Below are 57,671 nucleotides of genomic sequence, written 5' to 3'. Positions count from 1 at the left end.
CTAATGGCGTCGTCGATGCCTTTATTCATGTCTGCGAGCAGTACCTAACTTTTCCCGTTAACGCGGCGGTACAGGACCGTTTTGCCGAAAGCCTGCTGATCACGCTCAAAGACACGGGCCCACAAGCGTTGGCGAATCCGCACGACTATGACATACGCGCCAATCTGATGCTGGCAACCACCCTGTGCCATAACGGTTTGATCTGCTCCGGTGTGCCCCAAGATTGGGCGACTCATAAGATTGGCCATGAGTTAACGGCGATTTTTGGCCTCGACCATGCGGTCACTCTGGCAATTGTGTTGCCAACTTTGCTGCAGATGTTTCGCGATGCCAAACGCGACAAGCTGCTGCAATACGCCGAACGTGTGTGGCAACTGTGCGATGGTAACGATGATGACAAGATTGCGGCAGCTATCAGTAAAACCCGGGAATTTTTTGAACAGATGGGCCTGCGCACTTGGCTACGTGATTACGACATTAATGCCAATGATCTGCAGCCGGTACTCGATAACCTAGCACGTAGCGGCATGACCCAACTAGGTGAGCATAAAAACATCACCCTAGAGATGAGCCAAACCATTCTCGAGCATAGTATCGCACCGAGCTGATACTCTTAGCGCAAAAAATACGCTATATTGAGAGGACTAGGCATAATGGAATAATGACCATGCGTAACGTGTTGATAGTATTAGCTCTATTTTCGATTGCAGCGCAAGCAGCTATCTACAAATGGGTCGATAAAGATGGCAAAGTGCATTTCACCGACCAACCACATCCAAATGCTGAAGTGGTGGAGCTAAATCAGAATACACAAAATAGCGTGGCGATCCCTGTGCCTAAGCCGCTCAATATTGGTGAGCCCACCGCCAAGACTGAGCAACCTGCCATCCAGTACCAACTACAAATCACGTCACCTGAACACGATGCCACTATTCGCAGCAACCCCGGCGAATTAGTTGTGAGTGTCGAAGTGTCTCCTAACCTTGCCAGCGGTCACTATCTGCAACTCTACATCGATGGTGTTGCCACCACCGAAGCGCAAGCGGCACCTGTATTCCAGTTGCATGGTATTGAACGAGGTCAGCACCAGATTGTTGCTAAGGTAATTCAGCAAAACGGCAAAGTCCTTGCATCTAGCTCTGCTATCACTATTTATATGCACCAAGCTGGACTGATAAAACCGGCAATTGCGGCACCTAGTATCAGAAAATAGAAATCTAAGTTTATAAAAATCAACAATATATAACGATTTCGACTAAAGTATAAGCCCTAGCACGCCGCTTGCGGGTTGCACCAGAATAGTGCACCATTATGGTGCAACTGATTCAGGAATGACAGATGGACACTAATACCCTGCTTAATCATCTGGTCACGGCGGTGTTGGTTATCGACGCCGATTTGCAAGCGAGCTATGCCAATGCGGCCGCTGAGCAGCTGTTAGGCGTATCAAGCCACAAGCTGATAGAGCAACCGCTGACTGACCTTATACAAACCTTGGCGATCGATCCCAAGGTATTGCGCAGTGCTGTGCAAGAACACCAAGGGTTAACAGTTAATACCACACAACTGCTGACGCTCGACGGCCAGCATCACACTGTCGATCTCACCTTGGTACCACTTGAAGTCACGACTGAAAAGGCACTGAGTATTATTGAATTACGTCAGGTTGATCAACAACGTCGGATTCATCAGCAGCTGACGCTCGATGCACAGCAACAAGCAGCGCAATTTTTAGTACGTAATCTTGCACACGAGATTAAGAACCCTTTGGGTGGTTTGCGTGGTGCAGCGCAGTTGCTATCGCGTGAACTTTCAGATGAGCATTTAAAAGAGTTCACCACACTGATCATTGAACAGGCAGACCGTCTGCGAAGCTTAGTTGACCGCTTGTTAGGGCCGCAAAAGCCTTCGCAGCACAAGGTGATCAATATTCATATGGTGATCCAGAAAGTGATCAACCTGCTCAATCTGACCCTGCCGCGGCATATTCAGTTGCGGCAGGACTATGATCCATCGATTCCCGATCTGCCTATCGATGAAGATCAGATGCAACAGGCTATTTTGAACATTGTGCAGAACGCCGTGCAGGCGCTGGAGCAACGTCGTTCTGGCGATATTTTGATCCGCACTCGCACCGCACATCAGGTCACCATCGGCGCCGTGCGCCATAAGTTGGCACTCGTACTGTCAATTATCGATGATGGCCCAGGTATCGCCCCAGAATTGGTCGATACTCTGTTTTATCCGATGGTAACAGGCAGAAAAGATGGTAATGGTTTGGGCTTGTCGATTGCGCATAACATCGCGCGTTTGCACGGTGGCCGTATCGACTGTAATTCCGCCCCAGGTCATACCGAATTTACTTTAACCCTGCCAATTAATCGTGAGCAGGAAGCATCACAGGGCTAACAGAGAGGAAGCAAAATGAGTGAACAAGTGTGGATTCTCGACGATGACAGCTCTATACGTTGGGTATTAGAGCGTGCTTTGCGAGGAGCCAAAATCAGCTGTGCGACCTTTGCCGCGGCTGAATCACTTTGGGATGCATTGCAAATATCGCAGCCAAGAGTGATCGTGTCTGATATCCGTATGCCTGGTACTGACGGGCTAACCTTGCTGGAACGCATCAATACCCACTTCCCGCACATTCCGGTCATTATCATGACGGCACACTCAGATCTGGACAGTGCCGTGAGCGCTTATCAGGCCGGAGCCTTTGAGTACCTACCAAAGCCGTTTGATATCGACGAAGCAATTGCGCTAGTTGATCGGGCCTTAACTCATGCGACTGAGCATTCACCACCACCGGACGAATCACAACTAAAAGCCCCGGAAATCATTGGTGAAGCTCCCGCAATGCAGGAGGTGTTTCGCGCCATTGGCCGTTTATCACGCTCCTCTATCAGCGTATTGATTAACGGCCAGTCTGGTACCGGTAAGGAACTGGTCGCAGGCGCGCTGCATAAGCATAGTCCGCGCAGTGAACAGCCATTTATTGCATTGAACATGGCCGCCATTCCGAAAGACCTGATTGAGTCTGAACTGTTCGGCCACGAAAAAGGCGCCTTTACTGGTGCTGCCAATGTGCGTCAGGGCCGTTTTGAACAGGCCAATGGTGGCACCCTGTTTTTGGACGAAATTGGCGATATGCCACTGGACGTACAAACCCGACTGTTACGTGTATTAGCAGACGGGCAGTTTTATCGCGTGGGCGGCCACCTGCCAGTGCGGGTTGATGTGCGGATTATTGCGGCGACCCACCAAGATTTAGAGTCGTTAGTACAGAAAGGGCAATTTCGTGAAGACTTGTTCCATCGCCTGAACGTTATTCGCATTCATCTGCCACCGCTGTCGCAGCGACGCGAAGATATTCCGCAGCTGGCGCGTCACTTCCTGACCGCTGCCGCTAAAGAGATAGGTGTCGAAGCGAAAGTTCTCACCAAGGAAACCGCCACTAAACTGCAACAACTGCCTTGGGCAGGTAACGTGCGTCAGTTGGAAAACACCTGTCGCTGGTTGACCGTGATGGCATCAGGACAAGAGATTCTGCCGCAGGATCTGCCACCCGAGCTGTTTAAAGAACCGAGTACACCTGCGGTGGCTGGCAATAACAGTTTAGATTGGCAAAGTGCGCTGCGTTTGTGGCTGGATCAACGCCTGTCACAAGGGGAAAGCAACCTGCTAACCGAAATCCAACCGGCGTTTGAACGTATTTTGCTGGAAACTGCGCTAGAACATACACAAGGCCATAAGCAAGAAGCGGCCAAACGTTTGGGCTGGGGGCGTAATACGCTGACCCGTAAGCTGAAAGAGCTAGCGATGGACTAGGTGTTGCCAGTCCCACTAATAAAAAAGGATGCCATTGTCATCCTTTTTTATTGCTATTTCAATGCATTACGAACCTTGAGGTAACTCTTCACGCAACACGGTATCAGGCACTTCGTCTTCTGGGTCTTGGTGAATAATCACCTCAGCGTGTGGAAATGCCGCCGCGATACGGTCTTCGGCATCCACCGCAATCCGATGCGCTTCTCGCAAAGGCAGATCACCATTCAACTCTAAATGCAGCTGGATAAACAAGGTTTGCCCCGATTGGCGGGTCCGCAGATCATGCACACCGTACACCTGCTCACATTCAGTGGCAATCAGCACAATCTGTTGACGCGTTTCATCATCCAATTCGCGGTCCAGCAGTGCTTGAATTGAGCGATAGCCCAGCTCTGCCGCTTGATAACCAATGTAGAGCGCAATCAAAACGGCAAACAGGCCATCGGCCCACCACAAACCATACTCGGCAAGTACCAAAGCCAGTAACACCGCAGAGTTTAAGAAGAGATCTGACCGATAATGCAGTGCATCCGCTTCCACCACAGTGCTTGCGGTCGCGGCCAGCGCTTTTTTCTGCACCATGACCAAGGCGAGTGTTAGCACTATCGCGATGATCGAGACAATCACCCCGGCAGTGGCATGATGCACAGGCTCAGGCGCAATTAAACGATCACCGCCATGCAAAAACAAGAAAAAGGCACTGCCCAGAATAAAGGCCGCCTGCGCTAACGACGCAAGATGCTCAGCCTTACCATGGCCATAACGATGGTCATCGTCGGCGGGAACTAAGGCATAGCGAATGGCGAAAAAGTTCACCAATGATGCCATCACATCAGCCACCGAATCGGTCACCGATGCCAACATACTGGCGGAACCAGACCAGAGCCACGCCGCCAACTTAATCACAATCAGCGTTGTTGCTGTTGCGACCGCAGCGCGGCTAGCGAGCTTTACCCAAAAAGCGTAATCCCGTTGTTGCATTCCTTTCGCTCATTCTCAACTTTAATGAGCGTTATGGTATCAAAAATTACTCAGGCTGGGGTGCGTCTGGCGCATCCATGTAATCAAAATGTTTCTCAAATCGCGCTTTTAACTTGGCTTTTTGCTCATCAGTCAGCAAATTGTAGATTTGCTGCTGCATTTTCAAGCGTGCTAGCTGGTGTTGTTCACGTTGCTGCTGCTTTTGCGCCAATAGCTGTTTTGCTTTGGCTTCATCAAATGTTTTGGCGGTGAGCAACGCCTGCATTGCGTCCATATGCGCTTTGCGTTGTGCTTGCATTGATTCATGTTGCGCCTTGAGCAGCTTATGCACGTCCGCGCGCTGCGCATCGGTCAAGTCCAAACCATGCATCATCATTGGCATCATGCCACCGCGGTTACCCATTATGCCGTGCTTCATCATGGGCCCCATTTTGCCGCCACACATTGGGCCATGATGCCCCATGCCCATGCCATCTCGCATCGCTGGCATATGTGGGCAATCTTGCGCTGCAGGCGCCGGAGGTGCAGGGGGGACCATATCCTTCTCAGGTTCGGCGATAACCGCAGTAGCCAAGAGGCTGCTCCCAGCGATAAGCGCTAGCAACCCGGTTTTCATTAGTTGTGCCATTTTACTTTCCTCATCAGGGGCAATTGATACATTTTTCAGTCTAATCCGTAATTCGTAAGTATGCAGCCAACGTCGGTAAAACACTGTAAATCACAGCAAGTTAATCATAAAAATGTGATTCTTTACTTAGACTTACACTGCTTCACTGCAATTGACTGATAACAAGGTATACTCACTAATGTCATATTGCGCGCAATTTATAGAGATACATGTTTTATGAGTCGCATTTTATTAGTCGATGATGATCTAGGCCTTGCCGAACTGCTGGCACAACTGCTTGAACTGGAAGGGTTTGAGCTAAAATTAGCCCATGATGGACAAACTGGGCTAAGTCTGGCGTTGGCAGAAGAGTTTGACATCATTCTGCTCGACGTAATGCTGCCGAAACTCAGTGGTTTTGCGGTGCTCAAAGAGCTACGTACTAAAAAGCAAACACCGGTATTAATGCTGACCGCGCGCGGCGATGAAATCGATCGCGTGGTGGGGTTAGAGATTGGCGCCGACGATTACCTGCCAAAACCATTTAATGATCGTGAGTTGCTGGCACGCATTCGCGCCATTATTCGTCGTGCGAATATCGCACCACAAGAAGCGCAGCAAACATCATCACTGGAATTTGGCGATCTCAAACTCGACCCTGCGCGCCAAGAGGCATTTTGCAGCGACCAACTGTTAATGTTAACTGGCACCGAATTTGGCCTGCTGTTCGCCTTGGCGCAACAAGCGGGTGAGCTGGTCTCCAAGGATGAGCTCAGCGAAACCGTGCTGGGTAAAAAGCTGATGCCATTTGACCGTAGTCTCGACATGCACTTATCCAACTTGCGCAAAAAACTGCCTGAGCGTAGCGATGGCCGCCCACGAGTCAAAACCATTCGTGGTAAAGGCTATATCTGGATCCCTTAATGTCGGCCTTTTTCCTTCCAAACCGTTTATTTATCAAACTGCTACTCGGCTTCTGGCTGTGTAGCAGTTTGATTATTGCCTGCGTCGGTGTACTGCCGTTATTACAACAACTTCACCAAAACTTTGATGTGCCAGACCCGATAAAATATGAAGTTTACAGCTACGCCGAGCAGCTAAAAGATCACCCTGAACGGCTTACCCAGCGCTTCGACCCTTATCCGATCAACGACAAATTTCGGCGTAAGTTTCGCCAAGAATTAGATGGCATCATGCCCGCAGAAGCACCGCGCGATGACGGCCTGACGCCACCGCCCGATGATCACGAGAAATTTAAACCTATTCCCTTCTATATTTTTGTCCTCGACAGCAATGCGCAAGTGCTCAACGCACCAGAAGCATCACAAGGGTTGCAACACATTTTGCGCGATGCCAAAAAGCTGGATCAGCCACAGAGTTTTCGCCATAAGAGTGAAGTGTTTTTTGGGCCAGTGAAGGTCTCGTTAGCCAGTGGCGACTACTCGCTTTACGGCGCCCTGCATCTACCACGGCATATTCCATGGTTCTTCTTTTTTATCGAACATAAACTGCTCACCTTAGCGCTGGCCATTATCACATCCGGGATTTTATGTGCGGTATTGGCGTGGCATTTAGGTAAGCCACTGCATTCGCTGCAGCAAGGGGCGAACGCACTGGCAAGAGGCGATCTCAATAGCCGGGTGTCCGATGCCACGGCAAATCGCCACGATGAACTGGGCGATCTCGCCAAAGCCTTTAATCTCATGGCTGATGCAGTGGAGCAGATGGTCAAAAGCCAGCAACGCCTGATTGGCGATATCTCCCATGAGTTACGCACCCCGCTGACACGGCTGCAGTTAGCGCTGGCGTTAGCACGCAAGAAAGGCAGTGCCATCGAAGAAACAGAACGCATCGCGTACGAAGCAGACCAACTGGAACAGATGATTGCAGAGCTCCTAGAGTTATCGCGGGTAAAACTCAAACATCAGGACAGTAAAATCAACCTGCCGCTGGAGGAACTCCTCAGCCAGGTACTGGATGACGGTGAGTTTGAGGCGTCACAGCAAGGCAAACAGCTGTGCATCGATATTCCGGAAGAGCTGGAGTGTGCGGTCTACCCTAAGCCGTTATCGCGGGCCATTGAAAACCTGCTGCGCAATGCCATTCGCTATAGCCACAACACCATTAATATTCGCGCACGCTTGCAGCAGCAAGAGGTGAATATTGTGATTGATGACGATGGCAATGGTATCGAAGAACAGGAACTGGAAGCGATTTTTAAACCTTTCTATCGCCCTGAATCGGCGCGCGATCGCGAAAGTGGCGGCTGGGGCTTAGGCTTAGCCATCACCGAAGCCGCCATTACAGCGCATCGCGGCCGCATCATTGCCCGTAACAAGCCCGAAGGCGGACTGGAAGTGTCGCTGTGGTTGCCCATCAGTTGATCTTAACCTGACAGCAAGGCCGCTTTGGTTTTATAATCGGCGGCCTGCATGTCAACGGCCTTAATCCATGTTTCATATCGCGCTTTACGAACCCGAAATCGCGCCGAATACCGGCAATATCATTCGACTCTGTGCCAATAACGGTAGCCAACTGCACCTCATCGAACCGTTAGGGTTTGACTTAGAAGAGAAAAAACTGCGCCGTGCAGGCTTGGATTATCGCGATCTCACCTCGGTTAAACGCTATCCGAACTTCGACGCCTTTAAAGACGCCATGGCCGGCAAACGTATTTTTGCCTGCACCACCAAAGGCAGCCGTCCGCACACCGAAGCCGTGTATCAACCGGATGATGTATTGCTATTTGGCCCTGAAACCCGTGGTTTGCCAATGGAGATCATTAACGCTACACCTGCTGAGCAGCGGATCCGCATTCCAATGGTAGAAACCAGCCGCAGTCTTAACCTGTCCAACTCGGTCGCCATTATCAGCTATGAAGCGTGGCGGCAGCATGGTTTTGGTGGCGCGCGTTAACCTCATCCCAAGGCCGAGTTAAATTACCGCTCGGCCTTGCCAATCACCGGCTTACATTAACGGCCGCAATAACATACCCAGCTTAGGGTGGACGATGCGGCGCTCAGCCGTCACTGCGTAGAAGTTCTCGTAGACATTGGGCAGCAACATATAGCTTTTCAGCTCGCCGTGGTCCAATTCGTCTTTTACTACCACCTCAGGCATCACTGCTAACGCCCCAGTATCACGAGTCAGCAGACGTAACATCGCCATATCGTCCGATTCGGCCACCACCTCTGGCCGCAACTGATATTGGGCAGCAAAAGCATCAAATGCCGAGCGCAACGGGTTTTCGCCGTAAGGCAATACCCAGCGCTGCTGACGATAGCGCTGGTCAAACTTATCGCTCAAATCCAGTGTCGGCGGCCCGATAATCGCCACCGGCTGCCGCGCTAACACGCGGCTCTGCCAGTTATGCAGATGCGAACCACGTACCGGAATATTGGTCAGCGCCATATCCAGCTGCAATTCGGCCATGGCATTGAGCAAACCGGTCTGACTCATGGATTGCAGCGAAAAGCGGCAATCATTTTGATTAATCAGAGGCTGAATAAACTGTTCGATAAAGTTACGCGACAGCGTTGACAGCATGCCAATGCGAATCGGCGCACTTGGCAAGGTCGTTCCGCTGGTGAGTAGTTGTTCCAGTTCTTCACCATTTTTGAAGATCTCATCGGCATAGTTGAGTGCATGATAGCCACTCTCGGTCAGTAACAACTTACGACCTTCGCGGGTAAACAGTTGCACATTTAACGCTTGCTCTAACTGTTTGATTTGCGAGGACAGCGCCGACTGCGAGATATGCAACTTCTGCGCGGTTTGGGTCAGATTCCCCTGGCGTGCCACCTGCCAGAAATAATAGAGATGGTGGTAATTTAGTCGGCTCATTGGATTAGGCTCTAGACGACAATCTCATCATTATAGTTCACTTAAAACGAACGTTTTCTAATTTATTATATATTTTACTTAATTTAAACATGCACTCAAAATGGCATCACGTTTAAATGTATGAGACTCGTCATGTTTTCTTTGTTTTTGGTGACACCGCTCAAACTGATGTTACTTGGTCTGATCGCCATTCTGGGCGTCACCATTGTGCGATACAGCTGGGTGGCATTCAGCGGCGAAGCTGAACGTGGCCGTTTTCTGCGCGCTCTGCTGCTGACAATTTCTGCCGTGGTTCTGGTGATTATCAGTAACCACCTGGTACTGTTTTGGATCGCTTGGGTGAGTGTGAGTCTCTGTCTACATCGACTAATTCTGTTCTATCCAGAACGTCCGCGTGCACAACTGGCCGCCCACAAAAAATTCTTGCTGGCACGTTTTAGCGAGTTGTTGTTGGCGAGTGCCTTTGTGGCACTTTATAGCGAATTTCATACCGCTAACATCGACCGTCTAATGCAACAAGTTGCGCTGAGCAGTGGCAGCCTGCAGCTCAATCTCGCCGCAGTACTACTGGCATTGGTTGCGCTGATTAAGTGTGCTCAGTTGCCTATGCATGGCTGGCTGATTCAAGTGGTTGAAGCACCGACGCCCGTGTCCGCGTTGTTACACGCGGGAATCGTCAACCTAGGTGGTATTCTGTTACTGTTCTTTGCGCCAGTATTAGCGCTGAGCCCGCTTGCCTGCTGGTTGCTGGTACTGTTGGCGGGTATAAGTACCATCATTGCTGGCTTAGTCAGCACCACCCGCATCAGCGTCAAGGTAAAACTGGCATGGTCCACTAGCTCGCAAATGGGCTTAATGTTGGTCGAAATCGCGTTAGGCCTGTACGAGATGGCGTTGCTGCACCTATTCGCACACTCCTTTTACAAGTCGTTCTCGTTCCTCAACAGCGGCAATACGGTTAACCATTATCTGGCCGCAAAACTGGCCGGTGAAGTTAAACCTAAGGTGCGTCACTGGACGCTGGCGTTAACTATCTCACTGCTAATGATCGCGATTGCCCAATGGCAGTTTGCGGTAATGACCAGTCTTGCCGCGACGGTATTGGTGTGGTTTGCTCTCAGCGCCCTGATTGTCCCGAGTGTGACCCGCTGGGATGCCGCCAGCCTGCCACGCATTGCGATTACCTTGCTGTTCGCCAGTGGTTTACTCACGCTATATACCTTTGCGAAACATCATCTAGCGCTGCTGATGGGGCTCGACACGCCACTTAATTTTTATGCCGACAGCTTTGTAGCACTGCTATTTTTTAGTTTGTTCGCGCTATCACTGGCGCTGCAATACTGGCCACACGTCCGCTGGGTTAAAAGCCTGTTTATCTGGCTCAATGCGGGTGCGTATGTCGACGAATGGGCGACACGCCTAACGTTGAAACTGTGGCCAAGCAGTTCCTTGCAGGCGCTGCAAAGCGCACAAGTCCATGTCAATGCTGAGGCAAAATCATGATGGTTCAACAACTCACTCTGCCCTATTTCGACATCGCTAAGCAGGTTGCCGCATCTATTGCGCCAGCGTTTCCGTTGGATCAATCGGTGGCGGTAAACCCTTGGTGGCCGCAGCGGCACGACAGTATTGAACAAACCTTCGCCGAACAAGCGGTGCTGACTGGCGAAACCGGACTCATGAGCAAAAACTACTTTCGTCAGCAATGGGGACAGCAGATCCAATCGCAGCATTTAGTTCAGGCGATAGCAGAGCTGGGTTCGCCCCTATCTGCGACCCAGCTCGAACAAGATATTCAGCATGGTGACAGTGATGTCACGGTGCGCTGGCAGACACTGGCAATGCTGATGGATGAAGCCATTCCCTCAGAACAGGGGCACAGCTGGGCGCAAGAGATTGTGCAGCAGGTGAGTCAATTCATTGCCTTGTACCATCAGTACCCTGAACGCTTTGATGCTGAAGGCAAAAACGGAGAGCACCTTTATCAAAGCTGGTTAGAAGTGGTGGCCCGCGACAAAGGCATTAAAACCCTGCTGGGCGTCGATTTGCTCGCCTTGTTCCGCGCCCTGCCAAGTGATATTGAAGCTTTGTTTGAGCAAGTGGGCACGCATTGGCAAGCGACTTGGTGCGACCAAGCTGGCGCTTACGCTTTTATGCGCGCGTCCTTACATCAGCTATCAGGCTGGGCGGGCTGGCAGGCATGGCTCGACTGGCAAGCTACCCTCAGCAAACAAACGCTGAAGGTACCGCACAGTTTGGGACTGACGGCAATTCTGCTGGCGTGGGATACCGTATTAATGCAGTGGCTCACGCAGCAACATCCTAAGATTGCCGCGACTATCCAGCAAAACATCGCCCAACAGACAAGCCACGTAGAAGCATATTATCAGCTGGCGAAACAACAGCTGGCGCCCTTGTGGGTGTGGCAACGCGCCCTTGAGTTGAGCGTGCAAAGCGCTTGGATCGACCAAGTGAAAGCGATCACCCCCGCCGCTGAACTCGCTCGTCCCGAGCTGCAGGCAATTTTCTGCATCGACGTACGATCTGAGCCAATGCGCCGTGCGCTGGAAGCGCAGAGTGACAAAATCGAAACCCTTGGCTTTGCTGGCTTTTTCGGCATTCCTATCGCCTATCAAACTCACGATGGCAGTATTTTGCGACCACAGCTGCCGGGCTTATTGGCGCCCGCATTGGTGGCGAAGCAAACCCACAAACGTCCAGAGCGCATTTTGCGACTGACTAAGCTAGGTTGGCAGAATAGCTTAGAAAAGCCCTCTTCTAACCTTGGTATGGTTGAGGCTGGCGGTCTGCTGAAACTGGTCAGTCTGTTCAAACGGGTAGTGTTGCAACAGGGCACCAGCAACCCGGTCAATAAGGACATGAGCAGCAATGCCGAATGGCAACTGACACGCGAACAACAACCGCTGACGATTACCGATAAAGCGGAGCTAGCCGCAGGCATTATCAAAGCGATGGGCATTGCTAAACGCTTGGCCAAAACGGTATTACTCACAGGACACGGCAGTCAAACCTGTAATAACCACACCGCCTCCGGACTGGACTGTGGAGCTTGCGGCGGCCAAACCGGCGAGGTGAACGTAAAAGTGCTGGCATCGTTGCTAAACGATGATGAGGTCAGAGCTGCCATGCCGCAATTTGGCGTCACAGTACCGGCCGATACCCAGTTTTATGCGGCGATGCACAATACCACCACTGACGCACTCGATGTATTTGATGCCGCGACTGCGCCTTGGCGTGAATGGTTATATGCCGCCAGCCAGCAAGCACGCATGAACCGCAGCACACAATTTGATGCATCGCATATCAGCGCGGTGGATGCACAGCGCTTTTTCAATAAACGCGCTAATAGCTGGGCACAAATGCGTCCCGAATGGGGCCTGTGCAACAACGCTGGCGTCTTTATTGCACCGCGTAGTCTGACCCGTAATCTCGACTTTAATGGTCGCGCCTTCTTACATGAATACCATGTCAGTGAAGATCCACTGTTCACTCAGTTGGAAAAGATCATGACCGCGCCACTGTTGGTGATGAACTGGATTAACCTGCAATATTTTGCTTCTGTCACCACCCCGGAAAAATACGGTAGCGGCAATAAGTTACTGCACAATGTGGTGGGCGGTCATATCGGCGTATTTGAAGGCAATGGGGGTGATCTGCGTATCGGTTTATCGACCCAGTCGGTACACGACGGCAAACAATATCGTCATCAACCCGTGCGCTTAAGCGCCTATATTCAAGCGCCAAAAGAAGCGATTGCAACCATCATCAATCGTCACCAGGATGTGGCCTCACTGGTTAATAACGGTTGGCTGTTTATCTATCAACTGGATGAACAGCAACAGGTGTGGCAATACCAACAAGGTGAGTGGCTGGCGCGCTAGTTAGATAGTGACATCAAAAATAAAGAAGGGCTGCCTAGCAGCCCTTCTTTATAGTTAACCTTTGCTAAAAGGTTGAGGAAGCGGAGTAGTCTCATTCGACGGTGGCAGAATGGGCAACACGATCTGCGGCTGCTCACCCGTCAGGGTTTTTAAGAACTCAACCATCTGCGCGGTTTCCTGCTCAGTCAGCTTTTGGCCCATTTGCAGTTCCGACATAGTGTTCACCGCTTCCGCCAGCGACCAAACACTACCATCGTGGAAGTAGGGATAAGTCAGCTCAATATTGCGCAGCGTTGGCACTTTAAACACCATCTTGTCTGACTCTTTACCGGTAACGGCCTTACGCCCTTCCGCTGGGTTATCGGTGTGGAACGGCTTGACTAAGCCCATCTTCATATAGGAGGTGCCACCCACGGCCGGACCATTATGGCAAGCGACACAGCCATGAGATTTAAACAGCTCATAACCAGTTTTAGCATCGGCTGAAATCGCCTGTTCATCACCATTTAAATACTTATCAAACGGGCTGTTTGGTGTGACTAAGGTTTTCTCAAATGCCGCAATCGCATCGGTAATCTTGTCGATATCTACCGCTTCAGACCCGTAGACCTTGGCAAACTTTTGGCGATAAGCTGGCATGGAAGCAACGGTTTTCACCGCGAGCTCGTGAGTAAAGCCCATCTCTTTCGGATTGGCGATTGGCCCGCCCGCTTGTTCCTGTAAGTCCTTGGCACGTCCATCCCAGAACTGCGCCAGCATAAAGTCAGCGTTAAGCACTGTTGGCGCATTAATTGGCCCTTGCTGCCAACGATCCCCAATTGAGGTTGGAATTGCGTCTACCCCACCCATCGATAAGTTATGGCATGAGTTACAGGAGATAAAACCTGATTTCGACAACCGTGGCTCAAAGTAGAGCATTTTGCCCAGCTCAACTTTTTCAGGTTCGGTAATTTTGGCAGGTTGAATAATTTGGATGGGTTCTGCAGCGGCGGAAAATCCTACACTCAGCGCCGAGATTGTGAGCATTAGTATGGACGTTTTCATGGGTCATCTCTCTTTAATAAACTTACATCCTGTAAGGTTATTAAAGATAATACCCGGTTTTTTAGAAAAGGTTTAGCGATAAGAAACGATTGATTCTATCGCTGATTCAGATACAAATTGTGTGATTAGCCAAGCAGACACGCGCACTTGTGTGCGGCAGATTACATAACAATATTGACCAAATCAGCGCAACTTGAGTTTTCATTACAGATACTTAGGAACACAGGCTTTAAAAATCTCAATCAGCTCAGCATCCATAAAATCGTATTTATCAGGAATTCCCAAACAAACGACTTTCTTGTTCTTTACCCAGTTGTTGAATCCCTGCTGCAACTTGCGTTTGTGAGAATTTTCCATAACGAAGATGATATCAGCCCACTCAATATCCTCTGAACTCAGCCTCACTTCTGCGTCCGGCGCCAATCCCGCAGATCTGGCCGCTATCCCTGGCTCACTGGCAAATACGGCTTCTCCGGTAGGAGATCTCAGCTTGTTGCGACTACAGATAAACAGAATATTAGTCATCACTATAAACTAATTCCCTCAATGCACGTTGGGGCGATACCACCATTTGTCCGGGATCGCCTTAAATCCTTCGGTGAGATTGGGCGTATCGATACGAATTTGCACCCGGTGTTCCAGATCGGCACGTTCAAACGCGTCGCGAGACAGTGGATGCGTCTTCAACAATGCCAACAAACTGCCATCATCCAACGCTGCTTCCATACCTTGCTCAAGTGCTTGCTTTAACTGAGTGTCATCACGTCGCACCGAGAAAAAGCGACCGAAGGGATATATCAGCACTAGGTGTTTGTCGACGGTAAGTTGCTGATCATGCTCGCCGAGCCGATCTAAAAAGCGATAAACCGCCGGTGCTTCCAATGGCAATAGGTCAAAGCGTTTCATGCGCGCCATGCGTAATAAGCTCAACACACTGGGGGCGGTACTAACCGTAAAACCTGCATGCCTGAGTATGTCAGCGTCATACCAAGATACGCCCTGCCCCATAGTAAAGGTTCGCAACTCAGCCAAAGTGTTTACTTTCGCCAGTTGGCTTGCCAAGTCTTTATGAATAACCATCAAGCGCCAACCGGTTAGCCCCATATCTAAAGGCAGATAGATAGGTTGAAAGCGTGTCATGGTGCGAATCGAAAAGCCACCATCGACTACGTCAATTTGGCCCTGCTCTAACATCATCAGAATACGTTTAGCGCTGGCATTTCTGCGATCCAGCGCGACGTGGAAATCACCGTCGACTTTAGACAGCGCCAATTTCAGCACTGCGTAGCCGAGCGCCGACTCACCGAGGCTATCGACATTGGGGTAGCGAATTTCACGGGCAAAGACACTACTGCAACAGAGTAATATTGCCAGCGATAAGGTCAAAGACCGAAGCATTTACACTCCTGTCACCACGACATTCATTCAAGTTTAGCGTGAATCATGGCGGCATGTTGGCCGCGCACCTATTGACAGCACAGGCGACAATAGGGGCTTGTATGGTTTACGACAATGACGCTAAATTGGCTTAGTTGCAATAATACTTAAGTTATTATTTTTCAATTAATTAGATAAATCAGTTGTTGGCATTAGCTTTGCTGCTCTGTTCGCTATTGTGGCTTTCAAAAAGATATCGCCGATGCAGATTAACGAACCTCAGCACCCTGACGAGCACGAGCTGGCAACCCTGTTTGATGATTGTCATTGCCGCAAGCTGGCAAACAATGAGCTGCTCAGCTTGCCACAGTCACAACAGAATCAAGTGTTTTACTTACGCAGCGGCCGCTTACGCGTCTATCTCTGTTACGGCGACAAGCTGTTTACCCTGACGATACTGCAACCGGGAGATGTCTACAGCACCCATACCCGTGCCTTTGTTGAAGCGCTGGAACCCAGTCAAGTCAACGTGATGGAGTTACACAGCTTCGCTAAGCGCGCTGCGGCCCATCCGCAACTTACCGGTGCGGTTACTCGGGTACTGTCGCAGACGCTGTCGGGCTGTATCGACACCATTGAAAACTTAGTATTTCGTGACGTGCGAGCACGACTGGCCAGCTATCTGCTCGCACAGGTGGCGCAACCAGCAGAGCAACCTTTGGTCGAGCTTAGGCTGACCACAGAACAAACGGCGCAGTTGATTGGCACCTCGCGACAAACTCTATCGAGTTTGCTGTCTGAGCTACAACGGCAGGGATTGGTACAAAAACTGTCACGTAATCAATGGCGTTTATGCAACTGCCGCCAGCTCAGTCATATCGCCGCCTTGTAAGCGTTTGATAAAAAGCCGCAATTGTCAGCTAGCTGACAGACATGCAGGATAGTGCTGCCTAGACTGTGAGCATGCTGATCACCGGAGATACCTTATGAGCAATACCACTGAACGCTATTATTCTGAAAACGCCGAAGGCGACCGCATGGCCTTAGGTGACGCCATGCTCGATAGGGTGCTGTCCCATATTCAAAACGGTAATCAGGATAACGCGCTGTGGCGCCATTTTGAGAAGAAAGCGCAAGATATGCGCGCCGGGCTCGGCCCAGTGAAAGACCCGCTGTTTTTGCTACACAGTAATGTGTACTACCTGCGTGATCTGCTGGAAGAAGCTGATGACGATGAAGCGATTGAGATGCTGGATGATATGGAGCGTGACTTTTTCTAACGCGGTACTCTGAGTCTGCGGTACAAAAACGCCAGCTCGAAGGCTGGCGTTTTGTGTACAGTTACACGAACCTAGCTACCAAAGCCAACAGCTTTGATATCCACTTGGGTCACATCACCGTATTTCGCCGCAATCGGCGCGATATTGGCCGCATTACCAATCAACACAAACTGCAACTTATCTTTTGGGAAATATTGCGCAATCAACCGCTGTGTATCGGCAACCGTCAGGCTGTCGACGCGCTTTTGAAAGTCGTTGATATAAGACGCATCAAAACCATAGAGATACATGTTGGCCAATAAGCCGGCTAAATCACCGCTGGTCTCGTATTTTGGCGGAAACTGCCCTTTTACATAGGCTTTAGCAGATGCCAACGTGGCAGCATCAATGCCTTTGTCCCACAGACGTTGATAGGTTTTCAGTGCCAAATCTATCGCCTGCTCGGTGGTTGCCGCCTTGGTGAAGGTACTGATTTGGAACAGGCCGGCATTTTTATAGCTGATAAAACCGGAACGCGCGCCATAGGTTAAACCGCTATTCACCCGCAGTTCATCATTCAGCCACGAGGTAAAACGACCACCCAAAATCGTATTCACCACCGAAATGCCGACCATATCCGGGTTATTGCGGGTCACACCTAAACCGCCAATCAAAAAGGTGGTTTCAATGGCATCGGATTTATTTACCAGCAGCACGCGGTTTTTTGCCGGGCCATAGACGGGCTTCATCTGCGCTGCGGTAGCGGCCAGCGAATCGCCTTGCCAATTGCCAAATAGCGCCGTCAGCTTTTGCTTCATTTGTGCTACATCGAAATCACCCACCACGGCGATAGCGGTGTTGCCCGGTTGATAATTCTGGCGATGAAAGCCTTGTACTTGCGCCAGACTGATCTCGGCGACTGAGTTACTGTCGGCCGCATTGCCATACGGGTTATCAGCAAACATCTGCTTAGCAAAATAGCGCCCAATCACTGACTTAGGACTTTGTTTTGCCTGCGACAGTTGCGCGATGGTGCGTTGCTTAAGTTTGTCGTATTCGCTGGCATCGAAGTCTGGTCGCAACATCACATCTGCCAGTAGTCCCAGCATGACATCAGCATCTTTACTCATAAAGTCGGCGCTGAAATAGCTGCCATCTTTATCAGCATCAGCGTTGAGATTTGCCCCGAGAAAGTCAATCTGCTGCTCTAATTGCTGTTTGCTTTTACCGGCCGCCCCTAATAATGACGCTTGCGCAGTTAGCTCCGCAGTCCCGGCAATGCTGTCATCGATAGCGCCAGCTTTCACAACCGCCTGCACATTAATGAGCGGTACCTCTTTTTGCGGCATCAGCATCAAGGTTAAACCGTTCTCCAAAGACACAGTCTCATAAGCTGGCAGCACAAATTTACCGGTATCTTGTGATACCACGACCTTGGCAGAGTGGCTTTCACCCATCAGTTGGCAGCCGGACAGGCCGACAATAGCGGTGACGGTCAGGGCTAAGGCTTTTAAGGAAATAGAGTGACTCATTGATCGGCCTCCTCTTGGGCGGCTAACACGCCAACGGTACGATTAGAACGTTTTAGATAGGTTTCAGCCACGCGCTGAATATCAGCCAGAGTGACTTTGTCATAGGCTTTGGGTGCATCAAACAGTTTTTGATAACTGCCAAAGAACAACTCGTAAGTGCCCACGGTATTGGATTTACCGTCGATAGTTTCCATATTGCGGTAGAAGTTCATCAGCTTGATATTCTTGGCTTTATCCAGCTCTTGCTGCGTCACGCCCTGCTTAGCAATCAAGTCAACTTGTTCGATTAAGGCATTCGTCAGTTGGTCGGCACTAACATCTGGCGCAGCTACGCCCATGACGTAGAGTAAGTTAGGGTCAAACGCCATCGGCATGTAAGTCACAACATCGAGTGCCAACTGTTTATCCACTAGCGCACGAGATAAACGCGAGCTATTACCGTCGCTTAAAATAGAGGTCAGCAGGTCGAGTGCGTAGTAGTCAGCATCTTTAGTGGCGGGCACATGGTAGGCCAGCATCACATTGGGCGTTGCCGCTGATTCTTTCTTAACAAAGATACGGCGTTCACCTTTTTGCTCCGGCTCTACCGTGCGAATGGCCGCTGGCGGTGTTTGCGCAGCAATAGGCGCAAAATACTTATCGGCCAGCGTTTTTACTTGTGCTTCGGTGACATCACCAGAAATCACTACCACCGCATTATTCGGTGCATAGTAAGTTTTGTGATAGTCGACCAAGTCCTGCTGGGTCCACGCCTGAATATCTGACTCGTGCCCAATCACTGGCCAGCTGTAGGGATGCGCGAGGAACGCCACACCTTTAACTTGTTGTTGCAGCGCACTCCAGTTAGAGTTTTCTAAGCCAGTGGTACGTTCAGACGCAACCACGCCACGCTCACTGGCGACCATTTTCGGATCGATATCAAGATTGGCAATGCGGTCCGCTTCAAGATCAAAAATCGTTTCCAGTGCATTGGAAGGAAACCAATCGGTGTATACGGTCACGTTTTCTGTGGTGTAGGCATTGTTGGCGCCACCAGCGGCTTCCATGGTGCGGTCAAACATTTTAGGGCCAAAGTGTTTGGAGCCGTTAAACATCATATGTTCAAAGAAGTGGGAAATTCCGGTAATGCCGGGATGCTCATTGCGCGAACCGACTTTCCAAAACAGATACATGTTGGCGTTAGGAATGGAGCTGTCGGGCAACACCATAATCTTCATGCCGTTTTGCAGCGTAAAGCTGTGAATATCACTGGCGTCCGTTGCTTGAGCCAACAGCGGGCTGGATAGCGCGGCAGCAGCCAGTAACGCAATAAGCGTCTTTTTCATCGTGTATTCCTTGAAAATATGACGAAGTCTGCGGCTTATCTTGGTAGCAGATAGCTGATTAGGCAACCGTTTCACCGTTGCTAAAGGTAAGAAATTTGTAACGCAAATTGTTTCTGTAGCGTGATTCAGCAGCTTTTGCTGCTGAAGGGGATAAAAATAACGCTTTCTGGTGGGGACAGAGCCAAACTACTCAGTTTTGCGCTTGATGATTTTCATCTTTGGCTTTTCCATCTTTTGCTCTTTGGCTGCGGCATCTTTGGCTTGCTGCAAATATTTAGCTTCTCGCTGCTTACGTTCATCAAACTGCTGCTGTGCTTTGGCACGTTGCTGCGCTTGCCAAGGACTGGAAGGTTGATTTTGCAAAATCGCTTGCTCACGCGCTTCTGTTTGCTGCGCGGCGGCTTTGGCTTTTAGTAACTGCAAATTCTCAGTTTGTTGCACCTGTTTCGCTGCTTTGTCACCAACCTGACGCCCCACCTCGGTCAATTCCGCCGCAAAGAGTGTCGAGCTCAGCAGAAAACTGAATAACACCAAACAGATTCGAATCATTTACCCTTCCCTCACCCAATGACAGCAACATATTCAATCATAGTCACACATTTTGTTCAGCAGTTAGTCGATAATCGCGTTTTTCTACATAAAATCAATTTTTTGATTGAGATAGCGCGTAAATCTGTATATTTTTTGCTACTCAGATTTTGACCATTTTACTCAGACAGAGCTCCATTGACTCGGGGGCTTAGCGGAGACCCCGAATGATCCACTGGACCCAAGTACTTCAGCGACTAGAAATAGACAGCGCCATGCAGTCGCAGCTGGACTTGTGGCGTGCTCAGCCTAACGATACCGCACTGGCGTTAATCGACGACTTGGTATTTGTGGCGGCCAACTCAGCGGCATTGGCCTATTTTGCCTGTCTGCGTAACGAAATCATTGGCGCCGCACTGTACGACTTCTCGCCGCGGCTGCAACTCAATGGTCAAAGCAGCATAGAACAAGCACGTAAGCTGCTGGATGATGCTGAACTACAATCGCACACTCAACAATGGCTGCACCTGAATCGCGACGGTAAAGAGCTGCCAACACGTTTGTCTCTGTATCCGGTGATGTACGACGGTAAGTCGATGATTCTGGCTCGCTTTGAAGCGCTTAATCGCCGCGCTCAACCGCGCCAAGAACAAGAGAAAAACCGCGAGTTTGATGCCATTCCCCGCGCGGTATTGGCCAATATTCTCGAAGAAAGCGCCGAAGCGGTGGCCATTACTGACGAGCAACACACCATTATCGCGGTTAACAAGGCGCTGTGTCGTCTTACCGGTTACAGCCCGGTGCAGTTGATGGGCGAATCGCTGACGCTGCTCGATGTTGCAGGCGATATTCATCTCAAAGAGTGCCAACTGGCACTCAGCGAGCGTGATTTCTGGCAGGGTGAAGTATTACGCCAACGCGCCGACGGTAAACAGTTTCCGGCTTGGCAAAACAGCCGCCGCTTTAATGATGAACTCGGCGGCAGCTATCTCGTTACCATCTTTAGCGATATCAGCGGGCGCAAACAGTTGGAGGCACGACTAACCACGCAAGCCATGTATGACTCGCTGACCGGCCTGCCAAATCGCCGCCATCTGAAAAAGCTGCTTAAAGCGGCGTTAGAAGAACACCATCAGCGTACCGATGCGATGCTGGGCGCACTGATGTTTATGGATCTTAACGGCTTTAAGCATGTAAATGACTGCTTTGGTCACTCCACCGGCGATATGATTTTGCAAATGGTGGCGGCACGACTGGAAGCTGGCTGCATCGAGAAAGCCGATATCGCCCGTATGGGCGGTGATGAATTTACCCTGATCATCACCGACTGCCACGATGAACAAGAAGTGCTGCAATTTGCACAGCAGATCATGACCCTATTCGACACACCTTTTGAATTGCAGGGACAGAAGTTTTATCTCGGCACCAGTATCGGCATCAGCCTCTTTGGCAGCGAGCGGATCAGCGCCTCGCTCCTGTTGAGTCAGGCCGATACCGCCATGTACAGCGCCAAGCAAAGCGCTGATCATATTATGTTTTACGATAGCAGCATGAGTGAAGAAGCCGAGCATCGTCTGAAGCTGCTCGGCGATCTGCGTCACGCACTGAGTCTGGGGCAATTTAGCCTTTATTATCAGCCGATTGTGAATCTTTCGGATGGCTCATTGCTGGGGGCCGAAGCGCTGCTACGTTGGCAAAAAACACCGAGCGAGTTGATTGAAGCGGTAGATTTTGTGCCCTTGCTGGAAGAAACCGGGCTGATTGTCTCGGTGGGCAATTGGGTGTTGGAGCAGGCCTGTATTCAGGCGGCGCGCTGGCGTGAACAGCAGTCTCCCGAGTTTGTTATTTCAGTGAACGTATCGCCACTGCAACTTGAGCATCTCGATTTTATCGGTCAGGTCGAACAAGTGCTACGTAACACTAAATTACCGCCAAGCGCGCTGATGTTGGAAATCACCGAGTCGGTGTTGCTGCACCACCCGCAGCAGGCACGCGCTACGCTGGCCAAAATTCGGAAAATGGGGATTAAGGTCGCCATTGATGACTTTGGTACAGGCTTCTCATCACTGAGTCGTCTGGGCAATATGCCGATTGACAGTCTCAAGATTGACGGCGAATTTGCCCGCGAGTTGTACCACCGCCGCGGCCAGCAGCTGTGTCAGGCGATTGTGCAACTGAGCCAAGCGCTCGAATTGCACTTTGTCGCCGAAGGTATTGAAACCAATAAACAAAAAGAGATGTTATTGGCCATGGGCGAAGGCTCGGCACAAGGCTTTTTGTTTGGTTATCCGCTGCATCCACAAGAATTTGCCATGGCGCACTTTCACCACACCACCAACGCCCAACTCAGCAATAAACACTAATAGCGTTTACGCACGTCGGCTGGCATGCGCGCCAGCCGCTGCGCCACCAGTTCATCTAACAAGTTCAACGTAGGCGTAATATCCAACTGCGGTTGCAATTGCTTTAAGGCAAACACCGCTGCCTCCAGCGTCGATAAGCTGTCGCTGCGTTTCGCCTTACGAATGCGGTACTGACTCCCATGCTGGATATCAAGACTCAGCCGCGGCAACTGCAATAACCAAGGATTTAAACACAGCATGCGATGCACTTTACGCCAGGTGCCATCAAGCAGCACTAAGGTTTTGATAGGCGAATCTGCTGCAATCTTAGCTAAGGGAGCCGCCGCGTCTTGATCCGCTGGATAAACCAGGGCACAAGCAGTCTGCTGCAATTGCTGCCGCAATGCGGCAAAGTCCGTGGCACTCTCGCCCACCACAACCTGTGTTTGCGGGATTGCCAGACGCAACAAACGCACACTATTTTTGGTATGGCTGACTTCAGAGGGATGCTGCAACACCAGCAGCTGTTGTGGCACCGCCATCGGTTGAATGGCGGCACAAACACAGGCTGATTGCGGATATTGGCAACGAACACAGTAGGTTCGTTTAGCGGGTTCTGCGGTTTTAGATAGCATTTTTGTGACGAATAAGACGATTAGCAGTCGCTCAAATAGCGTAGTTTAATAAAACTTTAAGCTTAAGTGTCCATATTCGGTATTACCAATGGCAGTTAACCAGCGAGATTATTATGCAACGCTATTCTCTTCGGCATAGTCAGTCGTCTCTGTGGACGTTTGCACTCGGCATGCTATTCAGTCTGCTGTTTCTCGGTTTACTGGTATTAGCACTACCTGTGCTGTTTGTTCTGAGCTTGGTACTGCTAACGATATCTTTATTCGTCGGTCGCCAGCGGGTCAGCAGTTTTGCGCTACAGATATGGCAGAGTTACCGCCCACGCAATAGTCGCTATCGTGACATCTACCGCCGCACCCCTCACGTTGAACGAGACAGCCGTTGGCCAAACAAAGGCCGTGTGTTTGAGCATCAGGACTGACGCTCAAACACGACAACCGCTTTAATCAAACGAACCACAACGCTGCGGCGTGCTTCTTTGCGGCAGCTTAATCCGTGGCAGCAGTAATCCCATCACCACTACCAGAATGCCAAGCAACTGCAGTTGCGTGACCGCCTGTCCCATCACAAACGCCGTTAATACCGCAAAAATGGGCACGAGGTTGAAGTAAAGTGAGGCGGTGGCCGAGCCTAAACGTTGTACACCATTGAGCCACAACAGATAACCCGCCACTGTACCAAACAAGCCGACATACACAACTTCGGTCAATCCCAATGCTGAGCTATGCCATAGTTCCGTCAGTGGTTGCACCTCTGGTGATGCCAGACACATGATACCAATCACCACGGCTGCACTGACCATGCCCACCAAAGTGTAGGGAATCACCGCCATCCAACGACTGATGCCCTGACTGAAATAGGTATAGAAACTCCAGGCTAACATGCCGCAAAATATCAGCTTATCACCATGATTAATCTGTAAATCCAACAAGCTGGCGAGATGACCATTGGTGATCACCAATAGCACCCCAGTCAGGCTCACCAGCAGACTAATCCCCTGAATGAGGCTGGGCAAACGTCGCTGAGCAACACTGCTAAGCAAGGATGTTGTGAGTGGACTGAGCGCCATAATCAGCGCGCCGTTAGTGGCACTGGTGTAGCTTAGACCAGTAAATAGCCCCAAATTTAGTCCGCCGACACCAATCGCACTGACCGCAATAACCCAAGCCCATTGCCAAAAACTGAGCTGCACTTTGGCACTGCGGGTAAAGCGCAGATATACGGCTAAACATAGCGCAGCGATCACGAAGCGCCACAACACCAAAGTCAGTGCGTGAACTTCATTCAGAGCATGCTTACCAATGGGAAAACAACTGCCCCAAAAAAAGGTACAGAGGCTCAGCAGCAACACCGCCTTTAAAATTGAGTCTGACTTCATCGTCACTCCGAATACTTGTCAAAACAGTCAGGCTAGTGTATTGATTTCAAAATTCGGATAAACAGGCAAAAATAAGACGATAGATTCCAAAAATGAAATCAAGTTATTCGCTCGATGATCTGCGCTGTTTTTGCGCTGTCGCCCGCTTAGGCAGTTTTAAAGCGGCAGCAGAGTTATTGGCAATGCCGCTGTCGACCTTAAGCCGTCGCATCCGTCAATTGGAGAGTGACCTGCAGCTCAGGTTACTCAACCGCGATGCTCATCGGGTTAGCTTAACCAATACCGGAGAGCAGTATTACCAACGCTGCGCCGCCTTGTTTGAAGAGCTCGACGATATTGATGAAGACCTACATCGCGAGAAACATCGTCCCTGCGGCAAGGTGCGGGTGTCCGCCCCGATTAACTCAGGTTCCTACTTTTTACGGCAGATCTTCTACGATTTTTTACAGCAGTATCCCGATATCCAGCTGGATCTGCATTTCTCTAACTCGTTGATCGATATCGAAGCTGAAGCAATGGATGTGGTGTTCCGCGTCGGCAGCCCAATCGTAGAAAGCTGGATTGCACGGCCGCTAAAAGATATCCATTTTATTCTTTGTGCCCATGCGCAGTATGACGTCAGCGACATCCACACTCCGGCACAACTCTGTGGTCATCCGCTGGTGTTATGTCGACCGATGATCCCTTGGCAACTGCAGCATAAAACCAGCGGCGAAGCCTATGACTACCACCCGCAAAAAGGGGTAAGGTTAGAAGTCGACGAAATTGCCATGCTGACCCATGCAGTCAAGTCAGGGTTGGGGATCGGTTACATTCCAGACTACTTTGCCCTGCCGATGATTGCTGAAGGTGAATTGGTCCATGTATTACCAGCGTGGCGCAGTCAGGTAAGAACCCTGTTTATGTTGTATCGGGATCGCGACCATCTGCCGCTACGGGTAAGAATGTTAGTGGAATATGTGCTGCAACGCTTTGCCAAACTGGACTAGCACTCGCTCAGAAGCTCCAGCGCACGTTGCAGTGATTTGCGCTCATCCGCATTACCGGTCACCTGCAACACGCTTTGCGTTTGTTGCAATAACGAATCAATCAAGGGGGTGATAACCGCCAGTTCATTATCATCCGCACGGCCTTTAGCCATCTTCAACCACGCGGCGGCTTCAACTACATCAATACGGCCAAAACTGCCGTCAGTCAGTGCAATCGCCAGTTCAATCATGGCGGCCACGCGTTGATCATAACGGATGACCTCTCGCAGATATTGCTCTGCTTGAGAAAGATCACTGCCAAATGAATGTTCATCGTTAAGCATATGCTGAGCTCGCGCCAACATGGCGTCCAGCTGGCCTTGTTCAGCCGCTTCAGCCAGCCACTGCTCACTGGCAACACTGTCAGCACTGCAACCTTCGCCGCGGGCTAACATTAACGACAGATGATACTGGGCATGTGGGTAACCACTTCTGGCGGCTTGCGCAATCCAATGAAAAGCTTGTTCGAGTTGCTGTTGCTGATAGAACAACACCCCAAGATTGGCCATCGCTTCTGTCTGATCTTCGGCAGCGGCGGCTTGCAGATAGCTCTGCGCCTTGACTAAATCGACCTCAAAACAGTGGCTGCCAACCATGTAGAAATACCCCAGCAACGCCATTGCATCGGCGATTTCCTGTTCAGCCGCAGCAGCGATCAGCTGCTCGCCCTGTTCGGGTTGCGTGCTACCGCGATAGCCGTGTAACAGCGACACCCCATATTCAAATTTTGCCTGCGCTTCCGTTTCACTCGCCTGTTCAAACCAATAGGCAGCTTTGGCTAACAGACGATCGGCCGCGGCAACATCGCCGTCTTGTTCTGCCTTTTGCATCAAGGCGCGATTTTTAAAGGCGATGCCCAACAGATACTGCGCCTGATGGTCATCCTCCATCACCGCACGATAACTCAGTTCTCGGCTATCAAGCTCACGCTCCTCAGCGATTTGATACTCTGGCGCTTCATGTTGAGTTAGGCGTGGATAAGCCAGAGTGACGACGTTCAGCACTTCGCTGAGCGCCTTGTGTGCCAGCTTGGCGAGCGCATCATTCGACAGGTGATATTTTTCGGGATGGGCACCGCGATTGCCATCCGCGCGCAAACGGTGCAAGGCACGGGTAATGCGCACATCAATCAGACGTTGACGGTTTAGCTGCTCAATGCGGTCATAAAGATTGGGGCTGTCAAATTTCAGCTGATGAGGCGCTGCAAGCAGCGATGTCAGTCGATGCGCAAAACTGCGCACATGTAGCAGCGCCTGCGTTGGCACGTCATGCACGTACCGCTTAGCGCTGCGATATTCTTCGGCAAGCTCTGGCGCAAGGTTCGCTACAAACTGCACATCATCGAGCATCGGCCGTCTCCGTTACGACTGTTGCAACGGGCGATTGACCCGATACAGGCGGAACAGCGCCACATTGACGTACAAGCTAAAAAAGCCAACCAGCGTCTTAATCACCAGATTTACGATAAACGGCGCGTCTGGCACTAGCTTGGCAATCCCAGATTCCACCAGCATAAACGGGAGATACATCAGCAGTACCACGATGGTTTTACCGGTAATCGCTTGGCTGAACACAAAGCTTTCTCGAATCGCTTGCAGCGGCGACAGATGTTCAACCACCAGCATAAAATTCACGTAAGAAAAACGCGCGCCAAGGTAGGCGCTGATCCCCAAACCGATAACCACTGCCGGGCCAAAAGCGCTTAACAGCATGGTCGGCGCGGCAATTGCGAGTCCTGACAACACCCCTGCCAGCAGTAATCCTGGAATAAAGCCAATGCTATGTTTAATTACCGCTTGCGGCGTAGGCTGATGCCCGGCGGTGCGCAGTTCCATAAACAAGGTCAAAGCGGCAATCAGCAGGGTAAACAGCAACAAGATGGTCAAGACCACCGCCACTTGACCACCGCTAAACGACGGAGCTTGTTGATCCATCTGCTCCATGGCTTTACCCAACCATAGTTGCAGGCCGATTTCCAATGCCAGAATCGGCACCGCAAAAGACGCAATCTGTAACAGGTGGTTACGGAAGAAATAATAGGCTTCGGTGAAGATGGAGGAGAGTGGCATTCAGCTTTCCAGAGATGATTATTAGCAAAAAATTGGACGAGCCCAAGAATACCGAAAATCCGCCATTAATGCATCGCGGAAATTGGCTTTAGGCGTGACCTAACAGGAAAATCGTGCATCGGCAACGCAATTATGCCTAGAATGTTAGCCATTCACAGGATAAAGGAGTTTCCCAATGAAAGCCTCTGTTTTACTGTTAGCCGCCCTGTCACTGCCGATGGCTGCTAACGCCGGATTACTGGACAACATCTCATCTAAGCTCAAACAAACCGCAACCGCTCAAACGACTGAGCCGCAGACGCAAACCGAAGCACAATCAAGTGACTTGGTGGGTAGCGTTATGTCACAGCTGAATTTGAATCAGCAACAAGCGGAAGGCGGACTCGGCAGCCTGTTAACCTTGGCGCAATCGAATATGAGCGGCAGCGATTTTGGGCAGATTTCCAGTGCCATTCCGAACGTCGATAGTTTGCTAGCCGCAACACCGAGCACCGACAGCAACTCAGGTATGAGTGGTCTGTTGTCAAAAGCGGGTGGTTTGGGCAGCTCGTTGCAAGGCAGCGCTATGGTGTATGACGCCTTTTCTAAGCTGGGAATTTCCAAAGAGTTAGCCGCACCTATGGTCGACATTCTGAAAAACTACCTGCAGGCACAGGGTGGTGAAGGTACCGCTTCTCTATTAAGCCAAGGGTTAAGCGCATTAATGTAATTTAATGGAACTCAAACGCGGTTTTCCGTTTCTAAACTTCACCTATTCGCTATGGAAGCAGTTGTATGATCGCTCAATTAAAGCAGTTTTTACGCGAGCTACAGGACACTCCAAGCCCTGAGGAACAAGCACACCAACTCAAGTTGGCGGCGGCTTGTATGCTGATGGAGGTGGTGTTTGCTGACGAACAGATGTCGGGAGCAGAAGCCGCGATTTTGCCCGAACTGCTAGAGAAAACCCTGCAAATTGGCAGCGCAGAAGCTGACGCCTTAGTAGCAGAAGCAACCCAACGCGGCCAGAATGCCACCTCGTTGTTTGAGTTTACCTCGATTATTAATGACAACTTCTCGGTCGAGCAGAAACAACAACTGGTATTGGCAATGTGGCAGATTGCCTATGCCGATGGTCAGTTGTGTCGTTATGAAGATCAGATTATTCGCCGTTGTTCAGATCTGCTCTATCTAAAGCATTCTGAGCTGATCCAACTGCGTAATCAGGCAATGCCACACTAGCATTGCCTGATTGTGTAAGCTGACGGAGATATATGCACTAGCCCAACTGCTTGGCCATTTCCACTCCTGAACCTACCAGTGATTCAAGTTTCACGGCTAAACCATCCAACTGCAGTCTTACACCATATTTATCAGCCACTTGCGCCAACCAACTGGTGCGTTCCTCCTGCGGTCCCTGCGGCCAGCCATCGATAATTAATTTAGCCAAGAAGATAATCTGAGCGTATTGCGACCGCTTTTCAGCCAACACCGGATCGTTTTGGTAACGTAAGCCTTCCACTAGCTCATCGGAAAAACGCCACTCAGCCGCCAACGTGGCAGCAACTTCGGCAGGTTCAGTACCAATCAAATGCATACAGAGTTGTTGCAGATCCGCCCCTTTGGCGACCGCTGCTTGCACTTGCTGCCATTTTGCGGGTTCTAACAAGGCTAACAGCAGCTCTCCAACATTATGCAGCAAGCCACAGGTAAAACCAGTATCGCCGCGCAGCTTGGCACGTTTGGCTAATTCCTGACTAAAGAAGGCGACTTCAAAAGCGCGCCCCCAAAACTCCACCGGACTGATGCCGGGTGCCACTTGAATCGCTGAGGTGATCGCCGATGCCGTCACCAGAATCCGCAATGGTTGTTGACCAAGCCGGATCACCGCTTCATCGATCGAGCCAATTTCGCGACTACGGCCAAAGCGCGCCGAGTTGGCCATACGCAAGACTTTGGCGCTGATTAACGCATCATGAGAGACCTTTTCCGCCAGCAGTTCCATCGCCGCATTATCGTCATTCACTGTATCTAACAACTCGCTGATCGCCTTCGGCAATCGCGGCAATTGTTCGACACGACTGATAATTTCCGCATTTCCCATTGCTATTCTCCGATGACAGGTTCGAAGATTAACTATAGGTCAGCTTTTACGGCCTGCGACGAAAATTTATGAGTAACTGGCTTTCGGTGGATGCCGCTGTTTGACCCGCTGTTGCCACCACAGCAACACCAATAAACTCACCAGCAATACCACCGCATAAATCATCGCCGAGCCCAAAGAGTAGCCCAGCACTAAACACACTAGGCTGCTGAACAGGGCTAACGGCCGCGCGCTTTTATCCAGCAATTTGAGCGCCGCCAACATCGACAGCAGATAAATGCCGACAAACACGCCATTCGCCCAAGACAACAGCTGCTCTAGCCTGACGCCAGCAAGGAAGTTCACCAGAATCACCACCGCCATCACTAGCAGTACCAAGGCCAATGCGCGTACTGGCACCTGATGTTGATTACGTTGTTTAAACCAACCCGGTAAAATCCCCTGTTCACTGAAACTGCACAGCAAACGCGCCACACTGGCACTGTACACATTCACTGTTGCCAGCCCGGAAGCAATCCCTAGTCCGCCAATTACCGCAGCGCCATAGCCACCGAGCAAGGTATCAAAAGCCCCCATCATCGCCACTGGCGCGTCGGTATCGATTTGCAGTAACAACCAACTACAGGCGAGGTAGATAGCACCCACTAACACAGTACCTGTCATCATCGCGGGCACTAAGTCTTTAGATGGCTGCCGGAAATCCGCTGACAGATGCGTCATCGCCTCAATACCGAGAAAGCTCCAAAAGGCAATGCCGAGCGCTTTTAACATCGTTGCCGTTTCAACACTGTGGTGCTCTAGCTTGCCGACGACTTCTGGATGCAGCAGCCCTGAGGCGCACATCGCTACCACCACCGCGACCATAGCTAATGTCAGCAGCAGTTGTGCCTTGGCAGACACCTGAATACCGCGCAAATTGACCACCAGCAGCAACACTAATACCGCAAGTTCGCAGCCCACTTCCACCCAACCGGAGATCGGCACCAATGCATTAAAAAACTGCATCGTCATAAGAATGGCAGCAGGCGCGCCAATCGGCACAATCAACAAAAAACACAAACCAACGGCGCGACCAAGCAAGCTGCCAAAGGCTTGTTCGACAAAATAGGCAGGGCCTGCCGCATGGGCATATTTACTGCCTAATCGCGCGAATACCAGCGCAATAGGAATAATCGCAAGCGTCAGTAATCCCCATGCGAGCAGCGCCCCTGCGCCGGCAATATCGATGGTCATCTGAGGTAAAATAAACACGCCGGTGCCCAGCAGTGTGGTGGCCATCAAGCCAGCGCCCTGCCAGCGACCAATGGTTCCTGTGGTTTGATTCATCTGCTAAATTACTGTGCTCAATTAATAACGGCAGTATAACGGTTTCAAATCGCGCAATCTGTACCATTTGGCCGTGATTATTGTCGAATTGGCCGACGATTCGTCGGCATTAGCGCCTTTCTGTCGAGAGTTATTTATGGATAAATTTGACCAAGCCATCATCGCCGCATTGCGGCAAAACGCGCGCATGAGCGTCTCAACGATTGCCGAGCGCATCAATCTCTCACGCAGCGCAGTCTCAGAGCGTATTAAAAAGCTCGAACAAACGCAGGTGATCCGTGGCTACCAAGTGCTGACAAGCGAAGCAGAAAAAGAGGCGGTCAGCGCCTACTTTGAGGTACAACACCGAGAGAAGAGCTGCGCGCAATTGGTAGATTTTCTGCGGGCGATTCCGGAGATCATCACCTGTCATGGCATCTCCGGCGAAATGGATTTGCTGATCTTCGTCAATGTGCCCACCATGCAACGGCTACACAAGGTGCGCGAAGCGATTGATGCACATCCTGCGATCTGCAAAATCAAAACCCACGTGGTAATGAGTGAGTGGATTGTCTAAGCGGCGTCGCTCTCTTTTAATTTGCGAATGTCGGTCAACGGCGGCGCCCCAAATAAGCGACTGTATTCACGACTAAATTGTGACGGACTTTCATAGCCGACCTGAAAGCTGGTCGACATGGCATCGAGGTTTTCCGTCAGCATCAAGCGCCGCGCTTCGCCTAAACGCAATTTCTTTTGAAACTGCAGCGGTGTCATTGAGGTAATCGCGCGAAAATGGGTATAAAACGCCGACTTACTCATGCCCGCATCTGACGCCAGTTCATCAATCGACAACGATGCAGTGAAGTTACTTTTTAGCCAGCTAATCGCCTTAGAAATCTGATGACTATGGCTTCCTGCCGCCACCAATTGCTGCAAGCGACCGCCCTGCTCAGTGCTCAGCAAGCGATAATAGATTTCACGGGTGATCAGCGGTGCCAACATACGAATGCTTTGCGGCTCATCCTGCAAACTTAACAGGCGCACAATGGCGTCGAGCAATTCTGGCGTCAACACGCCAACGCTGATGGCGGTCTGCGGTTGGCGCACGTTGGCGAGCGGAAACTCACCTTCGATAATCAGCTCCGACAATGCTTTCAGATCCAGCTCCAGTGCTAGGCTCAAATAGGGGCGCTCAACACTGGCTTCGGCAATATTGGCGATAACCGGCAACTCCATCGATGACAGTAAAAACTGACTGGCGTCATACAGATAGTGTTTATCACCGAGCAGGACACCTTTGCGACCTTGGGCGATCAAACACAAGCTGGGCTGATGGGTATAACTTATCGACGGAGTAGTGGCGGTAAAACGCGTCAATTTTAAGCCGGGGATCGCTGTTACAAACTGCGAATCTGCCGCGGTCCACTTGTCAATTAACGCAATTAATCGCGCAGAGGCCGATTGCATTGACTCGCTGCAAAATTGAGATTCATTTTTCATCATAACAACTCACTTCATCGATAAACTTGTCGGCCACAATGCGAACTTAGCTTGAGCATTTTAAGTAATAAGGACGCAGAGTTACAATCACCAAGATGTTAATTGTCTGTGGTGATTTAACCATTAATTAAACAGCCAATTTGAATTCATTCAACAATGCCATCTCAATAATTAAACTAAGTTCATACTCGCCCAAAGCGGCCAGCGGTGCGCTATCATTGAGGCATTACTTTGTAAGATCAGGCAATGATTACAACACGAATAGGCTAGCACCTACTGACAATATGCGCATAGAGTAGGAACAATCAATCCCCTGTAAATAGATGGCAACGGGTACAGTGGTGGTAGCTGTCTGACATCGAATAAAAAGGATATTTTATGAAGATAGCCAAATTGCTCAACAGTTTCGTGTTGCTATTCATCTCAATATTTTGCGTTACGGAGGCACACGCGATGACATCAGAATTTGATACCAAAGAGCAAGCGATTATCCCTATTGCAGCCCACGCTGCTGCTGGCGAAATTGACCAGCTGCAAGCCAGTTTGAATGCGGGTTTAGATGCCGGGCTTACCGTCAACGAAATTAAAGAAGTGCTAGTGCAGCTCTACGCATATACAGGCTTTCCACGCAGCTTAAATGCGCTCGGCACCTTTATGAAAGTATTGGAAGAACGTAAGAGCAAAGGTATTAACGACACCGAAGGTGAAGCCGGAAAACCTATTCCTGCAGGCAAATCCAGCCTAGAAATTGGCGGTGCTAACCAAACTAAATTGGTTGGTCGTGAAGTTAAAGGCGCACTGTTTGACTTTGCTCCTGCAATTGACGAATACCTGAAAGCACACCTGTTTGGCGATATTTTTGAGCGCGGTGTACTGTCATGGAAACAACGTGAAGTTGCCACCATTGCAGCACTGGCCAATATGCAAGGGGTTAACAGCCAGTTAGGCGCCCACTACTTCATCAGCATGAACAATGGCATTACGCCTGAGCAGCTGAAAAGCTTTGTTGGTTTGATGAAAAAAGCCTGTGGTGATGACGTCGCTGCCAATGCTGAGCAAGTGCTTGAGCAGGCATTAGCGGCGGCCAAGAAATAGCAAAACCTATTTGATAGCTATCGGCCCGAGATCTTAACCCGTCAATCGCACACACTATTGTGTACTGTCTTTGACCCATGCGTGGACGATAGCGCATCGATAACAAAAAAGGCTCCTGCAGGAGCCTTTTTTGTTGGTCACGATTCCACCAGCGGTGGCTAACGGCGACTACCGAGAATGCGCAAAATACGCAGGAACAGGTTGATGATGTCCATGTACAGCGCCGCGGCGCTATCAATTGCGTTATCCACGGTTTTGGGGATCATATTAGCGCGTCCCCAGTCGTAGCCGATGTAACCACAGAAGATCACCGCCACGACCCAATCGAGAATGCTGTGGTGCACGTTGAAGATAAACATCTCTACCAACTCGACCACAATCACCACCAACAGTGAGATAAACAGTGCGCGGCCGATTTTAGCGAAAAAGGCAGGAAATAAAGTGCCCAGCACCATCATACCCAGCGTTACCAGCGTAGTAATGCGCATCGCTTCTACCACCAACATGGGGTCATAGCCGCTAACCACGACGTTGATCACTAAGCCAAACGGGATCACCACCAAGTTGTAGCCGATAAAGCTCACCACCGGACTGTCAGATTTGCTGAACATGGCGATGCCGATAAAACAGCAGACGAAGTAACCGCCAAAGAACAGCAGCGGAGGGACGGAGATAATAATACTTGGGTCGATGGTTTGCACCATCAGGTAGTTAATCGCGAAGCCCCACAGTAAGGTCAGGCCGATGATCAGGTTATACAGTTGGCTGCCGATCACCTTGTCGTTGGTGTCGCGGCGGTCAAATACGGTGTTTTCCATGTCGTTAAATTCCTTTTACATGCGAGCGCGCGGATCATCGCGATTTTTAGCACAAATGTCTACGACTGACGGCTGACTTTACCTTGGTAGGTCTCAATAACGTTAACACTGCCACCTGAGCAAATTAGGGCAGTAAAAAAGGTCGCCGATGGCGACCTTTAGTAAGCTGCGGACACGGCTACTTAGTGGCCACATACCGCACAGTTGGGCTGTTTCGGCAGTTTCATCTCGCGAAACTCCATGGTCATGGCATCGACCATCAAAATACGGCCATAGAGCGGTTTGCCCATCCCTGTGATCACTTTAATCGCCTCAGTCGCTTCTAAGCAGCCCATCATGCCGACCACAGGTGCCAAAATGCCGGCCTCAACACAGCTCAATTGCTGCTCGCCAAACAGACTGGAGAAACAGTGATAACAGGGTTGTGCGGCCTGATAGTTAAATACTGTGATCAGCCCTTCCATACGAATAGCTGCGGCAGATACCAAAGGTACCTTATGCTTAAAGCAGGCTCGATTGAGCTGATTGCGTACCATCAGATTGTCAGTGCAATCCACCACTATCGTGTGTTCCGCCACCAAAGCATCAATCTCTGGGTCATCCAGCACTTGATTGATAGTGTCAATGCTAAGGTGTGGATTGTGCTGCAGCAAACTCGCCTTGGCTGAGTCGACTTTGGCTTGGCCAACGTTAGCGTCGGTATGCAGCACTTGTCGCTGCAAGTTGGACACATCCACAGTGTCAAAGTCCACCAACGTTAGATGGCCAATACCGGCCACGGTCAGATACAGCGCGGCGGTACAACCTAAGCCGCCCGCGCCGATCATCAATACCCGTGATTGTTTGAGCAATTCCTGCCCGTCAATGTCCATTCCTTTGAGGGAGATCTGACGGCTATAACGCATCAGTTCACTATCAGACAGGATCTCATCCATTATCGCGACCTTGGGGGTTAGCAAAGCACAGAGTTAAAGGGTTCAACCGTAACGACACTGTCGGCAGCCACACTGCCTTGCATCTGCTCCAACACAATAAAGCAGTTGGCAGAGTGCATCGAGCTCATCTGAGATGAATCCTGCGAGCCAGTGGTGCAGACATGTAAACTACCATCTTCGGCACGACTCAAAATTCCGCGCTGATATTCAACACGGCCCGGCTTTTTGCCAATCGGGCTGGTCAATGTCGCTTGCAGCTGTAACGGCGTCACAGGCTTCATGCCCTGCAATTTATGCAGCAGCGGTAGCACCAGCTTGTAGAACGTCACCATCGTCGATACCGGATTCCCCGGCAAACCGCAGAAGATAGCGCTGCCGATATGTCCCATCGCAAATGGCTTACCCGGCTTCATCGCCAGCTTCCAAAAGGTGATTTTGCCTTCTTCATCGAGCACTTGCTTAGTGAAGTCGGCTTCACCAACAGACACGCCACCGGAGGTCAGCACCATGTCGGCCATTGATGCCGCTTGACGGAAAGCATCGCGGATCGACTCGCGGTCATCTTTGATCACGCCTAAATCAATCCACTCGACGCCCAAACGCTCCAACAAGCCTTTAATGGCATAGCGGTTGGAATCATAAATCTGCCCCGGCTGTAACTCACTGCCCAGTGGGCGCAGCTCATCTCCGGTGCTGAAGAAAGCGACTTTCACACGGCGAAACACCCGCACAGAAGCGAGACCAATGGTGGCAATCACGCCCATCTCCGCGGCACGGATCAGGGTGCCCGCTGTTAGCACTTTCTGACCAATCGCTAACTCACCCGCGCGATGGCGCACGTTTTCACCTTGCTGTTTGCACGGCTCCAGGGTGATGTTATCGCCATCAACCTGAGCGTATTCCTGCATCTGCACAGTATCGTAACCGGCAGGCACTTCTGCCCCAGTCATGATGCGCACGCAGCTGCCGGGTTCAAATTCCCCATCAAACGGATGACCCGCAAAAGAGCGGCCGATCAGCTTTAATGTGCCGGTTTGTGGCAAATCGGCAAAACGGTAGGCGTAACCATCCATGCCGGAATTATCAAACGGCGGCATTTCGATGCTGCTGGCGAGATCTTCCGCCAACACTCGACCTAATGCGTCGGTGAGCGCCACCGCTTCGGTGTCTTCAATAGTCGTGACTTGCTGTAACAGTTTGGGCAGGGCTTCATTCGGATGAAGCAATGTCGGTTGGGCGCAAGGGTCCTGTGGTTTGGACATAGACAACCTCGGAGTTCTTGAATGACGAATTGCGGGCTATTATGCCACGCTGAAACGCAACGCGCATATTTGCCCACAGAATTTGTTAGCCAGCGGCAACAATAAAAACGGCCAATCAACAATCACTGCCGACTGGCCGTACCTTAATTGCTGCGGAGCAAGAGCTTACACTGCCGCCGCCAACAGAGATTGGCGATAAGCGACAATATCTTCAATGCTCAGCACTGGCATGTTGTGCCGTTCACCAAAAGCGATAATGCCGGGCAAGCGCGCCATAGTGCCGTCTTCATTGGTGACTTCACACAGCACACCGGCAGGCTTGAGGCCCGCCAACTTCATCAAATCCACGGTCGCTTCAGTGTGGCCACGGCGAGCAAATACGCCATTTGCCTGAGCACGCAGCGGGAACACATGGCCGGGACGAGCTAAGTCTTCCGGCTTGGCATCGGCCGCAATGGCAGTTTTAACTGTGGTCACGCGATCCGCCGCTGAAACTCCGGTGGTCACGCCATGTTTGGCTTCAATACTGACCGTAAACGGCGTACCAAATTGACTTGAGTTATCCTGCACCATAGGTGCAAGGTTTAAGGCGTTCGCTTGTTCGTCGGTTAGACATAAACAGACAATGCCACTGCCTTCGCGAATAAGCAGCGCCATTTGTTGGCTGGTTAAGGTTTCAGCGGCAAAGATCATATCGCCTTCGTTTTCACGGTCTTCATCATCGACCACTAATACCCCATTGCCGTCACGTAATGCGGCAAGCGCAGTTTCAACGCGTTCAATAGGAGTACCAAAAGGCGTAAGCAGAGACTGATTCATGGTAAAAGTCCTTTAAAAACATGGTTTTTTACAGAATCAGGGCAAAAAAGAGATGGCACTGCGCATCGGCATGCACCGATGGCTATCTACTTCGACTAGACGAAGTTATGTCATATTCTCTCCCATCCGGACTGAACCAATCTGCAATTGGCAACACCGTCGGCTCTGGAATAATCAACTGCGGTTGATGGCACCAGATCTGCTGTCCTCGGCAACGCCGAGCGCTCGCGGGCTTTCGCAAGTCATATGACTGACGATTTACCGCCGGTGGGGAATCACACCCCGCCCTGAGAATAGTGGCTGATTGCTCAGCTCGGTTAAGATCATGCGCCTCAACCGAAGAAATAACAACACCTTGAATCACATTTATCATGCAACACTTGCGGTACAGGCCCGCTTATTGTCACTATAGTTGTTAATGGCCTGTTGTCTGTGTTCAGTGGCCGATTAGTGAGCTGTCAATCATTGATGATGATGGCACTGATAGCGGAAAAGAACTCATGATCAAACAGTTACGCCCCCTCGGATTGATAACCATCGCCTTATGGCTATGTGGATGCACAAATACCATGACCGCAGATAAACCTGTTGTACCGCCAGTGGCAACGAAAATACCGCATCAAATGACCACCCACGGTGTGACCCGTACCGACAACTATTACTGGTTGCGCGACGATAGCCGCACCAATCCTAAAATGCTGGATTATTTGACCCAGGAAAACGCTTACACCGCTGAAAAGCTCAAGCCGTTTGAGGGGCTGAAAAGCAAACTGTTTACTGAAATGACGGCAAGACTCAACCCAGCAGAGAGCTCGGCGCCATATAAATGGCATGCTCATTGGTATTCACGTCGTTTTGAAGCAGGTAAAGAATATCCCCTGCTGGAGCGGTCAGAGTCACTCAATGGCCGAGCACAGTTACTGCTCGACAGCAATCAACGCGCCGTCGGCCACGATTTTTACTCACTCGGTAGCGTCAGCATCAGTCCGAATGAACAGTTGATGGCATTTGCCGAAGACACGCTCAGCCGCCGCATCTTCAGCGTCTACATCAAGGATCTTAGCGCTGGTCAACTGCTGAATGATGTGCTGCAAAATGTGGATGAAGCGGGTCTGGCATGGAGTAAAGACAACCGCTATCTGTTTTATATTGCCAAAGATCCGCAAACACTGCTTGGCTATCAGGTATTTCGCCACAAATTGGGCACACCACAGGCGCAAGATCAGTTGGTCTATGAAGAGAAAGACGATGCTTACTATATCAGTCTCGGCAGTAGCCTAGATGAAAGCCGCGTGGTGCTGTCTTGTGAAAGCACCACCACAAGCGAAGTATTAGTGTTGGATAGCAGTGCGCCATTAGGGCAGTTTCAGGTGGTCACCCCGCGTGAAGAAGGTGTGGAATATCACATCGTCAAACGTGCCAACGACTTCTTTATTTTGACCAACTGGCAAGCGGAAAACTTCCGCTTAATGAAGGTCAATATGGCCGATGCCGCCGACAAAAATGCCTGGCAGCAGGTGATTGGCCACAATCCCGATGTATTGCTCGAAGAAGTATTGGTATTGGATAACTATCTGGCGTTGCAAACCCGTGAAAATGGTCTGACGCATATCGTAGTGTATCCAGATGCCAACCCGAATCGCGGCTATGAACTGCAATTTGATGATCCCGCATATGTGGTAAGCCTAGGCGTTAATCTCAACCAGCATGCACGTGAACTGCGAGTTCGTTACTCCAGTCCAACCACACCTGACTCCACCTATGTTTACGACTTAGATCAACCGGGTAAACGCACGCTGCTGAAGCAACGTCAGGTTGTAGGGGGCTTTGATAAGCACAATTATCAAAGTGAGCGGCTGCGCATCACCGCACGCGATGGCGCCTTAGTGCCGGTGACCTTGGTTTATCGTAAAGATAAGTTCCGCCACGATGGCACTAACCCGCTGTATGTCTACGGCTACGGCTCTTACGGCATCGTGATTGACCCTGACTTTGATGACGCAGTGCTGAGTCTGCTCGACCGCGGCGTAGTGTATGCCATTGCCCATGTGCGTGGCAGCGAAACGCTCGGCCGCGCTTGGTACGAAAATGGCAAACTGTTGCACAAGCAAAACAGCTTCAATGATTTTGAAGATGTCACCCGTGGTTTAGTGGCGGAGAAATATGGCGCCGCTGGCAAAGTGGTCGCCGCAGGTGGCAGTGCCGGTGGTCTGCTGATGGGCGCAGTTGCTAACCAAGCACCAGAGCTCTACCTCGCCATGGCTGCCCACGTACCGTTTGTGGATGTAGTGACCACTATGTTGGATGAATCAATCCCGCTCACCACCAACGAATATGATGAGTGGGGCAACCCGAATAAGAAAACCTACTTCGACTATATGTTGAGTTATTCCCCCTACGACAACATTAAGCAACAGGCCTACCCGCACCTGCTGGTCACCAGTGGCTTACATGATTCGCAGGTGCAGTATTTTGAACCAGCTAAATGGGTCGCCAAATTACGTGACTATAAAACTGACGACCATCTGTTGCTGCTCAACATGGATATGGAAGCAGGTCACGGCGGTAAGAGCGGGCGTTATCGTCGCTATGAAGATACGGCGTTAGAGTACGCCTTCTTCCTCAAACTGCTCGGCATTGAGCAGTAAGCTGCTGATGACTGAAACACAGCAATGGCACCTGTATATGATCCGCTGTCACGGCGGCGAGTTGTATACCGGCGTCACTACCGACGTCGAGCGCCGTTTTAAAGAGCATCAGGCAGGCGGCGCTAAAGCAGCAAAATACCTGCGAGGTCGCGGGCCGCTGCAGTTAGCGTATCATGAGTTGATTGGCGATAAACGCGCAGCACATCAACGGGAGTGGCAAGTGAAACAGCTATCGCGGACGCAAAAACTGCAACTGATAGCAAAAAAGGAGCAGGGTTCAAACTGAACCCTGCGGTCGGGAAGCCTTGCGTTGCGGTGAAACAAGCCACCACGCCGCAAGTCGACTAGGAGTAAAGCAGGAAACAGGCCAGAATTTAACAATTTGATTTATATTGCTTTTTGTTTATTTGATAATAACGGTTTAGCGGTTTTCGCTATTTAGTACAGTTTCTTACTATCGTCTGTATGCTTGATTTAGGTCGCCCTCACCATCCTTCACTCGTCACGTCAGCCACTTAGGCCACTGATAAAAAAGGCAGCCTGCAATACAGGCTGCCAAACGGTGTCAACTAATAGAGAACCAAACGAACTAATAGTTATTCAGGGGCTTTACAGCTAAAGCTCGCGGCATCTTCTACGCTACCGCTGCCATTGTAAGTGGCAATTTGAGGGTACGGACACAATGGACGTGTACGTTGTGCTGACCAGTCCGCTGGCAACTCAGCATTGTCGGCACGTACAGAGGCTTCAATCGCTTCTGGCTCAGTGCCATCTTCCACCCAGCTCACCAGCTTATCTAAGGCATCAAACTTGTCAGTCGCAGGACCACGACCACAGTGGTTCATGCCCGGCACCAGATACAGACGTGCAAATTTGTCTGCTTCGTTGGTGTTGGCCGCTTCTAAACCGTTATACCAGTTGATGGTGTCTTGCACAGAGAACACAGGATCTGAGGTACCGTGAATCGCCAGAATCTTTGCGCCACGATCACGCAAGGTGCCCATATCGGTTGGATCCACCGGCGGCATAAAGTCCATACCCGCTTCGGTATAGGTCGCATCAGTGGCATAGATTTTTGGAGCATCGGTATCCATGCTGAAGTTTTTCACGTAGTTATACGCATCCGCTTCAGTGTTCCCCAACAGTGTAGGCGGAGTGCTGAAGATAAAGGCAACAGCACCTGGGTCACGCATCATGGCCATGAAGTATTCCCAGCTGAAGTAATCATCAGTCCCCATGCCTGCATCATATGGGAAGTTGGTGTAGATCGCTTCACCAGCAGTGTTATGTGCACCGCCCATAATGTTGCTCAGCACATCTTTTTGCGCCTGCGTCAGACAGGTTCCATCGCGGTCACCAGCACAGGTTGGCACGTCGCGATTCAGATCAAAGGCGTCCTGACACGCTTCGAGTGCGTTGACCATACCATCGGCTGCACCATCCAACGCATCGCATTGCGCCAATACCGCTTTTGACACCACACCAAACTCTTGTTCAGTGATAGCGCCTTGAATGCTGGCCAGAATATCGTTCGGATCCACGTCCACCAAGCTGGAGTACTGTTGAATACCGTACATTTGATCAACCGCCGCTTTCGGTAGGTTGAAGCCTGGGTTACCGACAAGGAAGCCGTCATACAGATCCGCATAACGGGTTGCTGCCACCATAGTGTGACGACCACCGTTAGAACAGCCACCAAAGTAAGAACGATCTGGCTGCTTACCATAAGCCGTCTCAATCAAGGATTTGGCCATAGGTGTTAACTGCGCCACCGCGTTGTAGCCGTAGTCTTTACGAGCTTGCGGATCTAAACCAAATGTCGGTGTAGGCGATGGGTGCCCGGCGTCAGAGCTGATCACCGCAAACCCTTTGTTCAAGGCACCAGAGTCGGCCCCACCAGAGAATAGGAAGCGACCAACAGCCTTGGCAACTGAGCCATCTAAACCACCGTTGGCTTGATAGTAAAAGCGGCCGTTCCAATCGACCGGCAGACGCATCTCAAAACCGATGCGATAAGTGGTATCACCCGCGATGCCCTTGCCAGTACGTTCATTCATGTAACCGGTGATCACACAGTGAGCTGGTGCATTGTAAGCTTCGCTGTCGTTGTAACTGACCGCGCCTGCGGCAACGGTGTGGGCATCGGTAATCACTGTGCTATCAAAGCTAAATTGGGTCGCAAGATCTTCACAGCTATTCAATGAGCCCGGTGTGGCTTCGCCTAAAATTGGCAGCGTATTGGCAGTGTTTTCGTCGTTGTTATGGCCGTTACCATTACAACCCCACATCGCCAGACACAAAGGTGCAATAGCAAGTGGTAACAGGAAATTCGTTTTTTTCATGTAAAACCTTCCCTTCCAAATGACCTTGGTCATTCAGATATATGATTTTTCATTTTATCGAGGAGAAATGGCCCCGCCCGGGAGCAGTGGGCGGAGCCATAGGGACGCGGAATTAGTGACCGAGTTTGAAGTTGTAGTAGATGAACAGACGCAGATCGTCGATATCTTCGCCGCCATCAACGTCAACCATGGCGTAGCGAACGCGAGTGCTCAGACCTTTCAACACAGGGTCCAGCTTGTAGATAACAGAGAAGTCAGTTTCGGTGAAGTCATTGCCCATGCCTTCTGGCACGTCATAATCACCGTAGAATACGTAAGCGCTCAGGCCATCAACACCTGCTTTGCTGAAGTCATAGTTCAGACGAGCAGCGTATACGTCTTCTTGGCCACGAGTACATTGGTACACTTGTTGGATAACCACTTTCTCATCGCCCCATGGCGCCAATAGGCCTTGATCGCCAGTTTCTGCATAGAACAATGTCAGATCAGCACCTGCGTATTTCACGCCCAGGTGAGTACCCCATTGGTAAGTATCCAATTCGTTAGCAGTTTCGTTACCGATAGAATCTTGCTTCAGGTAAGAAGGCGTCAGATAAAACTCTGCATCACCAACAGGAATAGACAGGTTCAACTTAGCATAAACTTCGTTGAATACGTCTGGCATGCGGTAATCCCATACGTTAGCGGTCAGTTTCAGCGCAGAACCCGTTGGGACATTGTATGTAGCACCCAGCGCATAAACTGGCTTATCAGCCACATTAACCTGGATACCTTGGCGTGCATATTCGCCAGCAACGGCTTGGTTAACAGACACGAACGTAGTGTCAGTCCAGCCCATGCTGTCGGTGATGTACAAACCGGTCAGTTTCAGGTTGTCGATGCTGTTGTTAACCACAGACACGCCGCGGAAAGTACGTGGAATAGCGCGAATGTCGTGTGGGTTCATCATTGGGGTACGCAGTTCTTGAGCGCCCACTTTGATGTCGGTGTTAAACCAGTTACCTTCAACGAAGTATTCCTGCATACGGTTCACGTTAGAGTGTTTACCGTCTTCACGGCCCAGCAGACCGTAGATGCCTTGGTTTTCGTCAACGAACATACGGTTAGCAGACGCAAAGCTTGCACCAAATTTTATGCCGTTTACTTCAGCAGTACGGTACTTAAAGATGCCGCCGAAGGTAGTATCGTGGCGAGTTTGAGTGTCGCCATTAAAGCTACGAGTGAAATCGAACATACGGAACTGACCGGTCAAAGAACCGTTAGTAAACATATCGTCGACAGTGGTTTCCGCCATAGCTGGCACTGCTAGCGCAGCCAACAAGGCAACAGAAAGATATTTTTTGTTCATAGTTGTAACTTCCGGTGAAAAGGCCTCGACCCAGCTCGTGGCCTTAAGGTTGTGTTACTTATTGCTTTTTAAAGCACCTAATCACTCGACCCAGTTCGAGCACTTAGGTTGTCCCTCGAGCATTGTTCCCAGAGCAACTACTCGAAAAGGTGTAACTCTGTACTTGCCGCAGTTAAGAGCCCGACCCAGTTCGGGCTCTTGTCTGCTTAGCTACGCTTATTTTTTCACGTAGTTAGCGACGGCAGTTTCTGCGGCAATCCGGCCGGAGTTCACTGCGAAGCCTAAGGTGCCACCACCCAACATCAGGTCGTAGCTGTCGCCGTACATACCGCCAGCGTCGTTACCGGTCACAAACAGACCATCAATCGGCTCACCAGTGGTTTTGCTGATTGCTTGGGTGTGTTCATTGATCTTCACGCCACCCAGAGTGCCCAGTGCGCGAGGTTGCAGACGAGTTGCGTAGTAAGGTGGTTTTGCCACTGAACGCAGGTAAACGGCTTGTTTGTAGTACTCGGTATCTTCGTGAGCTGCCGCCATCTCGTTGTTTTTATCCACAGAGGCTTGCAGTACTTTTGGATCCATACCCAGCTTTTTCGCCAGTTCTGGAATGGTGTTCGCTTTCACGACGTCGCCTTTTTCAATCGCTTTATCCAACTCGTTTGGCAACTTGGTCAGCTTAGTACCGGCGATAACCCATTCACCCAAAGGCATGTGGATACCTTTGTCAATGAACATGTTTTTGGTGTTTTCGTCGTAGATTGAGAAGGCTTTGCCACCCAGACGTTCCAGTGCGTTACCGGCAAATGGCCACAGCACAACAGAAGATTCGTCGGTGTAACGGATGCCTTTTGGATCAACCCAGAAGTAAGGTTGAACAGCCGCCGCGATCATTTGGTTATTTGGCGCATAACCTGGCAGACCTGGACGGTAAGATTGCATTACGTGAACGCCTTCTTCAGCGGCACCTGCGTTCCACGCCATGTTGATACCGTCGCCGTCTTTACCGATCTGGCCGATAAATACCATGTCTGGATATGGCGAGTATTTTTCCATCATCTCTTTGTTGTTGGCGTAACCGCCGGTAGAGATGATCACGGCTTTAGCGTGTACAATCACGTCTTCGCCGTCTTTGGTTTTACCCTTAACGCCAACCACTTTACCGTTTTCGGTGATCAGCTCATGACCGGCAGTTTTCAGCAGCAGCTTGCCGCCCATCTTGTCGAACTGTTCAGTGAAGGTCTTGATCATCGCTTTAGAGTGACCTTCGATCACGTGCCAAGTCAGTACGCCACCTGGGCCGCCTGGACCGATGTATTCGAACTTAACGCCCATGTCTTTCAACCAGTCGATGGTTGAACCAGACTTGTTCACGAACGCAGAAACCAATGGCGCGTTAGCTTTCCAGTGGCTGTAATCCATGATGGTTTTGAAGGCTTCTTCTTTGGTAACGATGATGCCTTGACGGTGTTGCATGCTACTTTCGCAAGCAAAGATACCTTCGGCGAAATTACCAGTACCGCCGTTTTTAGCTTGTTTTTCTAGGGTGACAACTTTGGCGCCAAGCTGAGCAGCTTGCACACTCGCAGCCATACCTGAAGCACCAGCACCTACAACCACCACATCAGTGTCCATATTGATGGTGGCCCATGCTGGCATACTGAACATCGTTGCAGCCGTCAGCGCTAAGGCGGTTTTGACAAATGTTCTTTTTTTCATTGTGTTTACCTCTTTGAGGGGTTTTTACGGAGTAACAAAATCGAACCCATGGCACTCGTTACAAACGGCCTTGGACGGCTTATGGATGTGGTGACACTCGGTACAATCGAGCTCTCCCATATGCCCATCGATATGTGGGTTTACTTCTAAATCGGTTTTGCCTTCCGTTAATGCACGGACAGCTTCATAACTCTGGTGACAGCTCAAACAGCCTTCCATGGTGCCGGCCTGCTTCATACCCTTGGTATGGCAAGACTTACACGCCACATGGTTGGCTTTATGGCTACCACGCAATTCAATAGCGTTAGCATTTATGGTCAGCAGCATGGCTGACATCGCTAAAGCGGAAATCGATAGGTAACGCAGTAATGTAGACATCGTTTTATTAGCTTTGGTAACTAAACGGCATATATAAAACGTATGACATATGACTTTATCGGTAAATTAATTGATTTTGATTCTGAACAAGCAATCACAAAAAACTTGAATAGTGAAAAATAGATCACTTTTTTTTACGGGATTTTATTAGCAAGTTATTGTTTTTAAAGGGGTGATTTAGCACCTACTAATTGTGAGATGGGTTAAATTAAATAGAGGGTTTGTGACGTGGATTGCTACTGATTAATATTCAAATAGTGGTATAGTGAATGCACTTTTCCGCCCCTAGGATTTGTCTTTGGAAACTTTTAAACCGGTCAAGCAGATAAAAGCGTCTGATGAAGTTGCTCAGCAACTGCGCACGGCTATTTTTGATGGCACTTATCAAGCAGGTCACAAACTTCCTTCAGAGCGAGAACTCATTGAGTCGTTCATGGTGAGTCGTACTGTGGTACGTGAAGCCATTAAAGGACTTGAAGCAAGTGGTTTGGTTGAAATAAAACAAGGTGCTACCGGCGGAGCCTTCGTTAAAGCCATAACCTTTGAGCGCATGAGCTCGGCCTGCAATGACCTGTTTTTTATGGGAAAACTCTCCTTCACCGAATTGTGTGAAGCGCGTTTGCTGATCGAACCGATGATCGCCCGTTTAGCGGCAAAAAACTGCACTAAAGCTGACGCCGAAGAGCTCATGCAAGCGCATCGCAGCGAAAGTGATAATTTAGCCTACCCGCACACTGTGGTACTGCGTCAGAAAGTGCACCATTTGCTGGCAGATATGACCGGCAACCGCTTCTTGGCTGGTATCACCAAATCGTTGCTGCAAGTGCTGGCTAACATTACCAATCAGTTTGAACCAGACACTAACGTTATTCACCCGGCTGGACTGCACTTGGAAGTGATTAACGCAGTAATCGCTAATGATGAAGAAGCCGCTGCCCAAGCGATGTATAACCACCTCAAAGGTTTCCTCGACCGCTTGCAGCACATCGAATCTGACTTCCGCAATACCAAAGAATAATCCCCTGTTCCGGCGCCATGCAGCGCGCCGGCAACGCAATTCTCAGCGGCACTATCGCCCTAGCGTCATCTGACAAACGTCACCACTTTCTCCCGGTAGCCATGCCTGCGCGCTAAGCTGCGCCGATCTCGCGACATTCACGGCATGTTTTGTATCACTTAGCAAATGGTACTTATCAAATGCATAACCTACTGATAACAAAAAGGCGAACCGTCGTTGCCTTTTTCGTACAAATGAATACGACTTCTGTCGCATTATCTGCTGAATAAATCGGCAAAATTGCAGCAAAAAATGCTGTTGGATGCTGAAAAAACATAGATTGCTACTTTATTGAACAAAAAGTAGACGGTATATTTCAAAATTGAAACATTTAAGTTTCATCTGAAAAACGATGCAGTTAAAATGCCGCGCAATCGCAGACCACTTCCGCGTAAGAAGAGAGTGGCTGCATGATTCACAGCAATGCTTTTATACAAACAAGAGACCCTACGATGATGAACAATTTTTCGAAATTATTCCTGAGCGTACAGGCCGCGTTACTCGCGACTGGCTCAATGGCATATGCGGCCGAAGCAACTCAAGACGACCAAAACGACGGTAAACTGGAACGCATTATGGTAACTGCGCAAAAGCGCGTACAAAATGCACAAGAAGTGCCGTTGGCCATCTCTGCGCTGAAAAGCAGTGAATTGGAAAATCTGGGCGCTGCCGGTAACGACCTGCGTTTCATGGCTTCACGTATTCCTAGCCTGAACATCGAATCTTCTTTCGGCCGTACCTTCCCACGTTTCTATATCCGTGGCATGGGTAATACCGATTTCGATTTGAACTCATCACAACCTGTATCTTTGGTCGTCGATGACGTGGTACAAGAAAACGCCATCCTGAAAGGCTACCCAATCTTCGATATGGAACGCGTAGAAGTGCTGCGTGGCCCACAAGGCAGCCTGTTTGGTCGTAACACCACTGCTGGTATCATCAAACTCGATACCAAAAAACCAACACAAGAATTCAGCGCTTACGCGAAAGCATCATACGGTACCTTCAACACTACTAACATTGAAGGCGCAGTAGGTGGCGGCCTGACTGACACAGTTTCAGCACGTTTATCTGTATTAGATCAACAACGTGATGACTGGGTCGATAACAAAGCCCCTGGTTTTGAAAAGAAAGATCAGCTGGAAGGCTACCATGACAAAGCAGCTCGCCTGCAAGTCCTGTGGGAACCAAACAGCGATTTCAGCGCACTGGTTAACCTGCACTACCGTGACCTTGATGGCACCCCACGTGTAAACCATGCTAATGCGATGCAAGTCGGCGGTAATGATCTGGTTGACGGTTTTGACCGTGACACCGTTTATCAAAACGCTGCCAGCCGTGCAGAGCAAACAGTGACCACTAAAGGCGGTAGCGCGAAACTCGAATACAACTTCGGCGACTACACACTGACCTCTATCACCGCTTACGAGAAAGCAGAAGCATACTCTCGTGCAGACGTTGACGGTGGCTACACTTCAGCAACCCCAGGTATCAGCGTTGTTGGTTTCAACTCTGAATCTGCTGACGGCCTGCCGAAGCATCATCAATTGACACAAGAACTGCGCATCGCCACCAACGAGCTAGGTCGTTTGGATTGGCAAGCGGGTGTGTTCTACTTCGATGAAGAGCTGAACATCGACAGCTATGACTTTGATAGCAATGGCGCGCAAGACGGTTTCGCTTATCAGAAGCAAGACACCAAAGCATGGGCGGTATTCGGTTCGTTAGATTTTGATGTGACTGACGAATTCAAAGTGACTGCGGGTATTCGTTACTCACACGATAAGAAAGACTTTGAAGCACAACGTCTAGTATCACCTATCGGTGGCGGCGCAACTGACGTATTGTACGCAAACCCTTCAGACGGCCAAATCAGCTGGGATCTCAGCGGTGTGTACACTCTGACACCTGACGTCAACCTGTATGGTCGCGTAGCACAAGGCTTCCGCGCACCATCAATCCAAGGTCGTTTGCTGTTCGGTGACGAAGTGACAGTGGCAGATTCTGAAACGATGACCAGCGCTGAGTTGGGTATCAAGTCTGACATTCTGGACAACCGTGGTCGCGTTAACTTCGACGTTTACTACTACCAGCTGGATAACCAGCAGCTGACTGCTGTAGGCGGTGGTACTAACTACAACCGTCTGATCAACGCTGATAAATCTGTTGGTTACGGTGCTGAAATGGACTCACAGTTTGCCGTTACTCGTAACTTCATGGTAACTGCTGGCGTGAGCTACAACCACACTGAAATCCAAGACGACCAACTAGCTGTTGGCGTATGTGGTAGCGGCTGTACCGTGACAGATCCAATCGACGCCAATGGCAACGCTATCATCGATGGCAACCCACTGCCACAAGCGCCAAAATGGACAGTTAACATGACCGCGAACTACACCTACCCATTGGCGGACGGTGAACTGTTTGCGAGCACTGACTGGGCTTACCGCTCTTCAGTTAACTTCTTCCTGTACGAATCTAAAGAATTCGAAAGCCGCTACCTGTTAGAAGGTGGTCTACGCGCAGGTTACCGTTGGACTGCGGGTAACACAGATTACGAAGTAGCTGCGTATGGTCGTAACATCACCAACACGACTCGTGTAACAGGTGCTATCGACTTCAACAACTTGACTGGCTTCGTCAACGATCCACGTGTTGTGGGTGTTGAGCTGAAAGCAAGCTTCTTCTAAGCTGGCTTTAGCCGGTAACGAAAAACGCCCTGCACTGCAGGGCGTTTTTTTATGGCCATTCGTGACTTATTGCGACTGTTCAATCGCAAGCGACGCACGCTGCAGAATATCAGCGACGGCGGCAATCCGCGCTTTATTCAGTGGCGTAGAGCTTATAGCTTTATCCAGCGTTTGCTGCAGCTGTGTCATCGCCAGCATTATCACTTCAGTGCTTGGTAGAGCCTCTGGCAAGGTACCTTGCAGCCGTGCCAACACCGCTTGAATATGCGGCGCTTCCACCAGCAAATGTTGTTTGCCAGCCTCGGTTAACTGAAACTGCTGGCTACCGTCAGCGTCCATGCGAACGCCACTCCCACAGATAAACCCCGCTACTTCCAAAGAGGCTAATGCTGGGTAAATTTCTGCTGGGCTAGGTTGATGCTCTTCACCGACTAAGTTGGCGATCCCTTTGATTAACTCGTGGCCGTGAGCCGGGCGCTGTTGCAACAAATACATCACCAAGCTCTTCACCTCGCCACGCTGAAAATAACGCTGTTGAGGCATAATTGTTTGTCCTAAAACTGTATTGGCCAGTTAACACAGCAACAGACCAACTCCCTGAAAAATTGACTCAGGCAACACTGTCACGCCAAGCACGGCTCGATACCTAGACAATTTTGCCAGCCCTAATATCTAGTTAATGTGCCAGACCAACTAAGTCAACCGCGTTAGCCCAGTTATGACACCAAGGTCGATATTTATCACGCACTTAGCCGGGGCTAACACACAAAAACGCCACCCGTAGGTGGCGTTTGCAAATTAACGACTACGATACACAGGATACTTAAGATAGTGGTCATCGTAATAAGGGCTGCGTTCGTAAAACCAGCGCAGACGAGCTTGCGGATCTGCTGCAAATTGCGGATCGGCTAACGCCTTAGCAAACGCTGCTTTAAGTTGCGGATTTTCCGCTAACATACGCTGCGCCATTGGCTCAACCGCGTAGTCTTCCATATATTCTGTGCGGCTAAAGATGGTATTAAAAAAGCCCCACTGCAGCAGCGAGTCGGGAGAATCAGGCTCAAGTAGCAACATCGCCAAATCCCCTAAGGGTTGGTCGGTGGCAATCTCCATGGTGCCCGCTGGCAGCGTCGCGGTGACCTTCACTAACCTAGCTTTCGCTTGCACGCGCTGATGTCCTTCATAGGTAGATGCTGCCAGCTGCGGTTCACTCAACTGATATTGCTGCAGTTTTAAGGTGCGCTCTTTCGCTAACGGCGTCATGCGAATACCCTGAATTTTCAGGCGATTAATCACCGTTTGCCACTGCGGTGGAATGTAATAGCTCGCCGGACGATGGGTTTCGATGCCAACTTTGGTTGGTCCCTGCTGTATCAACTGCGGATACAGGGTTGGTTCGCCATTCCAGCGCACCACTTTGTCACCAGAAATCGCACTCGTCTCGACACTATAACCAATGCCCTTAAAATCACGTGTTTTGGCTTGGCGCTCATTTTCCCAGGTTAGCGGGACCAGCGACGGATAGCGAAAACGATCCATCTCTATCGCCGCCTGCAACTTAGTATGCTGCGCGGCAACCGTTTTCAACGTTTGTTCCAGCAATACATAGGTACCCAGTACCCGGCGTTTAAAAGGCTTCAAGCTATGGTTTTCAATCAAGACGGTTGGCAGATGACGCACATCGCCATAACCGTCTGAAAAACGAGGCCCTGCATGCCAATACTCCAAGCCTTTGCTGAGATCGGTATTGTCCAGCGCAAACACCAAGGCGCCAGGCACATGCCCTGCCTGCTCCAGTGCTTTATCAATCTGTGGCCGATAGAGTTTGCTAAACCATTGATAGATATTGGGGCTAAAACCATGCTCAATGTTATAGCCATAAGTGACGTCGTATTGATAGTCGATGCCATCGGTCACATGCACATCTATGTATAACTGTGGATCCCATTGATTAATGGCCGCCAGCATCGCCTGCATTTCCGGGGTATCGGCCTTGCTGTAATCGCGATTGAGGTTGAGGTTCTGACTATTGGTGCGCCAGCCCATCACCTTAGGCCCGCGCTGATTTACTCGACTGAATTCACTGCTGCGCTCATGGCCATCGACGTTAAAAATAGGCACAAATAGTAAATTCACGCCATCAAGCAACTCTTGCTTATCACCATTAACGATATCGCGTAGCAACATCATGCCAGCGTCTTTACCGTCAATCTCGCCAGCGTGAATTCCCGCTTGCACCAATACCGTCGGTTTATGATTGTGTTGCAGCGCTTTCGCGGTATCCGCCCCTTCACTGCTAACGATATACATCCAGATATCACGTCCTTGCGGGCTTTTGCCCAAACTGACTTTGTGCAACATGGTGCTGCTTTGGGCCAATTGGTCGAGCCATGCAAAGGTAGTGACATAATCAGGACTGCTCATGCCACCACTCTGCTCAAATGGCGTAGCGTCAGCTGCATCAGCACTGTGCATCAGCTGCTCACTGGCGCCGTGCCACACTTGTTGCGGCGGTAAAATCGCATCATTTACGTAGGATTGTTGAGGGATGTTCTCGTCTGCCAACAGTAGCGACGAACTGAACAATGCCGGAAATAGCACCAGCAAAGGCAACAAGCGCATGAAAACTCCAGTTTCGTTATTTTTTAGTTATGTTTCCCCAGTTGTGCTGTGGATTCAAGGATTAACTGGCACTATTTTGCAACGACGTATAACGACGCAAGCTCCGTTTACATTCAACCGCTTAAGGTTATGTGCTGCTCAGGCATAAAAAAAGCAGCCTCAGCGGGTTGCTTTTTAGCGATTAAGCTTAGCTTAGAACGTCAGGTCACCACGAATCACCGCGGCCCAAACATCGGCGTTAGCCGAGGTGCCACCGGGATTGCCGAGGAACTGCAGTTCAGGGTGCAGTTTGAAATATGGCGTCACCTGCATCGTGTAGTAAGTGGTGATGCCCCACTCATCGTTTTGCAGATTCACTAATTGACCATTCTGCAGTTGCAGACGTTCACCATCTGCCAAACGCTGGCTCACATGCAGGTAGTGCGCAGTTAATCCCAGATTGTCATCATCACGGCCATCGAACAGCCCTTTGTAGCTCAAGCCTACAATCAAGGAGCGATCTACGGTCGTCATATCGCGGTCGTTCAACGTCCCCATAGAGAACAGGCTTAGCCCTTGCTCTGAACCGTCTTCGGAAGTGAGTTGCTGATCCACCAAGAAGTAGGCGCCATTACGACTGTTATTGCGTTTAGCATCACCACCATTGAGCGCTAATGCCGCGCCGTTTTGGTTGAAGTACAGATCATCGCCGCCAACGTTATCGTGCCAGAAGCCCAACTTATAAATGCCCGGCAGATTGTTGATTTTCGGTGTCCACCCCAATTCTACTGGCAAGGTTACACCTTCAGTACCAGACGCATTCAAAAAGTTCAGACGTTGACCATGAGTCAACCAGCTTGGGTTCATTTGAATCGCACCCGTACGCAGATACCACTCATCGTTGAACTGGTAGTTCACCACGGCGGCCCAAGGCGCGATTGGGAAGTTGTAAATTGTACTGTTGAAATTACCGGGCTGCGAACTACAGCCACCTAGGTATGCCATTTCACAACGGAATGAAGCGAACTGGCTGCTGAATCCCATACGACCCAATTTGATATTCAGCTTGTCATCAAACAGTTTTTGCTCGTAGTAGAACGCAGAGATACGCGTCGTACGACCACGGCCATAAACTTCCAATGACTGCAACAACTGCCCGGTCTCGGCTTTCGTCGCCAAGTTTTGGCTTTGACCACCACGGTTCACAAACTGAGCGTGGAAGCTCGCACCTTGCCAGTCAAACAGCTTCTGCAGATCGGTATCGACCCCGAAAATTGTCTGATCGGCATAACTATATTCATGCTCCGACTGACCGCCTTTGAGGTTGGTGCCAGTTTCAAAGATATACATCAATTGCAGATCAACACCTTTATCATGCAACTGGCTGCGTACGCCGCCCAAGTCGCCGGTAAGATAGTTATCCGCATTGAATTCTTCGGCGTTAGCCGCAAATAGACTGCTGCCTAGCCAGAGGATTCCAGCTACTGAGAGAGATTTTTTGTAATTCATTATAGTAGTTTTGTGCCGGCAACTATTGGACCCCTCCAACAGCTACTACAACTTCGACACTCATCCTGATTGGTTAGTTTATTTCATGGTCGCAATGTGCGGTTATTTTTTGCAGAGAATTTGCAACAACTTTAGTAACTTTATTAAGTTAACCCTAATGCAAATTCCCGCGTATATGTACCATTATTGAATATATTGCTCAAGGGGAAAATTTAGCGAAAAAATCACCATAAAAATAATAGTTTCCGAGCCAATCCATCTCGAAAAAATAACGCACCAGACAAACCAAAACAAAAACAACCCATTAATCAACTGCAGAAGCCATTAAACAGTAAAAACACGAGAAAACCCTCGGCAGTACTGGGGTTTGTTATATAACTAAAAATTTTTTCTTCGTTGATTATTCATCCAACACGGCAGCAACCGTTAATTATTACTGTAAAATTATGATGACATTTAGCTAATAGAAAAATAACAAATAAAACAAAAAAAATTACGCCAGAGTAATTAACAAAAATCACCCTATTTGTAATATAATAACTAAAATAAACAAGAGTATTTATACTAATTGCCGCCGCATAAAAATTAATTTTTACCCAGCAAATTGACACTGTCAAAACCTAAAGAGAATAAATAAAAAGTCATGCTTACGTATTAAAAATGCGCCAATAAAAACAACATCAGCGCATATTACGACTTGCTTGACGACGATGACGGCGCAACTCCATTAACTGAGCGGCTGATTGGTGCATCAGCGCCGTTTGTTGCCGGGCTAATTCACTCAGTTTGTCAGCGGGAAGCCAAGCAGCCAGTCGGCTGCCCAAACTGATAATCAACTCCTCCCCCTGAGGAAGGGGCTGTTGAATGGCTTTGACAAATAGTAGCTGAAAGGCACAGCAAAACATTGCCACCAGTTGGTTATCATCCCACTCGTCTGCCTTCCATGTTTGCTCGGCAAACGCCAAGGCCGCGACTAAATGACACACAGTTTGTAGCGAGGTTGCGCCAACTAGTAACTGCCGCACCTCGTGTTGCGACTGCAGGCGTAACATGAGCATTTCTGCCATTTCGGCTTTATGCCATTGCTGAGCAACGGCTTGTGTAAAGCTCATAGATTATGCGCCTTCAAGCACACACTCGGTAGTTTCGCCAACGCATAAATGAGTTTGAATCATCGTTACGTAATGCAAAACTAGCTTCGCCAGCTCCCGATACAACACGGTTTGCGCCTGTTTCTCTATCTCAGACAACACCATTGGAATCCAAGGCAAATAGAAACGCGTAATGATCTCTGTACAGAGATCATGTTTGCTCGTGTTCTCATACAACTCAGCCAACACCCACAAGATCAACGCAAAGTGATCCGATGGTTCATTACTAGATTGCGCTATTGCGATACCATGTCGCCGACAGAAATGTTCCCAATGCTGAGTACTTTCCCCAAATAGCAGGGGTTCCTCATCAAGATGTACAGAACTCCAGGGGTACACCAGTTTTTTGCCAGGCCCAATAAACATACGGGTGTAGTCAGCGCATATTTGCTCAAAATCTAGTTCGCTCGCGGCGATAGCTGCAACACAACATTTATCCTTGCTGCGATAGGTCGGCCACTCTTGCCATACAGCTGCACTCATGAGTGAAAGCAACTCTGCTCTTGGATATTGATAGAAGAGCTGTGCGACAGTTTTCAGCGCTAAAGCGAGATCTTGCTGCTCATTCATTTACGATTACCTCAATAAGTGGAGTTAGCAAAGCTAACTCCACTAGCTCTCATTACACTTCTGTCGGATTCGTTATCGCACCATCAATACTTTCTGATGGTCGCGTAACATCACTCGTACCAATGATAATGTTGGGAGAGGTAATATTGCTTGGTGGCAATGGCGCAATGTCTTGCTCAGTACCGTACTTCTGCTTTAAGTCTTCAATTAAGCCAAAGTCCAATGCACGCTGCGTACAGCCTTGAACACAAAGCGGAAGAAGTCCTTCGGCAACGCGCTCGTAACAACCATCGCATTTGACCATAACTTTACGCTCATTATCCAACTGAGGCGCATCGTAAGGACAAGCTCTGGCGCAGCTACCACAGCCAATGCAAAGGCTCTCTTCTACGAGAACAAAACCATCAGAACTGCGTTTATTCATTGCACCAGTAGGACACGCCTTGGTACAAACAGGCTCACTGCAGTGATTACAGCCAACTGACATGTAATAGGTAAAGACATCACAGGTTACAGTGTTGTTTTCACCTTCAGTAAACTTACCTCCGCAATATTCATAAACTCGACGAGGTTTAACATCCAACGCCGCATCAAATTTGTCTTTACAAGCAATGTGGCAAGCTTTGCAGCCATTGCATTTCTTAGTATCAAAGTAAAAACCATATTGTTTATCAGGCATTTTCAGACCCCTTAAGCTTTGTAGATTCGAACGCGATTAGTATGTTGTGGATTGGCTTTTGCGATCGGACTTGGCCGATAAGCCGTTAGCGTGTTAATACATCCACCTTCATCTACATCACCATTAGGGCTAAACCATGCTCCCTGAGGCATCGACGTTACCCCTGGCATAACGCGGTTTGTCACTTTAGCTCGTACTTTGATCTTGCCTCTTAACGATTCCACAATGACCCAATCGCCATCAGCAAACCCGTCAGCATCTTTTGGGTTCACCCATACCGCATCCATCACGGCTTCACGCAGCCATTGCACACTGTGGAACGATGAGTGAGTTCTGCCTTTAGTGTGATGCCCAGCTAACTGCAGTGGGTAGTCTTGAATTTCTGGGGAGCTATCTTCATAGCCTTCCCAAGTGACGATATACGCCGGAATCGGCGGAATATGTAATCCGACAACGTAATCCGGTTTAATCCAGTTTTTATTCATGAAATCGACTTCATGGGAAAATAACTCGATTTTTCCGGAACGGGTATTGAGCTCGCCACCGTTGTTAACATAGCCGTATAAGCCGCAGTGAGATTCACTCAAAGGATTGAACTTCTTCACCAAACCAGTTTGCTGAAACTCCTCTAAGGTCGCAGGCATGATTTCATCTTGTGGCGCCACCAGCGTTTCATAGTACTCTTTGAGCCACTCTGGGTATGACTTACCTTCGGAGAACTCCGCACCAACCCCCATAACTTCAGCCAATGCGGCACAAACGTCGTAAGTACCACGACATTCGCCTAAGGGTTCGATCGCGGCAGTCATTGCAGTGATATAAGACATGGAACCCGCTGAATAAGACTGGTTAGCGACATCATCTTTTTCCAACCAGCTACTGTCAGGCAGCAGATAGTCGGCAAACTTAGCAGAAGGCGTCATGTGATTTTCGCTTACCACAATCAACTCACACAGTGACTCATCAGCCAATAGCTCTGCCGTCGCAAAACAATCCGAATGTTGGTTAATCAGCGTGTTGCCAGCAAAGTTAATGATGGCTTTAATATCAGCATTCAATTTACCATCGCCATTCTCGTCGAGCTCATCGCTAGGTAATTGCACCCCATCCTTAAATGCCGTCATGTCCTTACCGTTACGAATAGCATCCGGCCAGGTAAATACTGAGATTTTCGCCTGCTCGTTACCGCTCACACTGGGGAATCCCGGGCTACTCAGATTATTTCTCGAGTTTGGCATATGACCGGTGTTTGTACCGCGTTTACCAACTGCCCCCAACAGGGAACAAAGCGCCGCAGAAGCCCACACGTTATGCTCGCCGTTGGCTTGGCGGTTCAAGCCATATCCAGCCACAATATACGGAGCTTTTGCTGCATATAATTGCTCAGCAACACTGCGTATCGTACTCGCGGGAACACCACAAATGCGTTCGGCCCACTCAGGGGTTTTGGCAATCGAATCAAGTTCTCCAACACCGAGAATATAAGCTT

53 protein-coding genes and 1 riboswitch (2 of these 54 running past the window's edge) are annotated in these 57,671 nt (G+C 49.9%); of the genes, 22 read left to right on the top strand and 31 right to left on the bottom strand.

The features are described from left to right. From HR45_RS09430 to glnG, 4 genes are all read left to right on the top strand, one after another. A protein-coding gene (locus HR45_RS09430) for an iron-containing alcohol dehydrogenase (RefSeq protein ID WP_037442250.1) crosses the window boundary here: on the top strand, positions 1 to 608 show its 3' portion. The gene continues 559 nt to the left of window position 1, outside the view; only the last 608 of its 1,167 coding nucleotides appear in the window; its start codon lies beyond the left edge, outside the window; the stop codon is at positions 606 to 608. A gap of 59 nt (positions 609 to 667) precedes the next feature. Beyond that, positions 668 to 1,213 (top strand): DUF4124 domain-containing protein, encoded by a 546-nt coding sequence (locus HR45_RS09425; protein ID WP_037442249.1) that lies wholly within the window; start codon positions 668 to 670, stop codon positions 1,211 to 1,213. A 125-nt stretch (positions 1,214 to 1,338) separates the two neighbouring features. Beyond that, a complete protein-coding gene (gene glnL, locus HR45_RS09420; protein WP_037442247.1) occupies positions 1,339 to 2,409 on the top strand; it encodes a nitrogen regulation protein NR(II) in 1,071 nt (356 codons plus the stop codon). Positions 2,410 to 2,424: 15 nt separating this feature from the next. Next, positions 2,425 to 3,828, top strand: coding sequence for a nitrogen regulation protein NR(I) (glnG, locus tag HR45_RS09415; protein WP_037442245.1), 1,404 nt, complete (start codon positions 2,425 to 2,427; stop codon positions 3,826 to 3,828). A 66-nt stretch (positions 3,829 to 3,894) separates the two neighbouring features. Here glnG and fieF read toward each other — a convergent pair whose 3' ends face one another. Both fieF and HR45_RS09405 read right to left on the bottom strand, forming a co-directional pair. Continuing rightward, positions 3,895 to 4,809 (bottom strand): cation efflux pump FieF, encoded by a 915-nt coding sequence (gene fieF, locus HR45_RS09410; protein WP_052074644.1) that lies wholly within the window; start codon positions 4,807 to 4,809, stop codon positions 3,895 to 3,897. Between the two features lie 46 nt (positions 4,810 to 4,855). After that, positions 4,856 to 5,437 (bottom strand): Spy/CpxP family protein refolding chaperone, encoded by a 582-nt coding sequence (locus tag HR45_RS09405; protein WP_052074643.1) that lies wholly within the window; start codon positions 5,435 to 5,437, stop codon positions 4,856 to 4,858. Positions 5,438 to 5,653: 216 nt separating this feature from the next. Here HR45_RS09405 and HR45_RS09400 point away from each other — a divergent pair, with 216 nt between their 5' ends. The 3 genes from HR45_RS09400 to HR45_RS09390 all read left to right on the top strand — a co-directional run bounded on the left by HR45_RS09400 (position 5,654) and on the right by HR45_RS09390 (position 8,332). Then, a complete protein-coding gene (locus HR45_RS09400; RefSeq protein ID WP_037442243.1) occupies positions 5,654 to 6,340 on the top strand; it encodes a response regulator in 687 nt (228 codons plus the stop codon). Next, positions 6,340 to 7,800 (top strand): ATP-binding protein, encoded by a 1,461-nt coding sequence (locus HR45_RS09395; protein WP_037442241.1) that lies wholly within the window; start codon positions 6,340 to 6,342, stop codon positions 7,798 to 7,800. Before HR45_RS09400 ends, HR45_RS09395 begins: the two co-directional genes overlap by 1 nt. A 67-nt stretch (positions 7,801 to 7,867) precedes the next feature. Further along, the gene (locus HR45_RS09390; protein WP_037442239.1) at positions 7,868 to 8,332 is read left to right on the top strand and encodes a tRNA (cytidine(34)-2'-O)-methyltransferase; all 465 of its coding nucleotides are present in this window, start codon (positions 7,868 to 7,870) and stop codon (positions 8,330 to 8,332) included. Positions 8,333 to 8,383: 51 nt separating this feature from the next. Here the strand turns inward: HR45_RS09390 and HR45_RS09385 are convergent, their stop codons facing one another. Continuing rightward, positions 8,384 to 9,259, bottom strand: coding sequence for a LysR family transcriptional regulator (locus HR45_RS09385; RefSeq protein ID WP_037442237.1), 876 nt, complete (start codon positions 9,257 to 9,259; stop codon positions 8,384 to 8,386). 132 nt (positions 9,260 to 9,391) lie between these two features. Here HR45_RS09385 and HR45_RS09380 point away from each other — a divergent pair, with 132 nt between their 5' ends. Together HR45_RS09380 and HR45_RS09375 are read left to right on the top strand one after the other, a co-directional pair. Then, positions 9,392 to 10,762 (top strand): NADH-quinone oxidoreductase subunit L, encoded by a 1,371-nt coding sequence (locus HR45_RS09380; protein WP_037442235.1) that lies wholly within the window; start codon positions 9,392 to 9,394, stop codon positions 10,760 to 10,762. After that, positions 10,759 to 13,161 (top strand): putative inorganic carbon transporter subunit DabA, encoded by a 2,403-nt coding sequence (locus HR45_RS09375; protein ID WP_052074642.1) that lies wholly within the window; start codon positions 10,759 to 10,761, stop codon positions 13,159 to 13,161. The genes HR45_RS09380 and HR45_RS09375 overlap by 4 nt, the downstream gene beginning before the upstream one ends. Positions 13,162 to 13,215: 54 nt before the next feature. Here the strand turns inward: HR45_RS09375 and HR45_RS09370 are convergent, their stop codons facing one another. The 3 genes from HR45_RS09370 to HR45_RS09360 form a co-directional block, all read right to left on the bottom strand. Beyond that, entirely contained in the window at positions 13,216 to 14,205 is a 990-nt protein-coding gene (locus HR45_RS09370; RefSeq protein ID WP_052074641.1) for a cytochrome-c peroxidase, read from the bottom strand. A gap of 204 nt (positions 14,206 to 14,409) precedes the next feature. Then, positions 14,410 to 14,730 carry a low molecular weight protein tyrosine phosphatase family protein gene (locus tag HR45_RS09365; protein ID WP_037442231.1) on the bottom strand — a complete coding sequence of 107 codons (321 nt, stop codon included), beginning with the start codon at positions 14,728 to 14,730 and terminating at the stop codon, positions 14,410 to 14,412. An 18-nt stretch (positions 14,731 to 14,748) separates the two neighbouring features. Further along, a complete protein-coding gene (locus tag HR45_RS09360; RefSeq protein ID WP_037442230.1) occupies positions 14,749 to 15,603 on the bottom strand; it encodes a substrate-binding periplasmic protein in 855 nt (284 codons plus the stop codon). Positions 15,604 to 15,844: 241 nt separating this feature from the next. Here HR45_RS09360 and HR45_RS09355 point away from each other — a divergent pair, with 241 nt between their 5' ends. Together HR45_RS09355 and cowN are read left to right on the top strand one after the other, a co-directional pair. Next, entirely contained in the window at positions 15,845 to 16,474 is a 630-nt protein-coding gene (locus tag HR45_RS09355; protein WP_052074640.1) for a Crp/Fnr family transcriptional regulator, read from the top strand. Positions 16,475 to 16,568: 94 nt separating this feature from the next. Next, entirely contained in the window at positions 16,569 to 16,862 is a 294-nt protein-coding gene (cowN, locus tag HR45_RS09350; protein ID WP_037442228.1) for a N(2)-fixation sustaining protein CowN, read from the top strand. 71 nt (positions 16,863 to 16,933) lie between these two features. Here cowN and HR45_RS09345 read toward each other — a convergent pair whose 3' ends face one another. From HR45_RS09345 to HR45_RS09335, 3 genes are all read right to left on the bottom strand, one after another. Then, positions 16,934 to 18,373 (bottom strand): M16 family metallopeptidase, encoded by a 1,440-nt coding sequence (locus tag HR45_RS09345; protein ID WP_037442226.1) that lies wholly within the window; start codon positions 18,371 to 18,373, stop codon positions 16,934 to 16,936. Next, positions 18,370 to 19,698 (bottom strand): M16 family metallopeptidase, encoded by a 1,329-nt coding sequence (locus HR45_RS09340; RefSeq protein WP_037442224.1) that lies wholly within the window; start codon positions 19,696 to 19,698, stop codon positions 18,370 to 18,372. Before HR45_RS09340 ends, HR45_RS09345 begins: the two co-directional genes overlap by 4 nt. A 186-nt stretch (positions 19,699 to 19,884) precedes the next feature. Beyond that, complete coding sequence (locus tag HR45_RS09335) at positions 19,885 to 20,247, bottom strand: hypothetical protein (protein WP_037442223.1); 363 nt, start codon at positions 20,245 to 20,247, stop codon at positions 19,885 to 19,887. A 206-nt stretch (positions 20,248 to 20,453) separates the two neighbouring features. Here HR45_RS09335 and HR45_RS09330 point away from each other — a divergent pair, with 206 nt between their 5' ends. After that, entirely contained in the window at positions 20,454 to 22,589 is a 2,136-nt protein-coding gene (locus HR45_RS09330; RefSeq protein ID WP_052074639.1) for a putative bifunctional diguanylate cyclase/phosphodiesterase, read from the top strand. On the opposite strand, the gene HR45_RS09325 is transcribed toward HR45_RS09330, so the two are convergent. Beyond that, complete coding sequence (locus tag HR45_RS09325; protein WP_037442221.1) at positions 22,586 to 23,203, bottom strand: tRNA-uridine aminocarboxypropyltransferase; 618 nt, start codon at positions 23,201 to 23,203, stop codon at positions 22,586 to 22,588. The genes HR45_RS09330 and HR45_RS09325 overlap by 4 nt on opposite strands. Before the next feature lie 113 nt (positions 23,204 to 23,316). Here HR45_RS09325 and HR45_RS09320 point away from each other — a divergent pair, with 113 nt between their 5' ends. Beyond that, positions 23,317 to 23,622, top strand: coding sequence for a hypothetical protein (locus HR45_RS09320; protein ID WP_156104048.1), 306 nt, complete (start codon positions 23,317 to 23,319; stop codon positions 23,620 to 23,622). A 21-nt stretch (positions 23,623 to 23,643) separates the two neighbouring features. On the opposite strand, the gene HR45_RS09315 is transcribed toward HR45_RS09320, so the two are convergent. Then, entirely contained in the window at positions 23,644 to 24,579 is a 936-nt protein-coding gene (locus tag HR45_RS09315; protein WP_037442216.1) for a DMT family transporter, read from the bottom strand. Positions 24,580 to 24,671: 92 nt separating this feature from the next. Here HR45_RS09315 and HR45_RS09310 point away from each other — a divergent pair, with 92 nt between their 5' ends. Further along, positions 24,672 to 25,568, top strand: coding sequence for a LysR family transcriptional regulator (locus HR45_RS09310; protein WP_037442215.1), 897 nt, complete (start codon positions 24,672 to 24,674; stop codon positions 25,566 to 25,568). On the opposite strand, the gene HR45_RS09305 is transcribed toward HR45_RS09310, so the two are convergent. Together HR45_RS09305 and HR45_RS09300 are read right to left on the bottom strand one after the other, a co-directional pair. Beyond that, on the bottom strand, positions 25,565 to 26,956 hold the full coding sequence (locus HR45_RS09305) for a tetratricopeptide repeat protein (RefSeq protein ID WP_037442213.1): 1,392 nt from the start codon (positions 26,954 to 26,956) through the stop codon (positions 25,565 to 25,567). The genes HR45_RS09310 and HR45_RS09305 overlap by 4 nt on opposite strands. Positions 26,957 to 26,968: 12 nt before the next feature. Beyond that, positions 26,969 to 27,676, bottom strand: coding sequence for a hypothetical protein (locus HR45_RS09300; RefSeq protein WP_037442212.1), 708 nt, complete (start codon positions 27,674 to 27,676; stop codon positions 26,969 to 26,971). Positions 27,677 to 27,851: 175 nt separating this feature from the next. Here HR45_RS09300 and HR45_RS09295 point away from each other — a divergent pair, with 175 nt between their 5' ends. Both HR45_RS09295 and HR45_RS09290 read left to right on the top strand, forming a co-directional pair. Beyond that, on the top strand, positions 27,852 to 28,385 hold the full coding sequence (locus tag HR45_RS09295) for a DUF2780 domain-containing protein (RefSeq protein WP_037442211.1): 534 nt from the start codon (positions 27,852 to 27,854) through the stop codon (positions 28,383 to 28,385). Positions 28,386 to 28,450: 65 nt separating this feature from the next. Next, positions 28,451 to 28,897, top strand: a complete 447-nt coding sequence (locus HR45_RS09290; protein ID WP_037442210.1) for a tellurite resistance TerB family protein — start codon at positions 28,451 to 28,453, stop codon at positions 28,895 to 28,897. A 37-nt stretch (positions 28,898 to 28,934) separates the two neighbouring features. Here HR45_RS09290 and HR45_RS09285 read toward each other — a convergent pair whose 3' ends face one another. Both HR45_RS09285 and yjeH read right to left on the bottom strand, forming a co-directional pair. Next, positions 28,935 to 29,759, bottom strand: a complete 825-nt coding sequence (locus tag HR45_RS09285) for an HDOD domain-containing protein (RefSeq protein ID WP_037442209.1) — start codon at positions 29,757 to 29,759, stop codon at positions 28,935 to 28,937. A gap of 66 nt (positions 29,760 to 29,825) precedes the next feature. After that, entirely contained in the window at positions 29,826 to 31,085 is a 1,260-nt protein-coding gene (yjeH, locus tag HR45_RS09280; protein WP_037442208.1) for an L-methionine/branched-chain amino acid transporter, read from the bottom strand. A gap of 136 nt (positions 31,086 to 31,221) precedes the next feature. On the opposite strand from yjeH, the gene HR45_RS09275 reads away from it, so the two are divergent. Continuing rightward, entirely contained in the window at positions 31,222 to 31,641 is a 420-nt protein-coding gene (locus HR45_RS09275; protein WP_037442407.1) for an Lrp/AsnC family transcriptional regulator, read from the top strand. On the opposite strand, the gene HR45_RS09270 is transcribed toward HR45_RS09275, so the two are convergent. Further along, positions 31,638 to 32,567, bottom strand: a complete 930-nt coding sequence (locus HR45_RS09270; RefSeq protein ID WP_206537897.1) for an AraC family transcriptional regulator — start codon at positions 32,565 to 32,567, stop codon at positions 31,638 to 31,640. The genes HR45_RS09275 and HR45_RS09270 overlap by 4 nt on opposite strands. A gap of 450 nt (positions 32,568 to 33,017) precedes the next feature. On the opposite strand from HR45_RS09270, the gene HR45_RS09265 reads away from it, so the two are divergent. Further along, positions 33,018 to 33,659: a carboxymuconolactone decarboxylase family protein gene (locus tag HR45_RS09265; RefSeq protein ID WP_081933437.1), complete on the top strand. Its 642-nt coding sequence runs from the start codon at positions 33,018 to 33,020 to the stop codon at positions 33,657 to 33,659. A gap of 158 nt (positions 33,660 to 33,817) precedes the next feature. Here the strand turns inward: HR45_RS09265 and HR45_RS09260 are convergent, their stop codons facing one another. The 4 genes from HR45_RS09260 to ribB form a co-directional block, all read right to left on the bottom strand. Then, positions 33,818 to 34,477: a Bax inhibitor-1 family protein gene (locus tag HR45_RS09260; RefSeq protein ID WP_037442204.1), complete on the bottom strand. Its 660-nt coding sequence runs from the start codon at positions 34,475 to 34,477 to the stop codon at positions 33,818 to 33,820. A gap of 182 nt (positions 34,478 to 34,659) precedes the next feature. Continuing rightward, positions 34,660 to 35,412, bottom strand: coding sequence for a molybdopterin-synthase adenylyltransferase MoeB (gene moeB, locus HR45_RS09255; RefSeq protein WP_037442203.1), 753 nt, complete (start codon positions 35,410 to 35,412; stop codon positions 34,660 to 34,662). 17 nt (positions 35,413 to 35,429) lie between these two features. Beyond that, positions 35,430 to 36,674 carry a molybdopterin molybdotransferase MoeA gene (gene moeA / locus HR45_RS09250; RefSeq protein WP_037442201.1) on the bottom strand — a complete coding sequence of 415 codons (1,245 nt, stop codon included), beginning with the start codon at positions 36,672 to 36,674 and terminating at the stop codon, positions 35,430 to 35,432. Positions 36,675 to 36,839: 165 nt separating this feature from the next. Beyond that, the gene (gene ribB / locus HR45_RS09245) at positions 36,840 to 37,493 is read right to left on the bottom strand and encodes a 3,4-dihydroxy-2-butanone-4-phosphate synthase (RefSeq protein ID WP_037442199.1); all 654 of its coding nucleotides are present in this window, start codon (positions 37,491 to 37,493) and stop codon (positions 36,840 to 36,842) included. A 110-nt stretch (positions 37,494 to 37,603) separates the two neighbouring features. After that, positions 37,604 to 37,792: riboswitch (FMN riboswitch) on the bottom strand. 201 nt (positions 37,793 to 37,993) lie between these two features. On the opposite strand from ribB, the gene HR45_RS09240 reads away from it, so the two are divergent. Both HR45_RS09240 and HR45_RS09235 read left to right on the top strand, forming a co-directional pair. Next, a complete protein-coding gene (locus tag HR45_RS09240; protein WP_037442197.1) occupies positions 37,994 to 40,141 on the top strand; it encodes a S9 family peptidase in 2,148 nt (715 codons plus the stop codon). Between the two features lie 7 nt (positions 40,142 to 40,148). Then, positions 40,149 to 40,427 carry a GIY-YIG nuclease family protein gene (locus HR45_RS09235; protein ID WP_037442403.1) on the top strand — a complete coding sequence of 93 codons (279 nt, stop codon included), beginning with the start codon at positions 40,149 to 40,151 and terminating at the stop codon, positions 40,425 to 40,427. Positions 40,428 to 40,737: 310 nt separating this feature from the next. Here the strand turns inward: HR45_RS09235 and HR45_RS09230 are convergent, their stop codons facing one another. From HR45_RS09230 to HR45_RS09215, 4 genes are all read right to left on the bottom strand, one after another. Next, positions 40,738 to 42,483, bottom strand: coding sequence for a tannase/feruloyl esterase family alpha/beta hydrolase (locus tag HR45_RS09230; RefSeq protein WP_037442195.1), 1,746 nt, complete (start codon positions 42,481 to 42,483; stop codon positions 40,738 to 40,740). A 112-nt stretch (positions 42,484 to 42,595) separates the two neighbouring features. After that, positions 42,596 to 43,831: an OprD family outer membrane porin gene (locus HR45_RS09225; protein WP_037442193.1), complete on the bottom strand. Its 1,236-nt coding sequence runs from the start codon at positions 43,829 to 43,831 to the stop codon at positions 42,596 to 42,598. A gap of 216 nt (positions 43,832 to 44,047) precedes the next feature. Next, positions 44,048 to 45,547: an FAD-dependent oxidoreductase gene (locus HR45_RS09220; RefSeq protein ID WP_037442191.1), complete on the bottom strand. Its 1,500-nt coding sequence runs from the start codon at positions 45,545 to 45,547 to the stop codon at positions 44,048 to 44,050. A 24-nt stretch (positions 45,548 to 45,571) separates the two neighbouring features. Beyond that, complete coding sequence (locus HR45_RS09215) at positions 45,572 to 45,925, bottom strand: cytochrome c3 family protein (RefSeq protein WP_052074638.1); 354 nt, start codon at positions 45,923 to 45,925, stop codon at positions 45,572 to 45,574. Between the two features lie 298 nt (positions 45,926 to 46,223). Between HR45_RS09215 and HR45_RS09210 the strand changes: the two genes are divergently transcribed. Together HR45_RS09210 and HR45_RS09205 are read left to right on the top strand one after the other, a co-directional pair. Then, entirely contained in the window at positions 46,224 to 46,943 is a 720-nt protein-coding gene (locus tag HR45_RS09210; protein ID WP_156104047.1) for a FadR/GntR family transcriptional regulator, read from the top strand. A gap of 494 nt (positions 46,944 to 47,437) precedes the next feature. Then, the gene (locus HR45_RS09205) at positions 47,438 to 49,672 is read left to right on the top strand and encodes a TonB-dependent receptor (RefSeq protein ID WP_156104052.1); all 2,235 of its coding nucleotides are present in this window, start codon (positions 47,438 to 47,440) and stop codon (positions 49,670 to 49,672) included. 66 nt (positions 49,673 to 49,738) lie between these two features. On the opposite strand, the gene HR45_RS09200 is transcribed toward HR45_RS09205, so the two are convergent. The 7 genes from HR45_RS09200 to HR45_RS09170 all read right to left on the bottom strand — a co-directional run. After that, positions 49,739 to 50,215, bottom strand: a complete 477-nt coding sequence (locus HR45_RS09200; protein ID WP_037442185.1) for a PadR family transcriptional regulator — start codon at positions 50,213 to 50,215, stop codon at positions 49,739 to 49,741. A gap of 255 nt (positions 50,216 to 50,470) precedes the next feature. Further along, positions 50,471 to 52,294: a M14 family metallopeptidase gene (locus HR45_RS09195; RefSeq protein WP_037442183.1), complete on the bottom strand. Its 1,824-nt coding sequence runs from the start codon at positions 52,292 to 52,294 to the stop codon at positions 50,471 to 50,473. A 192-nt stretch (positions 52,295 to 52,486) separates the two neighbouring features. After that, positions 52,487 to 53,782, bottom strand: a complete 1,296-nt coding sequence (locus HR45_RS09190; protein ID WP_037442180.1) for a carbohydrate porin — start codon at positions 53,780 to 53,782, stop codon at positions 52,487 to 52,489. A 680-nt stretch (positions 53,783 to 54,462) separates the two neighbouring features. Beyond that, positions 54,463 to 54,894 carry a hypothetical protein gene (locus HR45_RS09185; RefSeq protein ID WP_037442178.1) on the bottom strand — a complete coding sequence of 144 codons (432 nt, stop codon included), beginning with the start codon at positions 54,892 to 54,894 and terminating at the stop codon, positions 54,463 to 54,465. Between the two features lie 3 nt (positions 54,895 to 54,897). Beyond that, positions 54,898 to 55,503 (bottom strand): TorD/DmsD family molecular chaperone, encoded by a 606-nt coding sequence (locus tag HR45_RS09180; RefSeq protein WP_037442176.1) that lies wholly within the window; start codon positions 55,501 to 55,503, stop codon positions 54,898 to 54,900. Between the two features lie 52 nt (positions 55,504 to 55,555). After that, positions 55,556 to 56,182 (bottom strand): DMSO/selenate family reductase complex B subunit, encoded by a 627-nt coding sequence (locus tag HR45_RS09175; RefSeq protein WP_037442174.1) that lies wholly within the window; start codon positions 56,180 to 56,182, stop codon positions 55,556 to 55,558. 11 nt (positions 56,183 to 56,193) lie between these two features. Next, a protein-coding gene (locus HR45_RS09170; RefSeq protein ID WP_037442172.1) for a DMSO/selenate family reductase complex A subunit crosses the window boundary here: on the bottom strand, positions 56,194 to 57,671 show its 3' portion. It continues 952 nt past the right edge of the window; 1,478 of the gene's 2,430 nt are visible here — the last part of the coding sequence; its start codon lies beyond the right edge, outside the window; its stop codon occupies positions 56,194 to 56,196.

The organism is Shewanella mangrovi (assembly GCF_000753795.1).
GTDB lineage: Bacteria > Pseudomonadota > Gammaproteobacteria > Enterobacterales > Shewanellaceae > Shewanella > Shewanella mangrovi.
The sequence above is the reverse complement of the archived record's forward strand: the minus strand, read 5'-3'. Positions and strand labels throughout refer to the sequence as shown.

Excerpts from the sequence above, each read along its gene's own strand:
- HR45_RS09180 (WP_037442176.1), bottom strand. The coding sequence starts at position 55,503 with ATGAATGAGCAGCAAGATCTCGCTTTAGCGCTGAAAACTGTCGCACAG.
- HR45_RS09405 (WP_052074643.1), bottom strand. The coding sequence starts at position 5,437 with ATGGCACAACTAATGAAAACCGGGTTGCTAGCGCTTATCGCTGGGAGC.
- HR45_RS09355 (WP_052074640.1), top strand. The coding sequence starts at position 15,845 with ATGCAGATTAACGAACCTCAGCACCCTGACGAGCACGAGCTGGCAACC.
- HR45_RS09175 (WP_037442174.1), bottom strand. The coding sequence starts at position 56,182 with ATGCCTGATAAACAATATGGTTTTTACTTTGATACTAAGAAATGCAAT.
- HR45_RS09300 (WP_037442212.1), bottom strand. The coding sequence starts at position 27,676 with ATGCCACTCTCCTCCATCTTCACCGAAGCCTATTATTTCTTCCGTAAC.
- HR45_RS09200 (WP_037442185.1), bottom strand. The coding sequence starts at position 50,215 with ATGCCTCAACAGCGTTATTTTCAGCGTGGCGAGGTGAAGAGCTTGGTG.
- HR45_RS09345 (WP_037442226.1), bottom strand. The coding sequence starts at position 18,373 with ATGAGTCACTCTATTTCCTTAAAAGCCTTAGCCCTGACCGTCACCGCT.
- HR45_RS09400 (WP_037442243.1), top strand. The coding sequence starts at position 5,654 with ATGAGTCGCATTTTATTAGTCGATGATGATCTAGGCCTTGCCGAACTG.
- HR45_RS09225 (WP_037442193.1), bottom strand. The coding sequence starts at position 43,831 with ATGAACAAAAAATATCTTTCTGTTGCCTTGTTGGCTGCGCTAGCAGTG.
- HR45_RS09375 (WP_052074642.1), top strand. The coding sequence starts at position 10,759 with ATGATGGTTCAACAACTCACTCTGCCCTATTTCGACATCGCTAAGCAG.
- moeA (WP_037442201.1), bottom strand. The coding sequence starts at position 36,674 with ATGTCCAAACCACAGGACCCTTGCGCCCAACCGACATTGCTTCATCCG.
- HR45_RS09205 (WP_156104052.1), top strand. The coding sequence starts at position 47,438 with ATGAACAATTTTTCGAAATTATTCCTGAGCGTACAGGCCGCGTTACTC.
- HR45_RS09335 (WP_037442223.1), bottom strand. The coding sequence starts at position 20,247 with ATGATTCGAATCTGTTTGGTGTTATTCAGTTTTCTGCTGAGCTCGACA.
- HR45_RS09365 (WP_037442231.1), bottom strand. The coding sequence starts at position 14,730 with ATGACTAATATTCTGTTTATCTGTAGTCGCAACAAGCTGAGATCTCCT.
- HR45_RS09330 (WP_052074639.1), top strand. The coding sequence starts at position 20,454 with ATGATCCACTGGACCCAAGTACTTCAGCGACTAGAAATAGACAGCGCC.
- HR45_RS09340 (WP_037442224.1), bottom strand. The coding sequence starts at position 19,698 with ATGAAAAAGACGCTTATTGCGTTACTGGCTGCTGCCGCGCTATCCAGC.
- HR45_RS09270 (WP_206537897.1), bottom strand. The coding sequence starts at position 32,567 with ATGATGAAAAATGAATCTCAATTTTGCAGCGAGTCAATGCAATCGGCC.
- HR45_RS09370 (WP_052074641.1), bottom strand. The coding sequence starts at position 14,205 with ATGAAAACGTCCATACTAATGCTCACAATCTCGGCGCTGAGTGTAGGA.
- HR45_RS09195 (WP_037442183.1), bottom strand. The coding sequence starts at position 52,294 with ATGCGCTTGTTGCCTTTGCTGGTGCTATTTCCGGCATTGTTCAGTTCG.
- glnL (WP_037442247.1), top strand. The coding sequence starts at position 1,339 with ATGGACACTAATACCCTGCTTAATCATCTGGTCACGGCGGTGTTGGTT.
- HR45_RS09185 (WP_037442178.1), bottom strand. The coding sequence starts at position 54,894 with ATGAGCTTTACACAAGCCGTTGCTCAGCAATGGCATAAAGCCGAAATG.
- HR45_RS09380 (WP_037442235.1), top strand. The coding sequence starts at position 9,392 with ATGTTTTCTTTGTTTTTGGTGACACCGCTCAAACTGATGTTACTTGGT.
- HR45_RS09320 (WP_156104048.1), top strand. The coding sequence starts at position 23,317 with ATGCAACGCTATTCTCTTCGGCATAGTCAGTCGTCTCTGTGGACGTTT.
- HR45_RS09305 (WP_037442213.1), bottom strand. The coding sequence starts at position 26,956 with ATGCTCGATGATGTGCAGTTTGTAGCGAACCTTGCGCCAGAGCTTGCC.
- HR45_RS09425 (WP_037442249.1), top strand. The coding sequence starts at position 668 with ATGCGTAACGTGTTGATAGTATTAGCTCTATTTTCGATTGCAGCGCAA.
- HR45_RS09390 (WP_037442239.1), top strand. The coding sequence starts at position 7,868 with ATGTTTCATATCGCGCTTTACGAACCCGAAATCGCGCCGAATACCGGC.
- HR45_RS09215 (WP_052074638.1), bottom strand. The coding sequence starts at position 45,925 with ATGTCTACATTACTGCGTTACCTATCGATTTCCGCTTTAGCGATGTCA.
- HR45_RS09315 (WP_037442216.1), bottom strand. The coding sequence starts at position 24,579 with ATGAAGTCAGACTCAATTTTAAAGGCGGTGTTGCTGCTGAGCCTCTGT.
- HR45_RS09385 (WP_037442237.1), bottom strand. The coding sequence starts at position 9,259 with ATGAGCCGACTAAATTACCACCATCTCTATTATTTCTGGCAGGTGGCA.
- moeB (WP_037442203.1), bottom strand. The coding sequence starts at position 35,412 with ATGGATGAGATCCTGTCTGATAGTGAACTGATGCGTTATAGCCGTCAG.
- cowN (WP_037442228.1), top strand. The coding sequence starts at position 16,569 with ATGAGCAATACCACTGAACGCTATTATTCTGAAAACGCCGAAGGCGAC.
- HR45_RS09395 (WP_037442241.1), top strand. The coding sequence starts at position 6,340 with ATGTCGGCCTTTTTCCTTCCAAACCGTTTATTTATCAAACTGCTACTC.
- HR45_RS09310 (WP_037442215.1), top strand. The coding sequence starts at position 24,672 with ATGAAATCAAGTTATTCGCTCGATGATCTGCGCTGTTTTTGCGCTGTC.
- HR45_RS09235 (WP_037442403.1), top strand. The coding sequence starts at position 40,149 with ATGACTGAAACACAGCAATGGCACCTGTATATGATCCGCTGTCACGGC.
- HR45_RS09190 (WP_037442180.1), bottom strand. The coding sequence starts at position 53,782 with ATGAATTACAAAAAATCTCTCTCAGTAGCTGGAATCCTCTGGCTAGGC.
- fieF (WP_052074644.1), bottom strand. The coding sequence starts at position 4,809 with ATGCAACAACGGGATTACGCTTTTTGGGTAAAGCTCGCTAGCCGCGCT.
- HR45_RS09230 (WP_037442195.1), bottom strand. The coding sequence starts at position 42,483 with ATGAAAAAAACGAATTTCCTGTTACCACTTGCTATTGCACCTTTGTGT.
- yjeH (WP_037442208.1), bottom strand. The coding sequence starts at position 31,085 with ATGAATCAAACCACAGGAACCATTGGTCGCTGGCAGGGCGCTGGCTTG.
- HR45_RS09325 (WP_037442221.1), bottom strand. The coding sequence starts at position 23,203 with ATGCTATCTAAAACCGCAGAACCCGCTAAACGAACCTACTGTGTTCGT.
- HR45_RS09295 (WP_037442211.1), top strand. The coding sequence starts at position 27,852 with ATGAAAGCCTCTGTTTTACTGTTAGCCGCCCTGTCACTGCCGATGGCT.
- HR45_RS09290 (WP_037442210.1), top strand. The coding sequence starts at position 28,451 with ATGATCGCTCAATTAAAGCAGTTTTTACGCGAGCTACAGGACACTCCA.
- ribB (WP_037442199.1), bottom strand. The coding sequence starts at position 37,493 with ATGAATCAGTCTCTGCTTACGCCTTTTGGTACTCCTATTGAACGCGTT.
- HR45_RS09285 (WP_037442209.1), bottom strand. The coding sequence starts at position 29,759 with ATGGGAAATGCGGAAATTATCAGTCGTGTCGAACAATTGCCGCGATTG.
- HR45_RS09220 (WP_037442191.1), bottom strand. The coding sequence starts at position 45,547 with ATGAAAAAAAGAACATTTGTCAAAACCGCCTTAGCGCTGACGGCTGCA.
- HR45_RS09240 (WP_037442197.1), top strand. The coding sequence starts at position 37,994 with ATGATCAAACAGTTACGCCCCCTCGGATTGATAACCATCGCCTTATGG.
- HR45_RS09275 (WP_037442407.1), top strand. The coding sequence starts at position 31,222 with ATGGATAAATTTGACCAAGCCATCATCGCCGCATTGCGGCAAAACGCG.
- HR45_RS09260 (WP_037442204.1), bottom strand. The coding sequence starts at position 34,477 with ATGGAAAACACCGTATTTGACCGCCGCGACACCAACGACAAGGTGATC.
- glnG (WP_037442245.1), top strand. The coding sequence starts at position 2,425 with ATGAGTGAACAAGTGTGGATTCTCGACGATGACAGCTCTATACGTTGG.
- HR45_RS09360 (WP_037442230.1), bottom strand. The coding sequence starts at position 15,603 with ATGCTTCGGTCTTTGACCTTATCGCTGGCAATATTACTCTGTTGCAGT.
- HR45_RS09265 (WP_081933437.1), top strand. The coding sequence starts at position 33,018 with ATGACATCAGAATTTGATACCAAAGAGCAAGCGATTATCCCTATTGCA.